Genomic DNA, 48,911 nt, shown 5'->3' with positions numbered 1-48,911 from the left:
CAGCGCTTGGCACCGACACCGGGCAGCGCCGCGCCCCCGTCGCACAGCCGCGCCCCCCCCCCCCCCCCCCCCCCCACCCCCCCCCCCCCCCCCCCCCACCCCCCCCCCCCCCCCCCCCCCCCGCACCCCCCCCCCCCCCCCCCCCCCCCCCGGGGGGGGGGGCCCCCCCCCCCCCCCCCCCCCCCCCCCGACGGGGATTGGCTTCACCACCGATGAGCAGCGTCAGCGTTGTGATCCCCTGCTACAAGTACGGCCATTTCCTCGCCGACTGCGTGAGCAGCGTCCTGGACGAGCAGGACGGCGTCGACGTCCGGGTCCTCATCATCGACGACGCCTCACCCGACGACTCCGCGGAGGCCGCGCTCAAGCTGGCCGCCGCCGACCCGCGGATCGAGGTCCTCGTCCACGAGACCAACAAGGGGCACATCGCCACCTACAACGAAGGCCTGATGGAGTGGGCCGACGGCGACTACGTGGCCCTCCTGTCCGCCGACGACCGGCTCGTCCCGGGCGCCCTGGTCCGCGCCGCCGCGCTCCTGGACGCCCACCCCGAGGCCGGGTTCGCCTACGGGCGGCCGCTGCGCTTCCAGCACGGCGGCCCCCTGCCCAAGGCCCGCACGCAGAGCACCGGTTCGGTCGTCTACCCGGGCCAGTGGTGGCTGGAGCGCCGCTTCCGCGAGGGCACCGGCTGCATCACCTCGCCCGAGGTCGTCGTCCGCACCGACCTCCAGCGCAAGGTCGGCGGCTACGACCCGGCCCTGCCGCACGCCGGCGACATCGAGATGTGGATGCGGCTCGCCGCCCACGCCGACGTCGGCTACATCCGCGGCGCCGACCAGGCCTTCTATCGTGTCCACGGCAACAACATGTCCACCGTGGACTTCGGCGGCCAGCTCGACGACCTGCGCCAGCGTCTGGTCGCCTTCGACTCGGTGCTCGTGAAATGCGCCGACCGGCTGCCGAACGCCGACCACCTGGCCGAGCAGGTCCACACCCGCCTCGCCCGCTACGCCCTGCGCCGCGCCTACCGTGCCTACGACCGGGGCCGCACCGGCGTCGTACCGGTCGACGAGTGCGTGGCGTTCGCCGAGCAGTGCCTGCCGGGATACGCGACGCTGCCCGAGTACCGCGCGCTGCGCCTGCGCAGGCGGATCGGACCGAGGGCGATGCCGTACCTACAGCCCCTGGTGTGGTCGGCCGTGGCCGAGCGCGGCCGGGAGGCGCTGTGGTGGGAGTCCTGGAAGCGCCGCGGTATCTGATGCGCCACCAGATCGACTCAGCCCGCCACCGCGATGCCGTCGGCACGGCGGACCGGCTCCGCGCGGCCGCCGTTCCGCCCCCTGCGGCGCAGCGCGTACTGGTCGAACCAGAGCGCGCCCAGGATACCGGCGATCCCGCCCAGCAGTGCCGTACCGGCCAGGGCGCGGGTCCTGGTGCCCTGCACGGGCGAGGCGCTCGCGGCGACCAGGACGGAGGCGCTGATCCGCGAGGCCGGCGCGATTCCCTCGGCGTCCTGGAGAGCGGTCACGTGCGCGGTGTAGGCCTCGATGACCCGGGTGACCGCGGTGTCGGCCTCGACGGCGCCGCCCCGCTGCGCCTGCACCTGCACCGAAGGGATCAGATAGCGCGGCGTCGCGCTGGTGCCGCTGTTGCGCGGGATCAGCTGGTACGTCCCGGGCACGCCGGCGGCCGCAAGCTCCTTGCGCCCGGCGGGCGACTCCAGCTGCTGGATCACCCCGTACGAGAGGGTGGCGAGCGGCGGTTGGAGATTCGTCAGCTGGTTCGGCTGGTTGCCCGTCACCGGCGGCTTGAGCACCACCACCGCCGAACTCAGGTACCGCGGAGCCGGATGCAGCACCTTGTAGGCTCCGGCGGCCGTCAGAGCGAGCGCGAGCAGCAGCACGTACCAGCGGCGGAGCAGCGCTTCGGCGACGTCACGAGGCGACACGGGGATTCCTTCCGTCGCCACAGATCCTCGCAGGCGCCGGGGCGAACCGCCACCAAAAGGGAGATCTCATGAGCCTCGCCGACCTGTTGGCCATCATGCGCAGGCGCTGGTACTTCATGGTGCCCCTCACCCTGCTCAGCCTGCTCGCGGGCGGCTATCTGTACCGCACCATCCCGGTGTCCTACGAGTCGCAGAGCTCCGTCACGCTCCTCGACTCCACGGCGATCGCCAAGCTGGCGCCCACCTTCGGCAACCCCCTGTCGAACGCGGGCGGTTCGCTGGTCGTCACCGCCGACGTGCTGATCAGGACCCTGCAGTCCGGCGACTCGGCCAAGGAACTGCACTCCCGAGGTGTCACGGACCCGTACACGGTCGGCTTCGCGCCGGACGCCGACAGCCCGCTGCTCACCCTGAGCGTCACCGGCACCGACCGGGCGAACGTGCTCCGTGAGACCACCACCCTCACCAACTTCGCCGGGGAGCAGCTCAAAGCCCTGCAGACCGCCTCCAAGGTGCCGACGGTGTACACGGTGCAGACCGCGCCGGTCGTCATGCCGCAGACCCCGGTCTCGCAGTCGAAGAGCCGGTACCAGGACGTCGCGGCGGTCGTCATCGCGGGACTGGTCAGCGCGTTCCTGCTGTCCATCCTGGCCGAGGGCGTCGCCGTGGTCCGCCGCCGGGGACGCGCCGTGGCCGGATACGTGCCCCGGCGCCATCGGGCCCATCCCCCCGAACGGCCCAAGGGCCTGCTGGTACGACGCCTGGACGCCACGACCGTCCTCACCGGCTACCTGGTCCTGGCCTTCTTCGTGCCCTCGAACCTCACCCTGCCCGCGCTCGGTGGTGTCGGCACCCCGGCCAACGTCTTCGCCCTGCTGGGACTCCTCTGGTACCTGGCGACCTGGCTCGGCGGCCGTATCCTGCCGGCGCCGGGCACCAGGCTGCCGCGCGTGGCGATGTGCGTGCTCGCCGCCGCGGTACTGCTGTCGTACCTCGCCGACGCGAGCCGGACGAGCTCCCACCAGGAGGTCCTCGGGGCCGACCGGGGGCTCATCCTGCTCGGGGTGTGGGTGGCGCTCGTCGTGCTGTCCTCGGCCGGCATCCAGGACCGGAGCCGCCTGGACACCCTGATGCGCAGGCTCGTCGTCCTGGGCACGGTGGTGGCCCTGATCGGCTACTACGACTTCTTCGCCGCGACCAACATCGCCGACTCCATCCACATCCCCGGCCTGCACTCGAACACCGCCGGACTCAGCGCCATGGACCGCGGCTCGTTCACCCGGCCGCGCTCCACCACCGCCCACCCGCTGGAGTTCGGGGGCATGCTCGCCATCCTGGTCCCCTTCGCCGTCCACCAGGCCTTCGACCCGGTGCGCCGGCACGCGGGCGCGCTGCGCCGCTGGGCCCCGGTGGCCGTCATGGCGGGCGCGCTGCCGCTGACGGTGTCCCGGACGTCGATCATCGGCGCCTTCATCGTGATCCTGGTGATGGTGCCCCGCTGGAAGCCGCAGCGCCGCTGGGCCGCGCTCGGTATCGTCCTGGGCTCGGTGGCCGGCTTCAAGGTGATCATCCCCGGGCTGATCGGCACCATCACCAACCTGTTCGCCACCTTCCTGTCCAACTCCGACAGCAGCACCCAGGCGCGCACCGTGAAATACAGCGCGATCGTCCCGTACCTCAGCGAACACCCCTGGTTCGGACGGGGGTTCGGCACCTTCACCCCCGACCTGTACTTCTTCACGGACAACCAGTACATGCTGACCCTGGCCGAGACGGGCGCCCTGGGGCTGGTCGCGCTGCTCGTCCTTTTCGTCACCGGCATCCACCAGGGCGGTGCCATCCGCCGGCTCGCCCGCACCGAGTCGGACCGGGAGCTCGGGCAGGCCTTCCTCGCCTCGGCCCTGGTCGCCCTGGTCATCAGCGCCACCTTCGACGCGCTCAGCTTCCCCATGTACGCCGGGATGTTCTTCCTCACCCTGGGCGTCGGCGGCAGCTACCTCGGCTTCATCCGCCGCGAGGCGGCCGAGGCGGCCGCCTCGGCCCCCGCCCCTCGCAAGGTCCCCGAAGCCGAGCTCCCCCAACTCGTGGAGTCCCGATGAGCACCGTCGCCGTCATCGTCGTCACCTGGAACAGCGCCTCGGTGCTCCCCGGGTTCCTCGCCGCGCTCCCCGACGGCATGGCCGGTCTCGACCACCGGCTCGTCGTCGCCGACAACGACTCCGCCGACGACACCGTCGAGGTGCTCCGGACCCTGGCCCCGGACGCCACGGTCGTCCGGACGGGCCGCAACGCCGGGTACGCCGCCGGGATCAACGCGGCGCTGGGCGCGGCCGGCGAGTACGACGCCGTACTGATCTGCAACCCCGACGTCCGGCTGCGGCAGGGCTGCGCCAAGCGCCTCGTCGACAGCCTCACCGACGGCGTCGGGATCGCCGTACCCCTCCTCTACGAGGAGGGCAGCGCCACCCCCCACCGCTCGCTGCGCCGCGAGTCGACCGTCCTGCGGGCGCTCGGCGAGGCCCTCATCGGCAACACCCGGGCCGGCCGCTTCCCGGCCCTGAGCGAGCTCGTCACCGACCCCTCCGCCTACCAACGGCCCACGCGCGCCGACTGGGCCACCGGCGCGCTGATGGCGATCTCGGCCGACTGCCTTGCCTCCTGCGGCCCCTGGGACGAATCCTTCTTCCTCTACTCCGAGGAGACCGAGTACTGCCTGCGGGCCCGCGACCACGGATACGCCACCCGACTGGACCCGACCGCCGAGGCCGTCCACCTGGGCGGCGACTCCCAGGTCTCCCCCCGCCTCTGGACCCTCCTCACCCTCAACCGCGTCCGCCTCTACCGCCGCCGCCACGGCCCCCTCGCCACCGCCGCCTTCCGCACCGCCGTCCTCCTCCGGGAAACCTCCCGCGCGCTCCTCGGCCGCCCGGCCGCCCGAGCAGCGGCAGCGGCCCTGGCCCGACCGGGGGCCCTGCACAGATAGCGACCCAGGGGACAGCGCCCCGCAAGGGGCGCGAGGCTGTGTCGATATGCGGCCCCGCCGCGTGGGCGCGACCAGCCACAACACACCCGCAGCCGCCCGACGGCCTGTCCCGGCACATCCCGCGGCGCACCACACCTCAGCCACTTTCCGACAACCCGCCCGCTCACCGGGCCTCAGGAGATCCCATGGGCGCAGTCGAGGCCACCGACAGATCGGACAGGCCCACCACCACACAGGCCGACGGCTCCCGGCTCCCGTCACTCACGGGCCTGCGATTCCTCGCGGCGTTCACCGTCTTCTGCTTCCACATCTCGATATCGGGACTGCTCGCCCCCTCGTCGACCCAGCACGCCTTCGCCCGCGCGGCAGGCGCGGGCGCCGTCGGTGTCTCCTTCTTCTTCGTCCTCAGCGGCTTCGTCCTGACCTGGTCCGCACGGCCGGGCGACACCGCTCGCGCCTTCTGGCGGCGCCGGGCGGCGAAGATCTACCCGAACTACGTCGTCGCCTTCGGCATCTCCGTCGCCGGCCTGTACGCGACCGGCCACTCCGTCGGTCTCCTGGTCGGCGCGGCCAACCTGGGCCTCGTGCAGGCGTGGTGGCCGGACCCGGGCGTCTACTTCGGTGCGAACTCGGTCAGTTGGTCCCTCGCGTGCGAGGCGTTCTTCTACGCCCTCTTCCCGGCGCTGCTCCCCGTCGTGCGGCGCATCCGCCCGGAGCGGCTGTGGGCGAGCGCGGCGGTATGCGTGGCGGCCGTGTTCGCGGTGCCCCTGGCTGCGATGCCGCTGCCCGCGGACCGGCACTACTGGTTCGTGTACATCTTCCCGCCGGTCCGCCTGCTGGAGTTCGTGCTGGGGATCCTGATGGCGCTCGTCGTGAAGAGCGGGCGCTGGCCGCGGATCCCGGTGTGGTCCGCGTCGGTGCTCCTCGCCGTCGCGTACGCCGTGACGCCGTACTTCCCGCCGGACGCGGAGACGTCGGCCGTCACCGTGATCCCGTTCGCACTGCTCATCGCCGCCGTGGCCGTCGCCGACGTCCAGGGGCGGCGGAGCGTGTGGCGCAGCCGGTGGGCGGTGTGGCTGGGGGAGATCTCGTTCGCCTTCTACCTGATCCACCAGTCGGTGATCGTGGACCTGATGCGGGGACTCGACGCCGAGGGGTCGGCGCCGGCGAAGGCATGGGCGCTCACCGTCGGGGCGCTCGCTCTCTCCGTGGCGCTCGCGGGACTCATGCACCGGTTCGTGGAGGTGCCCATGATGCGGCGGTTCGGACGCGGGAGGACGCGCGTCCCCGCGTGAGCGGGGACGGCCCGTCGACGGCCGCGGCGAACGGCCTAGGCCGCACTCCGCGGCCGGCACACCATCGCGATGAAGTCGTGCCCCACCTCCGGCAGAGCCGCGTCCTCCGCCGCGAAGCACCGCTCCAGCAGGGCCAGCGTCTCCGGCTCCTGGTCACGGAAGTTGTGTGCGATCCCGGAGAACGCGATGTGCAACACCGTACCGCCGTACGGCCGTTCCTCGACGACCTCGAACTCGCGCCGCAGTCCCGGCAGCAGCGCCGCCGCGTCCACCGCCTCCGAGGGGTCGTCCAGCACCATCGCCAGCCTGCTGGGCCGTACGACACGGCGTTTGATCCGGCCGTCGGCCAGCCGCCGCCGCTCCTCCGGCAGCTGGGCGAGCAGCATGTTCGCCGCGTCCAGCTGGGCGTCGGTCCACTGGAACCGGGTGGGACCGACGAACTCGTCCACGACGAACGTGCCACCGGGCTCAAGCAGTCGGGACAGCCGCGGCAGCGTCTCGTCGAGGTGGTCGAAGTGGTGCAGCGACTGCAGACCCAGCAGGACGTCGAAGCGCTCGCCGTCGGCGGTCATCCGGTTGACGTCGGTGACCCGGAAGCCCAGCACGTCGGCGAGACCCTCCTCGGCGGCGGCCCGGGTGGCGAAGTCGATCCGCTCCGGGGCCACGTCCACGCCCTCCAGGAGGGAGAAGGCGCCGGTCTTCGCCCACAGCAGTTCGTTGCCGCCCGTGCCGCAGCCCAGCGACAGGCCGCGCAGGTCGGTGCGCGGCGCGAAGTGCTTGGCGGCCACGTACTCGGGGAACGACGTGTCCGCGTCCCCGGTCATCAGCAGGTTCCAGCGCTTGATGACCGACGGGATCGCCCACCACTCGGTCAGCGACGGGTCGACCTGGGACCAGTGCTGGACCACCCGGGCGCCACCGCGCACCCGCAGCTTGGCCAGCACCGGGTCGAGGTCCAGCTTGCGCACCTTGCGCAGCAGCCGGTCCGCGTCATGTCTGTTGACCAGGTTGTTCAGCACGACGACTCCGTTCTGACGGCGATGAGCGACTTCGGCGCACCGAGCACCCGCTCACTGAGGAGCTCCGACCGGGGGAACAGGTAACGCATCTCGGTGCGGGTCAGCAGCTCGATGTTGATCACGGCGTTCATCGCCGACTCCGGGCTGTCCGGGCGGCTGTGCACCAGCGGCCAGTGCCGTACCAGGCGGGCCCGGGCGGACAGCGGCAGGAACTGGAAGCCTGGCGCCACGAAGTGCGGCTCGACGGGGAAGTAGCGGTACGGCGTCTGGATCCAGTGCAGCGGCGCCAGTTGCTCGACGGCGGCGACGAACTTCTGCCGCTGGCTGTGACCGCCCACGTGCTCGATGGTCGAGTTGGAGAACACCAGGTCGTAGCCGCCGTCGGCGCTCAGCTCGGCGGCGACCGCCGGGTCGGTGACGTCGGCGTTCTCCGCGGTGATCCACTCGGGCAGGTCGGCGGGGTGCGCCTCCAGGTTGATCAGGTGGACGTGCTTGGCGCGCACCGGTGCGCGCAGCCACATCTCGGCCGTCCCGCCCAGGTCCACCACGCTCATGTTCTCGATGCCGGGGAAGCAGCGCCGGAACCGTTCCCAGCGGGCGATGCGGAGTCGTTCGCCGAGCGAGCCCGGGGCGTCGACGAACTTGTTCCTGAGGGCGCGGGATCGTGGCACGGGATCAACCACCTGTGGTCGGAGCGGACGGGAAGCTGAGCCCTCAACTGGGCTGTCGCCATTGGGTGTAGAAGCTGGCCGGGTTCATCAGGTACCGGACGGTGGGGTGCGGCAGGTGGCGCACCCGGTGCCTGCGCCCGTACCGGCGGATCAGTTCCCAGTCCTCCCGGGGCAGCACCTCCGGGGTCCGGCGCAGACGGCTGAAGTACAGGGAGCGGGTGCGGCGGGCGACGAAGGCGTTGGTGTCCAGGAAGGCCTCACGGGCGGCCCGCCGCCGGTCGTAGGGCACCGACAGGACGTCCTGCTCGCTGCCGTCGGGCAGGACGCGGCGCAGTGCCGTGTAGACGCCGTCGGGCCCGCCGGGGGAGTCCAGGACCGACAGCGCCCGTTCCAGGTGGTCGGGTTCCCACAGGTTGTCGTCGTCGAGGAACGCCACGTACCGCGAGCGGGTGAGGCGGATGCCCACGTTGCGCACGACGCCCGCCACTCCGGTGTTACGGGTCAGCGAGACGGCGAACAGCCGCGGGTCGGCGGGGAGTTCGGGCAGTCCGGCGCCGTCGTCGACCACGATGACGACCTGGTCGCGGACGGTCTGGTCCAGCGCCGAGCGCACCGCGGCCCGCAGCGCCTCGGGGCGTCGGTGGGTGGCGATCACGGTGGCGACCAGCGCCGGGGGTGCCGAGGGGAGTCCGGCCGCCAGGCGTCGGGTCTCGGCGTCCTCGAACCGGCGCAGCCGGACCGCGCCCGGGGCCAGCAGGACCTTGTTCCTGGCCTCGAAGAGCACCAGCCAGCCGAAGAGCGCCTTGAGCAGCGTCCAGGGTGCCCGCGCGACCCGGCGCGGCAGGCCGCCGCTCACGAGGCCGGCTCCGGGGTGACCGGGCGGCCGTCGGACATCCGGTTGTTCCGCCACACGTTTCCGGCGCCTTCCGCGTTCCAGTGGGCGACCGGGCCGTAGCCGCCGGAGGCGGGGTGGTACTCGGTCGAGAAGACGTTGTTCGTGACCTCGATCCCGGTGGCGCCGGTGTCACCGCCGTAGAGGGCGTACGCGCCGCCGGCTATCCAGTTGCCGTCGACGGTGACGTTGCGGACCACCCCGCTGTCCGCGAACAGGCCGATGCTGCCCGAGGCGCCCTGCTTGAGGCTCGTCGGGTTCAGCAGCGTGTTGTGGCGGATGACCAGCCGTCCGTCGTTGCCGCCGCTGCTGATCACCGCGTTGGTGTGCTGCCACTCGCCGCCCTTGTTGACGAACGGGGCGATGTCGTGGACGTAGTTGTCGTGCAGGTTGCCCTGCCCCATGGCCAGGGCGTCCCCGAACACCGAGACGTCGCACCAGCCGACCTCGATGGAGCTGGTCCCCATGTTCGACACCGCGTAGTCCACCCCGCCGTTGTCCGGCCCCTTGCCGGGCACCGCGGTGATGGTGGAGTGCAGGATCCGCAGGCCGTGGTAGCCGGGACGCAGGTTGACGCCCCACCAGTTGTCCGAGGTGATCTTCGTGTCGATGACGGTGACGTCGTTCGCGTAGATGTCGAGCGAGCCGGTGATGTCCCAGCCCCGGATGACCATCCCGTCGGTGCGGACGGCCTTGTAGCCGGTCTTGTGGGGCTTGAGGGGGACGCGGGGGCCGGTGGTGCGGGCGTCGGGGAATCCGCAGGCGCCGGGGGAGGCGCAGGCGGCGGCCTGGGAGGAGGGTGTCCCGGACGCGCCGCTCGTGCCGCCGGCCGTCGTGGTGGGCTTCGCCGTCGTGGACGCGGTGGCGGAGGGGCTCGCCGTCGTCTCGTCGGGCGTGGTCGGCGGATCGGTGCTCGGGGCCGCCGAGGACCCGCTCGCGGGGCAGGTGAGCGCGGTGTCCGGGCAGTCCGGCAGCGCGGAGTCGTCCGATCCCGAGCAGGCCGAGGCCAGGACCGCCAGCAGGACACCCAGCGTCGGCCACACGAACGAGCTCCGGCTGATACGCCGTGGCATCCGGCTCACCTCGACTCCCGATGTCCGACGCCCCGCAGGAAGCCGAGGCTGGGCAGCACGCACACCGCGTATCCGGCCAGGGCGACGGTGCCGATGGTGAGCAGCGCGAGCCGCCCGTCGCCGAACAGGCGCTGCAGGCCGAGGATGATCACGGCCATCACGGCCCCGCCGAGGAAGGGCCAGGCGCAGGCCCGGGCGATCCGGCCCAGACCGATGCCGCCACGGCCGAGGGCGATCAGGAAGACCGGCACCACCAGGCCGCCGGCCACCAGGACATGGCCCTCGGAGACGCCGACGATGCCGTTCAGGTGCGCGGCGGCGAGCAGCACCGGGATCAGGGCCACCAGCCACAAGCCCTGCACCAGGAAGAGGGAGCGGCGCTGGCCGATCGCGACCAGGCAGTCGTAGGCGAGTTCGCTGCCGATGCGGATCAGGCCGAGGGCCATCAGCCAGGGCAGCGCCGCGGCGGCGGGGGTCCACTGGCTGCCGTAGATCAGCCGGATGAGCGGCTCCGCGAGGCCGGCCAGCAGCACACAGAGCGGGACGGTGCCGGTGATCACCACGCCCAGCGCGCGGCTGAAGCCCTGGGCCAGTGCCCGCGGCGACTCGGCCAGCCGGGAGAACCCGGCGAAGGAGACCCGGCGGGCGGCCTCGGAGATGATCCGCACGGGCCAGCCGGAGATGTTGAAGGCGAGGACGTAGAACCCCAGCGCGACGTTGCCGAGGGTCGCGCCCACCACCATGGTGTCGACGTTGACCACCGCCAGGGCCAGCATGCTCGCCCCCGCCAGCGGCAGCCCGAACCGCAGCAGCGCCCGGGCCTGCCCGGGGTCCCAGCCGAACTTCAGGGTGCCCGGGGCCGCCAGCGCGCAGCCGATCAGGGTGACCACGTTCCCGACCACGGCGCCCCAGGCGAAGCTCATCGCGCCCCAGCCCTCGAAGGCCAGCAGCAGGGTCACGGCGGTGCCGAGCACGAAGTTGAGCCCGTCGATGACCATCCGCCGGCCCTGGGCGAACTCACGGGTGAGGAAGCCGCCGGGGACCTGCGCCACCCCGTCGATCACCACGCACAGGCACATCACCCGCAGGACGTTCGCGGCGTCCGGTGAGCCGAGCAGCCCGGCCACGGTCGGCGCCGCCGCGAACAGGGCCACGTACAGCAGTCCGCTGGAGAGGGTGCTGAGGGTCAGTACGGTCGGCGCGAACCGGCGCGCGTCGCCCTCCCAGCGCACGATGGCCAGGCCGACGCCCAGTTCGTTCGCGGACAGCAGGACGAGCAGCACGGTCTGGGCGATGCCGTACACGCCCCACTCCGCCGGGCCCAGGGCGAAGCGCGCCAGCACGATGCCGGTGGCGAAGTTGCCCAGCCGCAGGACGACGGTGTTGATCAGGCTCCACCGGGCCGCCGAACGGACCTTGCGGCCGAGGGAGGGGGCGGCGGGAGGCGCCGCCGGTCCGGCGGCGGGTGTCACCGGGTCGGGAGGAGCGGGCGCGTCGCTCGTCTCACCGGTCCCGCTGTCCGGTGCGCGGGCGATGTCCATGAGTCGACTCCTCGTCGAGCGGCTCTGCGGCGGATGCCACGGCCATGGCGGGCTGCGGTGCGTCGGGCTCCGCGGCGGGCGCACCGTCCGCGGAGGCCTTCGACCAGCGGGGCGGCTGCCGGATGGCGAGCGTCTCCTCGACGATCGACTCCCCGGCCGGGCGGGCGGGGACGGCGGCGGCCGTCCCCCGCGCCGGCCCGACGGGTCCGGCCTCCGGCGCGGGCGTGCGCGAGGACCTCTTGCGCGCCTCCACGTAGAAGGCGGCGGCCAGCGTGAGCACCAGACCCAGGCCCCCGGCCATGACCATGTACTCGAGCCGTGTCTTGGTCTGCGCCACCGGGTTCTGCGGCGGCACGATCGTCGTCATCCGGATCATGGCCTTCGGGGCGACCGACTGCTCCTTCTGGAACTGGTCCAGCCGTTCCTTGGCGTACGCGGTCAGGATCTTGTCCGAGGACAGGACCGAGTCCTTGTCGGTGCCGGTGACGGTCAGCCACATCAGCGGCCCCTGCGCGTTGTCGGCGAGCTTGGCCGCGAACGTGCCCTTGGCGCCACGGGCCTTGAGATCCCGCAGCGAGTCGTCGGAGTTCAGGTTGCGGGCCAGGCTGTCGGCCATGCCGGTGAGCGAGGTCTGGGTGCTGAGGAAGGGGTTCCCGTCGTAGGCCTGGGTGGCCTTCTGGGAGTTCAGCAGCACCACCGTGCTCTGCGACTGGTACGTCACCGGGACCAGCACGGTCACCGCGAACACCAGGCCGGCGGCCAGCAGCAGTCCCGGCAGCAGGACGTACCAGCGCCTGCGCATGACCCGGACGATCTCAGCGAGATCCATGACGGTCCCCCCTCGCGACCAAACGTTCGACGAGCATAAGTTGCAAGCGGATCATATGGGGAACGTTCGGTCCTCGGGGGTGGGCTGATCGGTCGGTCTCGGCCGGGTGCTCGCGGTGCCTCCCGCCAGCAGCACCTCGGCGATACGGTCGCTCGCGCGGCCGTCCCAGAGGTCGGGCCGGCGGGGCGCGGGCGGCCGGTCCAGCACGGCGTTCACGGTGGCCGTGATCCGCGCCGGATCCCGCCCCGCGAGGACGTTCGTGCCCTGCTCGACCGTGACGGGCCGCTCGGTGTTGTCCCGCAGGGTCACACACGGCACGCCCAGCGCGGTGGTCTCCTCCTGCACCCCGCCGGAGTCGGTGAGGACGACGCGCGCGGAGTCCTGCAGGGCGATGAAGTCCAGGTATCCGGCGGGCGGTACGAGCCGGACGCCCCCGGGGACGCCGATCTCGGCCAGCCGTCCCGCCGCGCGCGGGTGCACGGGCAGGACGAGCGGCAGGCGCCCGGCGATCTCGCCCAGGGCCTTCAGCAGGCCGGTGAGGACCTCCGGGTCGTCGACGTTGGCGGGCCGGTGCAGGGTCACCAGCCCGAACTCGCCCTTGTCCAGGTCGTATCGGTCCAGGACGTCCGAGGCCCGGGCCCGGTCCAGGTTGGCCAGCAGCGTGTCGATCATGACGTTGCCGACCAGGTGGATCTGGTCCTCCCGGTACCCCTCGGCGCGCAGGTTGTCCACGGCGTCGGGGGAGGGGGCCAGCAGGTAGTCGCTGACCCGGTCGGTGGCGACCCGGTTGACCTCCTCCGGCATGCTCCAGTCGCGGCTGCGCAGCCCGGCCTCGACATGGGCGAGCAGCGGCCCGGCCTTGGCGGTGACCAGGGCGCAGGCGAGCGTGGAGTTGATGTCGCCGACCACGACCACGACGTCCGGGGCCACCTCGGCGAGGAGCGGCTCGAACGCGGTCATCACGCGGCCGGTCTGCTCGGCGTGGCTGCCGGAGCCGACGCCGAGGAAGCGGTCGGGCGGGCGGATGCCGAGGTCGGTGAAGAACACGTCGTTCATCGCCGGGTCGTAGTGCTGGCCGGTGTGGACGAGGAGCACCTCGGCGTCCCGCCGCTCCAGGGCGTCCATCACCGGTTTGATCTTCATGTAGTTGGGGCGCGCCCCGGCCACCAAGACGACTCGCATGGTTCAGAGCACCTCGATCGTGGGTCCGGACGGCAGCCGGCGGCGGCAGTCCAGGACGAAGGGGGCGTGTTCGGCGACGAGTTCGTAGTCGAAGCCGTCGTGGTCGGTGAGCAGGACCACCACATCGGCGTCCGCCAGCTCCCGCTGGGTCGGTTCGACCCGCACCAGCCGGGTGTCCACCGGCAGGCTCTCGACGACATGCGGGTCCGCCGCCCTGACCTGGGCGCCCATGTCGAGCAGCAGCTGGGAGATGCGCAGGGCGGGCGACTCCCGGGCGTCGCCGGTGTTCTTCTTGTACGCCAGGCCGAGCAGCAGGATCCGCGAGCCGTTCACGGACCGGCGCCGCTCGTTGAAGTGGTCGCTGATGCGGCGCGTCACGTACTCGGGCATGTGGCTGTTGATGTCGTTGGCCAGCTCCACGAACCGGAAGTTCTGGCCGAGTTCGCGCTGCACCCGCCAGGACAGGTACGAGGGGTCGATCGGCAGACAGTGGCCGCCCACACCCGGTCCGGGCGTGAACTTCATGAAGCCGAACGGCTTGGAGGCGGCGGCGTCGATGGCCTGCCAGACGTCGATGTCCAGGTGGTGGGCGAACATCGCGATCTCGTTGACCAGCGCGATGTTCACGTGCCGGAAGGTGTTCTCCAGCAGCTTGGCGAGTTCGGCCTCCTTCGGCGAACTCACCGGCACGGTGGTGTCGACGAGTTGGGCGTAGAAGTCCTGGACCGCCTTCAGGGAGGCCTCGTTGACGCCGGAGACGACCTTCGGGGTCTCCTTGAAACCCCACACCGCGTTGCCGGGGTCGATCCGCTCCGGGCTGTAGCCCAGGTGGAAGTCCGAGCCCGCGGTGAGGCCCGAACCCTCCTCCAGGATCGGGGCGAACAGCTCCTGGGTGGTGCCCGGATAGGTCGTCGACTCCAGCACGACCGTGGCCCCGGGGCGCAGATAGCGGGCGAGGGTGACCGCCGACTCCTTGATGTAGCGCAGGTCGGGGGTGCCCTCGTGCAGCGGGGTCGGCACGGTCACCACGGCGATGTCGAAACCGCCGCAGTCCCGGGCCGACTCGCTCGGACGGTAGCTGCCGTTGTCCAGGGCCGCCCGGATCCGCTCGGAGGAGACGTCCTCGACGAAGGACTCACCGGCGGCGAGGCTCTTGATCCGCCGGGTGTCGACGTCGTAGCCGATCACCTCGTGTCCGACCTCGGCCGCCCGGACGGCCAGCGGCAGGCCGACGTATCCCTGTCCCACCACGACGACACGCATCAGCGGCTCCTGTTCGCGGAAGCGGCGGCCGACGGGGCGGGCCGGAACAGCTCCCGTGCCGTCAGGAGGAGGAAGGAGGCGTTGGTGGTGAGGTAGCGGCGGCCCAGCCGGCGGGGCTCCTGCAGCGCCCGGTAGAGCCACTCCATGCCCAGCCGCTGCCAGGACTCCGGGGCCCGCTTGGTGACCCCGGCCAGGATGTCGAAGGAACCGCCGACGCCGTGCACGACCCGGGCTCCGGTGCGGGCGCCGTGGGCGGCGGTGAAGATCTCCTTCTTGGGGGAGGTCATGCCGAGGAACAGCATCTGGGCGCCGCTGAGGGCGATGCCGTCCGCGATCTCCTCCTGCTCGGAGTCGTCGAAGTAGCCGTTGCGGCTGCCGGCCACCTTCAGACCGGGGAAGCGGTCGGCGACCCGGAGCAGCATCCGGTCCAGCACCTCCTCCTTGGCGCCGAGGAAGTACACGGGGATGCCCGAGGTCTCCGCCTCGGCCAGCAGCCGCAGGAACAGGTCGATCCCGGCCACCCGCTCGGGCAGCGGGGCGCGCAGCACCCGCGCCGCCCAGACCACGGCCTGCCCGTCGGCGAGCACCAGGTCGCAGCCGGCGACGGCCGCGGCGAGCCGCTCGTCGCGCCGCATGTTCACCAGCTTCGCGGCGTTGACCACGCCGATCTCCAGCTGCCGGCCGTCCCGTACCGCCGCCAGGCAGCGTGCCACGGTCTCGTCCATGGTCAGCGGGTCCAGCTCGACCCCGAACAGCGTCCGTCTGCCGCTCATATCCGGCCCCCCTGCCAGGCGTGGAGCAGCCAGCCGAACTCGTACGGCCGGCATTCGCGGTCCACGGACAGCGGCCGGTACACCCGGTCCAGGGACTTCAGCCGCAGACCCGGTGCGACCCGGGTGGACAGGCCCCGGGCGGCGCGTACCGCCTTCTTCGGGTCGCCCCGGTAGACCTTGCGCCAGGTGGCGCCCAGGCCGTCGAGGATCATCGGCTCCCGGTGCGCCGAGCCCGCCAGTTCGGGTACGTCCGTCATCCAGCGCAGGCCCTTGCGGATGGCCGCGCCGAAGTCGCCGCCGCCGGCGTCGGTGAGGTCGAACAGGGCGGTCGGGGCCATGGCGTGCTGGTGGACGCTGTAGACCGGGTAGCCCTCCACGACCCCGCCGGTGCGCGCGTCGTAGTGCCACCACCACTGCCCGCCCTCGCCCTGTAGCTCGCAGATGCGCCGCGCGCACGCCTCCGCGGCGGCCAGCGCCTCCGGATCCCCGTCCCCGTCCTCGCTGGCGTGGGCGCGGGCCAGGGCCTGCAGCGGGTACGTCTGGTCGGCGAAGCAGCTGACATGCGCCCGGTACCAGGGCAGCAGGCCGGGTCCGGTGGCGTGCGGGAACAACGGGCTGTCGCCGATCCGGGCCCCCAGCAGCCGGTCCCTGGCTGCGGTGAAACGTCTCTCCACATCAACGGTGGAGCGGGCGGCCGCGAGCGCGGACAGCACCCAGGCGGCCTCCACGGTGTACTGCGGACGGCCGTCCACGTCCAGCGCCTCGACACGCGCCAGGGCGTCGGAGAGTTTGGGGTGGTCGGTCTCGGCGGCGGCCCAGGAGATGAGCGCCGCGTCCCCGAGGTTGGTCACCGCGGGCAGCGACTCGACGAGCAGCCCCGCGAACTCCTGGGCCGTACACCCGCCGAGCACCGCGCGCTGGCGGTCCTCGGGGAGGTAGCGGGCGCCCAGCACGGTGATGGCCGCGTACCGGGTGCTGATCCCGCGCCGCTCCAGGGCCCAGGAGCCGTCGGGGTCCTGGTGTCCGGCCATGGTGAAGGCGAAGGCCTCGCCGCCGGGCAGCAGCATCGCCGGCAGCCCCGACTCGGCTACCCCGAGGAGGCGTTGGGCGAGCGCGAACAGCGGCGGGTCCTCATGACCGAGCGCCGCCAGACGTGTGGTGGTCATCGTTTGGGCACACCAACCCCCCTGTGGGTTCTCTTTGTGCGCAGACTTGAGAACGCCTCGGCGTCGGCCGCCGGGCGGAACAGAAGAAGGCAGACGTCAGTCGTCAGCCGTCAGAGCGGGTGTCGCTCCTGGCTGCAGGCAAAGGTGTCCCCACCACCCCGTAACCCCCCCTGGGCACTGCTGGCTTGTGTGCTCATTGTGCTTGGTCTGCACAGTTCGCGCACATGTTATGCCTGTAGATGTTCGACGAATTGCGTTTTGCGGGAAACAGCTGAAAACAGCTGTCATGCGCGTTCGGTGAGTTCCCCGTCCTTCTCGTCGTAGAGCGCGCCCGTCTCGGGGCACTCCCAGGTGCCCGGCTCGCCCTCCCGCTCGGCCAGCCGTACGCCGGCCCGCCCCACCCAGCCGATCCGGCGGGCCGGAACGCCGGCCACGAGCGCGAAGTCCGGCACGTCCCGGGTCACCACGGCGCCCGCCGCGACCAGCGCCCAGCGCCCCACGTGCACCGGCGCCACACACACCGAACGGGCGCCCAGCGAGGCGCCTTCGGCCACCACCACGGCCACGGCCTCCCAGTCGCCGCCGCGCTTGAGCCTGCCCTCCGGGTCCACCGAGCGCGGGAAGTAGTCGTTGGTGAGCACCGCCGCCGGGCCGACGAACACCCCGTCACCGAGCACCGCGGGTTCGTAGACCAGCGCATAGTTCTGGAGCTTGACGTGGTCGCCGATCCGCACGCCCGGGCCGACGTACGCGCCCCGGCCGATGATGCAGCCGTCGCCCAGCCGAGCGTCCTCGCGGATCTGGGCCAGGTCCCAGACCGTCGTGCCGTCGCCGATCGTGGCTCTCTCGTCGACCTGGGCGGTGGGCTGCGCCGTGAAGTTCACCGGGCTGAACCTTTCTTCTCGTTGTGCTTCTGGTCGAGCAGGGCCGGAAACGCCGTTTCCAGGGCCTCGCGCCAGGGACGGATCGGTTCGATGCCCGCCCGGCGCCAGCCGTCGTGCCCCAGGACGCTGTAGGCGGGGCGGGGAGCGGGCCGTACGAAGGCCGTGCCGGTCGTCGGCCGGACGCGTGCCGGGTCCGTGCCGAGCAGCCGGAAGACCTCCCGGGCCAGGCCGTACCAGGTCGTCTCCCCGGCGCTGGTGCCGTGGTAGACCCCGGCGGGCGCGGTGCCGGCGAGGGCGGCCCGGCCGAGCCGGACCAGCCGGTCCGCGAGGTCCACCGTCCAGGTGGGCTGTCCGTGCTGGTCGTCGACCACGTCGACGGTGTCCCGGGCCGCCTCAAGGCCGATCATCGTGTCGACGAAGTTCCGGCCCCCGGCCCCGTACAGCCAGGCGGTGCGCACCACATACCCCGCGTCCGGGAGCGCCGCAAGGACCGCCCGTTCCCCGGCCAGCTTGGTCCGTCCGTACGCGCCGCGGGGCGCCGTCGGACCGTCCTCGGGGTACGGGGCGGTGGCGTCGCCCGCGAACACGTAGTCCGTGGAGAGCTGGATCAGCCGGGCGCCCGTCTTCGCGCAGGCCGCGGCGAGATGCCCGGGCCCGTCGCCGTTGACCCGCAGGGCCTCCGCCCCGCGCGCCTCCGCGTCGTCGACGGCCGTCCACGCGGCGCAGTTGACGACGATCCGGGGCCGGTGCGCGTCGAGGGTGTCGTGTACCGCGTCGGCGTCCGTGATGTCCAGACCGCTACGCGCCAGGCCGACGGCCGTCTCGCCGTCCCGGCGCAGCAGCGCCAGGACGTCCTGCCCGAGCATGCCCGTGGCGCCCGTGAGCAGCCATGTGGTGGTCAATGGTCACCTGTCCGTCGTCGGAGAAGGAGGAGGAAGGGGCCGAGGAAGGGGCCGCGGAGGGGCTGCGGAGGGGGCTTCAGAGCGCCGCGCGCTCCTTCAGCGGCTCCCACCAGGCGCGGTTCTCGCGGTACCAGGCGACCGTCTCGGCGAGGCCGGCGGCGAAGTCCTTGCGGGGCTCGTAGCCCAGCTCCGTACGGATCTTGGTGCAGTCCACCGAGTAACGGCGGTCGTGGCCCTTGCGGTCGGCGACGTACTCGACGCTGTCCCAGTCCGCGCCGCACGCCTGAAGGAGCAGGGCGGTCAGCTCCTTGTTGGACAGCTCCGTACCGCCGCCGATGTTGTAGACCTCGCCGGGCCGCCCCTTGGTGCGCACCAGCTCGATGCCCTGGACGTGGTCGTCGATGTGCAGCCAGTCGCGGACGTTGCCGCCGTCGCCGTAGAGCGGGACCTTCCTGCCGTCCAGGAGGTTCGTGACGAACAGCGGGATGACCTTCTCGGGGAAGTGGTGGTGCCCGTAGTTGTTGGAGCAGCGGGTCACCCGCACGTCGAGGCCGTGGGTGCGGTGGTAGGAGAGGGCGATCAGGTCACTCGACGCCTTGGCGGCCGCGTAGGGGGAGTTGGGGCGCAGCGGGTCGGTCTCCGGCCAGGAACCGGAGTCAAGGGAGCCGTACACCTCGTCGGTGGAGATGTGTACGAAGGTCTGCGGTCTTCGGTGGCGCAGCGCCGCGTCCAGCAGGGTCTGGGTGCCCAGGACGTTGGTGCGGACGAACTCGCCCGCACCCAGGATCGAGCGGTCCACATGGGACTCGGCGGCGAAGTGGACGATCTGGTCGTGCCCGGCGAGCACCTCGTCGACCAGCGCGGCGTCGCAGATGTCCCCCTGGACGAAGGTGAACCCGGGGTGGTCGCGGACCTCGTCGAGGTTGGCGGGGTTGCCCGCGTAGGTGAGGCTGTCCAGTACCGTCACCGCCACATCGCCCGGGCCGGCCGGACCGAGCAGCGTGCGGACGTGGTGCGAACCTATGAAACCGGCGCCGCCGGTCACCAGAATGCGGGTCGTCATGACGCGATCTGCACCTTGCTGTGGTCGCCGAGGACGAAGCGGTGGGCGGCGGGCTTGCGGGGCGCGGGGGTGACCTCGACGTTGCGGCCGATCAGGGAGGCCTCCACCCGCCGGACACCGCTCATCGAGGAGTCCCGCAGCATGATGGAGTACTCGATCTCGCTGTCCTCGATCCGGCAGTCACCGGCGATCGAGGTGAAGGGACCGACGTACGAGTCCGTGATCACGGTGTCGGCGCCGACGACCACCGGACCGACGATCCGGCTGCCGGTCACCTTCGCGCCGGGCTCGATCCGCACCCGGCCGATGATCTCGCTGTCGTCGTCGACGGTGCCGTCGATCCGGCGCTCCAGGGTCTCCAGGACCGAGCGGTTGACCTCGAGCATGTCGGTGACGTTCCCGGTGTCCTTCCAGTAGCCGGAGATCGTCGTGGACCGCACGTCGCGCCCGGTGTCGATCAGCCACTGGATGGCGTCCGTGATCTCCAGCTCGCCCCGCCCGGACGGCTGGATCGCGCGGACCGCCTCGTGCACCACCGGGGTGAACAAGTACACGCCCACCAGCGCCAGTTCGCTCTTGGGGCGGGCGGGCTTCTCCTCCAGGCCGACCACCCGGCCCGCCGGGTCCAGCTCGGCCACGCCGAACGCGGTCGGGTTCGGCACCTTCGTCAACAGGATCCGGGCGTCCGGCCGTTCGGCGCGGAAGGCGTCCACCAGAGCGGTGATGCCGCCGACGATGAAGTTGTCGCCGAGGTACATCACGAAGTCGTCGTCGCCCAGGAACTCCCGGGCGATCAGCACCGCGTGCGCCAGCCCCAGCGGGGCCTCCTGCGGGAGGTAGGTGACGTCGAGACCGAACGCGGAGCCGTCGCCGACCGCCTCCCGGATCTCCTCGGCGGTGTCCCCCACGACGATCCCGACCTCGGTGACGCCCGCCTCGGCGATCGCCTCCAGACCGTAGAACAGCACCGGCTTGTTCGCGACGGGTACGAGTTGCTTCGCCGAGGTATGGGTTATGGGGCGCAAACGGGTACCTGAGCCACCAGACAACAAAAGTGCCTTCATGTACATCACACTACTTACACCGGACGTGCCGACGGGGGGTTTCGGCACACCGCGGGGCTCGCCGGAACCCCGCGCCTTGCCCCTCCCGGGTGTCCGGCGCACCCTGGTGGCATGAGCGTTCACGAGAGCCCCACGCTCATCATGTCCGTGCAGCGTGCTTTCCGGCTGCTGGAGGCGGTGAGCGCGCACGAGAACGGCGCGCCGGCCAAGCAGCTGGCACGGGAGACCGGGCTGCCCCTGGCGACCGCCTACCACCTGCTGCGGACCCTGGTGCACGACGGCTACCTGCGGAAACTGGCCGACGGCGGGTTCGTGCTCGGCGACAAACTGCAGACGCTGCACACCGCGGGCCGCGCGCAGACGCTGCTCAACCGGGTCCGGCCGACGCTCGCCGCCCTGCGCGACGAGCTGTCCGCCGCCACCTACCTCACGTTCTACGAGGGGGGCGAGATCAGCGTCGCCGAGATCGTCGACGGTCCCCGCGCGCCCCGGGTCGACCTCTGGGTGGGGTTCGAGGACGCCGGACACGCCACCGCGCTGGGCAAGTGCGTCCTGCGCGAGCTGGACGAGGAGGCCCGCCGCGACTACCTCTCCCGGCACCATCTCGCCGACCTGACGCCCCGGACCATCACCAGCCTCCCTGAGCTGCTCCGCAGGCTCGAGGCCGCGCCCCTGGACCCGGCCGTCACGGACCTGGAGGAGTACGCCCTGGGCACGGTCTGCGTGGCCGTGCCCATCCTCCGCGGCGACGTCCTCGGCTCGCTCGGCGTCTCCCTGCCGGCCGATCGGCTCTCCCGGCTCGCGGACATCCGGGCCCGCCTGATCCCGACCGCCGACCGCGTGACCAGAAGCCTCTCGCTCACTATCTGAAATTCCCCTCCTTGTGGCGTGCCGACGCAACCTCTTTCCTGGATGAAACGGACAAGTCGGTACTGCAGCTCGTACGAGTGAGGATTGCGGACAGTGATGAGCCAGGCGCGAGACCACGCTGACGACCACTGGCCGGTGCGGCCGCTCAGGAAGCGAGTGGCCGCCGGAACCCCGGTGGTGCCGGTTCTCCTCGTCTCCGGCATCGGCTCCGTGGACCTGCTGGGCGGATCGGGCATGTTCTGGCTGCCCCTGCTGGCCGCCGGGCCGGCGCTGGCCGCCAGCACCAACGGCCCCCGGGGCGTGCTGTGCGTCGGACTTCTCGCCGGGGTGCTGGGCGCGACGCTGGGCACCGGGCACGGGGTCTCCGGGCGCGAGCTGGCGGTCGTCCTCTCGGCCCTGCTGGCCGTCACCCTGGCGAGCGCCCTGGCCAGCGCCCTGCGGGGCCGGCGGGAGCGGGTGCTCGCCGCCGTCCGCTCGGTCGCCGAGGCCGCCCAGCACGCCGTTCTCACGCCCGTCCCGGAGACCGTGGGCCCGTTCCGGGTCGCGGTCCGCTACAGCGCCGCGGCGGCGGAGGCCCGGATCGGCGGTGACCTCTACGCGCTGGTGTCCACCCCGCACGGGGTGCGGCTGATCGTCGGCGACGTGCGGGGCAAGGGGCTGACGGCGGTGGGGACCGCCGCACTCGTCCTCGGTGTCTTCCGTGAGGCCGCCTACGACGAGCCCGACCTCCTCGACGTCGTCGGCCGGATCGAGACGAGCCTGGCGCGCAACCTCGGGCCCGACGACTTCGTCACCGCGGTCGTGGTGGGACACCCGGGCGAGGGCCGGCTGGAGATGGTCAACTGCGGGCACGCGCCGCCGCTGCTGATATCCGCGTCAGGAGACGTCGTCCCGGTCGAACCAACCTTCCCGGCTCCGCCCCTCGGCCTGCGCGCCCTGGTCGGCGAGCCTCCGTGCCTGGAGATCCTGCCCTTCGCCGAGGGCGACCAGCTGCTGCTCTACACCGACGGGGTCACCGAGGCCCGGGACCGGGCCCGCGCCTTCTACCCGCTGGCCGAAGGCGTCGCGCGCCACGTGTCCGACGAGCCGGAGCACGTCCTGTCCGCGGTCCACGACGAACTGCTGGAGCACGTGGGCGGCCGGCTGCACGACGACGCGGCCCTGCTGCTGCTCCGGATGGGGGCGGCGGACGAGACGCGGGACGCGGAGGAACCGGTCGCCCCCGCGCCGGCCGTATCGGAAACGGCCCCGGCGGCATCGGAAACGGCCCCGGCGGAACCGGGACCGGTGGCGGAACAGACTTCGGTCGGCAGGGTGGCGGAATCCGCCCCCGGGTGCGAGCCGCCCGCGCTCATGCTCGGCGCGGGAGCGTGCGCTTTCGCACCGCTGCGGGATCTCACACCGCGACGAGGTCGGCCCATCGGGTGACCCGGCCCGGGCGGACGTTCATGCCGTAGCGGGTCGCCAGCGCGTGCACGATCTCCTCGCCCCGGCCGTGCTCGTCCGGGTCGATCCCCGCGCACGGCTCTCCCGCCGGACGCGCGCATCCCGCGTCGGTGACCTCGATGCGCAGGGTGCCCATCTCGCCGCCACGCACCCACGAGAGCCGCAGCACCGCGGGGGGCAGGGCGTGCACGATCGCGTTGGTGAGCAGTTCCGACACCACCAGCAGGGCGTCCTCGACGATCTCCGGGGACACCTTCCAGGCGGCCAGCACCGCGCCCGCCCGGCGACGTACGTCCGAGACGGCACCGGCGACTGGCGGCATCGGGAAGACGCGTTCGTGTGCCTCCCGTACCAGCGTGTTCAGCTCTACCGTCATCTTGTGTCTCCAGGGGTGAGCGCTGCGGGCCCGCCATCGATCGCCTCGGCGCTCTGCCGGGCCTCATTGCACGCTAAGGAGCCGGGACGGGTGGGTCAATGAACGGGGGTCGGCATTACCGAACGCCGCCGCCGGAGCCCCAGCTACGGCGTCGATTTGCCCGCACGGCGGTCCCGGCGGGACGGTAATAAGCTCGATTCATGGCCGGTCCGGTCCAGTCGATCGAACGGGCGGCCGCGATCCTGCGCCTGCTCGCGGGTGGGCCTCGCCGTCTCGGGCTCGGTGAGGTGGCGGCCTCCCTCGGGCTGGCCAAGGGAACCGCCCACGGCATCCTGCGCACCCTCCAGCACGTGGACTTCGTGGAGCAGGACGCGACGACCGGGAAGTACCAGCTCGGGGCCGCCCTGCTGCATCTGGGCACGAGCTACCTGGACGTCAACGAACTGCGGTCCCGCTCCATCAACTGGGCCGACGCCCTGGCCGCCCGCAGCGGGGAGGCGGTGCGCCTGGGCACCCCCCTGGAAGGCATGGTCCTGGTCGTCCACCACGTGTTCCGGCCGGACGACACGCTCCAGACCCTGGACGTGGGCTCACTGCTGCCGCTGCACGCCTCCTCGCTGGGCAAGATCCTGCTGGCCTACGGGACCGCGCCCCTCGACTCCGCCCTGGAATCGGGCCTGGAGGCCTACACCCGGCACACCCTGGTCACGCCGGGGCAGCTCACCCGGGCGCTCGCCGAGGTCCGGGAACAGGGCTGGGCCGTCGAGGCCCAGGAAATGAGCATGGGCGAGGCCGGACTCGCCGTGCCGATCCGGGGGCACGGCGGCCTCGTCGTCGGCGCCATCGGGCTGTCCGGGCCGGTCGAGCGGATCTGCGACAGCCAGGGCCACCCCCGGCCCACCCTGATCACACTGATCCGGGAGGCCGCGCGGGCGATCTCCCGGGACCTCGGAGCCGCCCGCTGGTAAGTGCCCCTGCTCCCCTTGCGCCCCCTGCTCCCTCCGCGACCTCGGAAGGCGGACCCGATCATGGTGGAACGGTATGTGATGTCCATCGATCAGGGCACCAATTCCACGCGCTGCATCCTGTTCGACCGGGGCGGTCGGCTGGTGTCCGTCGCACAGCGGGAGCACCAGCAGCACTTTCCCAAGCCCGGCTGGGTCGAGCACGACGCCGTCGAGATCTGGCAGAACCTGCGCCGGGTGGTGGCCGACGCCCTGTCCGGGTCCGGTGCGGCTGTCGGGGCGGACCAGGTCGCCGCCATCGGCATCGCCAACCAGCGGGAGACCACCGTGCTCTGGGACCCGCGCACGGGCGTCCCGCTGGGCCGGGCGATCGTCTGGCAGGACACCCGCACGGCACCGCTGGTCGAGGACCTACGACGGGATCCCGGCGAGGAGTACTTCCTCGACCGCTGTGGCCTGCCGCCCTCCACCTACTTCTCGGCCCTGCGGATCCGCTGGCTGTTCGACCACGTCAAGGGCCTGGAAGAGCGTGCCGGGAACGGTGAGGTGCTGTTCGGCACGATCGAGAGCTGGCTGATCTGGAACCTCACCGGCGGCGCCGACGGCGGCCTGCACATCACCGACGCCACCAACGCCAGCCGCACCATGCTGATGAACATCCACACCCTCGCGTGGGACGAGGAACTCCTGGCGTTCTTCGGCGTCCCCCGGCCGATGCTGCCCGAGATCAGGTCCAACGCCGAGACCTACGGCGAGGCCGGCGCGGTGCTCGCCGGGGTGCCCATCACCGCCGCGCTCGGCGACCAGCAGGCGGCCCTGTTCGGCCAGACCTGCTTCTCCCCGGGTGAGGCCAAGTGCACCTACGGAACGGGCAGCTTTCTGCTGCTCAACACCGGTACCGACCTCGTACGGTCCCGGCACGGACTGCTCACCACGGTCGCCTACAAGATCGGGGACCGGCCGCCGGTCTACGCCCTGGAGGGGTCGATCGCCGTCACCGGCGCCCTGGTCCAGTGGTTCCGCGACCGTCTCGGACTGATCAACAGCGCGCCGGAGATCGAGACGCTCGCCCGGACCGTCGAGGACAACGGCGGCTGCTACATCGTCCCGGCCTTCTCCGGACTGTTCGCACCCCGCTGGCGCAGCGACGCCCGCGGCGTCATCGTCGGCCTCACCTCCTACATCACCAGCGGGCACCTGGCCCGGGCCGTCCTGGAGGCCACGGGCTGGCAGACCCGCGAGGTCGTCGACGCCATGAACGCCGACTCCTCGGTGGCGCTGAAGGAACTGAAGGTGGACGGCGGCATGACCGCGGACAACCTGCTCATGCAGTTCGTCGCCGACGTGCTCGACGTGCCCGTCGTACGGCCCATGGTCTCCGAGACGGTCTCCCTGGGCGCCGGCTACGCCGCCGGGCTCGCCGCCGGCTACTGGTCGGACCTCGAGGTGCTGCGCCGCAACTGGCACCCGGCCGCCCGCTGGCTGCCCGACATGGACCCCGGCCACCGGGAGGCCGAGTACGACAACTGGCAGCGCGCCGTCGAACGCTCCCTGGGCTGGATCCGGCAGCCCCCCTCCGCCTGACCGCACCGGGCACAACCCTGCGGCCGGTCCGGGTGTCCCACACATGGCGGCGGGGAACGGGCCCCCGCGCCGTCCCCCCGCCCTTCCGTGCCCGGCCACGCAGCCATCCCGGGAGCCCCGTCGTGCGGAGCAAGAGACCCTTCACCGGAAGCGGGACCGGCCGGACGGCCGGCACGGTCGCCGCGACCCTGCTGCTGACGACCGGCGCCACGATCACCGCGGCGGCCCCGTCCGCCGCCGCCCCGCCCGCGCCCATCACGCACGACGACTTCAACAACGACGGCTACCGCGACCTCGTGGTCTCCGCGCCGGGCGGCACGGTCAGCGGAAAGAAGGGCGCCGGTTACGTGGCCGTCCTCTACGGCTCCGCGAGCGGACTGTCCACCGCCCGCCGGGCGACCTTCAGCATGAGCACCCCCGGCGTCGAGGGCCTCGCCGCGACCGGCGACGGATTCGGGCAGGCCACCGCCACCGCCGACGTCGACCGGGACGGCTTCGACGACCTCATCGTCGGCGCGCCCGGCAAGGACATCGGCGCGGCGGTCGACGCGGGGTCGGCCACCGTGCTGTTCGGCTCGGCCGGCGGGCTGCGCGCCACCGGCAGCCGCCGGCTGCGGGAGATCACCCCGGTGGCGGGCAACCGCTTCGGCACGGGCCTGGCGGCCGGCTGGTTCAAGGTCGACGACTCGTCCGTGGCGATCCTGTCCAAGGACTCCCTGTGGGCCTTCGGCTTCGAGGTCACCTCCCGCGGCCGGCAGATGGTGACCGACCACAACCCGCTCTCCAGGTTCGTGCCCGCGGACTTCCGCCCCACCGCCCTCACCATGGGCGACTACAACAAGGACCGCGCGGACGACATCGTCATCCTCGGCAGCGGCACCTACGACACGGCGGGCGTGTACGGCAGGGCCGTGTACGTCTCCGGCAGCCGGGGCGGCTGGGCGGACCACTACGAGCTGTCCGGGGGCGGCCCGGTCGGCGCGTCGGGCGATGTCGACAAGGACGGCTACGCCGACGTCGTCGTCGGTTCGCCCGACGAGCGCGACTCCCAGGGGCGCCCGTCCGGCGCCGGGGTCGTCTACGTCCACTTCGGCGGACCGTCCGGGCCGGGCAGCGCGACCGGCGGCCACAACCGCCAGTTCTGGACGCAGAACTCACCGGGCGTCCCGGGCGTCAACAGGACCGGTGACCGCTTCGGCGCCGCCGTCACCGCCCGCGACGTCGACGGGGACGGCTATGACGAGGTGGCGATCGGCGCGCCCGGCAACGACGTCGGCGCCGCCGCCGACGCGGGCACCGTGTGGGTGCTGCGCGGCTCCGCGAGCGGACTGTCCACCGAGGGCGTCCGGGTCGTGAGCCAGAGCCCGCGGGCGGTCCCCGGCGTCCCGGAGCAGGGGGACCGCTTCGGCGGCGCGGTGCGGCTGATCGACGCGGACCGTGACAAGCGGGCCAGTCTGGTCGTCGGCGCCCCCGGCGAGAACGGCGGCAACGGTGGCGCGTGGGTCCTCCCGGCCACCTCCGGCGGCCTCTCCTTCAACCGCTCCTGGTCCTTCGACGGCGGCACGCTGCGCGCTCCCGTCCCCGGCGCCCGCTTCGGCGAGACGCTCGCGCCGCACGGCCGCTGAGCGGACCGGAGGCGAACCGGGCGCCGATGAGGCGGAGTTGGCGATTTCACGCGGATGTCGGGACGCGTTTATGATCTTGGTCATGACTGTGCAGAGCCCCGACAGGTCCCTCTCCCGCAAGCAGCGGCTCCAGGAGAAGCAGCGCCGCCAGCTGGCGGTGGTCGACACGGTGGACAAGGCCGAGGTCAAGGCCCGCAAGGCGGAGGCCGAGCTGGCCGTGGCCGTCGCCGACGCGGTGCAGGTGTTCGGCGACGAGCGCTCCGCCTCCGAGGGGCTCGACATGCCCGTGGAGGCCATCCGGCGCTTCGTCGCCATCGCGGCGAGCGAGTCGGACGCCGCCGACCCGGTCGGGGCTCCCGGAACGCCGTGAGGCGGGGCCCCACTTGTGTGCTTCGCGTGAGGATCGCGCGCGGACGGCCGAGGCGTCACGGAACCGGCTTGCGGCATGTGCATGTTCGGTCGCTAGGGTGACCACAGGCCGGCAGAGGCCACACGGGGGCAACGGGGACGCAGGAGACGCATCGGCATCACCCAGGGGCGCGCGCAGACGTGCCGCGGTCCGACCGTCCGGCGGGCAGCGGCCGTGCGCATGCCACCACCGCCCCCTCCGCGTCAGTGCGTTCGAGGAGATCACTGCCCCATGTCCCGATTCATGACCCGCCGCGCCCGCTCGTCACGTCCTGGGGCGGCGGTCGTCGGTGCCACGCTCGTGTTCGCGCTCACGGCGTGCGGCGCGGGCTCGGACACCGACGCGGCCTCCGCCCCGAGCAGCAGCGCCGCCGCCACTCCGCAGGGCGTGCTCGGCCGGGCGGCCGCCCGGAAGGTCGTCGACACCTACGAGAAGGTCAACAACGAGGCCAACGCGGGCCTGGACGCGAAGCTCCTGGCCACGGTCGAGGGCGGCCAGGCCTACGCGATGGACCAGGCCACCTACGCGCTCGCGCCGACCTGGTCGGCCAAGGACAAGAAGGCCTACCGCAAGCCCTTCTCCTACCAGGACCGTCAGTACGTGATCCCGGCGAAGGGCAGCTGGTTCGCGGTCACGGCCACGTCCAGCGAGGACGGCCACTCCTCGGTACTGCTGGTCTTCGACAAGGTGGACGGCGCCTACAAGATGGTGATGTCCGTGTGGGCCGACGACGGGCAGCCCCTGCCGAAGCCCGCTCTCGACGCGCACGGCCTGGCCGAGGCCGTCGATCCCGCCGCCAAGGTCGGCGCGTTCGCCCCGGCCGGTGTCGGCGCCGCCTTCGACGACCTGTACGCGACCGGAGGCGCCAAGGCCGGCAAGAACCTCGCCACCACCAAGCTGGTCGACGAGGCCGCCAAGATCTACCGGGACAGCACCGCCCACGGCACGGCCGACGGCATCGCCACCAAGCGGTTCTTCACCAAGACCCCGGCCGGCACCAGCGTGTACGCGCTGCGCACCGCCGACGGGGGCGTCCTCGCGCTGTTCCCGGTCGCGCACAACCAGGAGCAACTGGTGAAGGAGGTCTACCGGTCCAGCCGCGAACTGGTGCCCACCGACGAGGAGTCCGCGCTGGGAGCGCACCGCGGCCCGGTGATCACCGATGTGTTCCAGGGGCAGGGCGCGGCCGTACTCACGGCGAAGGCCACCAAGGTCACGGCGATGAGCTGGCAGCAGGTCGACGCCCACTGACCGAGCCGCCGCCCAGCTCGCCCGCCCGGCGCACGAACGTCTCGTGCAGGTCCCGCGCCGCCTGCGGGACCGACTCGGCCCGCCGGCGCTGGAGCATGAGCAGCACCCGGGTGGAGTCGTCCGCCAGCGGCCGGCACACGAGCGTCCCGGCGCGCTCCAGCGGGTCCCCGACCACGCTGAAGTCCGGCAGCACCGTCGCCCCGAGCCCTTCCGCGACCATCAGCTTGCCCATCTCGGCACCGTCGGTCGAGTACGAGAAGGCCGGGGCACGGCCCGCCAGCAGCCGGTGCACATAGCGGTGCATCACATAGCCCGTGCGCATGGCGATCAGCGGCACGGTGAGCAGATCGTCGGCCGACACCTCGTCCCGGCCGGCGAGCGGGCTGTCCGGCCGTACGCACACCACCGGCCGCCCGCGCAGCAGTTCGGTGGCCTCGAAACCGGCGGGCACGTCGTCGCCGTCGAGCTGGTTCACCAGGCCCAGGTCGAAACCACCCTCGGCGAGACCCCGGTGGATCTCGGTCTGCTGCGCGCCCACCACCTCGACCTGGGTGACCGGATGGGCGGCCCGGAAGTCCCGCAGCACCGGGATGAGCAGCGGCACGGTCGCCGCGTTGACGGTGCCGACGCGCACCATCCGGCTGATGCGGTGCTGCTCGCCGGCCGCCACCCGCAGCCGGTCCACCGCCTCCAGCACCTCGACGATGCGCGGCATCAGCTCCTGCCCGGCCGCGCTCATCGTCGCCCCGGTGCGTTTGCGCTCCAGCAGGTCGACGCCCAGCTCCCGCTCCAGGTTCCGCACGGTCTCGCTCAACGCGGGCTGCGACAGGCGCAGTTCGTCGGCCGCCCGGCGCAGTGAGCCGAGCCGGGTCACGGCCGCTATGTATTCCAGTTGTTCGGTCCGCACCCCGGCAGAATGCGCGGCTTATCGGGGTGCGTTCAAGGGTTCCCCTGTCACACGTTCGTGAAATCCCATGGTCCGCGATGCGAGAACGGTCGGGTTTTCCTTGACGGCCCTGAGCGCCGACTGCGACCATCGACGACATGAAGATGCGACTGGACCTCACGCGGCGACGCCACGTCGACCTCGCGCGCGTCTCCAGCGCCTCCTGTCGCGCCGCGGCCTGATCATCCCCCTGCGATCCGCCGCGTTCTCTCCTTTTCCCGCCTGAATTCATTGTGCTTGCCCACCCCTTGAATTTGGCGCGCCCGAAAACATTCCGCAACAGGAGTTCCGCATGCCCGCGCCCGTGAAATTCGCCTATTGGGTCCCCAACGTCAGCGGAGGACTCGTCACCAGCAAGATCGAACAACGCACCGACTGGGGGTACGACTACAACCGCGAACTCGCCGTCCTCGCGGAGAACAACGGCTTCGAGTACGCGCTCAGCCAGGTCCGCTACATGGCCAGCTACGGCGCCGAGTACCAGCACGAGTCGACCAGTTTCAGCCTCGCGCTGCTGCTCGCCACCGAGCGTCTGAAGGTCATCGCCGCCGTCCACCCCGGCCTGTGGCACCCCGGTGTCCTCGCCAAACTCGGCGCCACCGCCGACCATCTGTCGAACGGCCGCTTCGCCGTGAACGTCGTCTCCGGCTGGTTCAAGGGCGAGTTCACCGCGCTCGGCGAGCCCTGGTTGGAGCACGACGAACGCTACCGCCGTGCCGAGGAGTTCATCACAGCGCTGCGCCGGATCTGGACCGAGGACCACACCGAACTCGCCGGTGACTTCTACCGGTTGCGTGACTTCTCCCTCAAGCCCAAGCCGTTGGGCACCCCCGAGCGCCCGCACCCGGAGATCTTCCAGGGCGGCAACTCCACCGCCGCCCGGGCCATGGCCGGCCGGGTCTCCGACTGGTACTTCTCCAACGGCAAGGACTTCGACGGGGTGACCGAGCAGATCAACGACGTCCGAAAGTCCGCCGCCGAAGCGGGCCGCCGGGCACCGAAGTTCGGCCTCAACGGCTTCCTCATCGCCCGCGACACCGAGGCCGAGGCCCGCGACACCCTCCGCGAGATCATCGCCAAGGCCGACAGCGAGGCCGTCGAGGGCTTCGGCGCCGCCGTCAAGCAGGCCGGGCAGTCCGCCGCCGACGGCAAGGGCATGTGGCAGGACTCCACCTTCGAGGACCTCGTCCAGTACAACGACGGCTTCCGCGCCGGTCTCATCGGCACCCCCGAGCAGATCGCCGAGCGGATCGTCGCCTACAAGAAGCTCGGCGTCGACCTCCTCCTGCTCGGTTTCCTCCACTACCACGAGGAGGTCGAGTACTTCGGCAAGCGCGTGCTGCCCCTGGTCCGGGAGCTGGAGGCCCGCGAGGCCGACCGCGAGTCCGTCTGACCGACCCCTCACCACGAAAGAGGCACCCATGGCCACCGTTCTCTCCGTCTCCGGCAGCCCCTCCGCCTCCTCGCGGACCGGGAAGCTGCTGCGCCACCTGGACCAGTGGCTGACCGCCCAGGGGCACGAGGTCGTCCCGCTGGACGTGCGCACCATCCCGGCCGAGGCACTGCTCGGCGCCGACTTCCGGCATCCCGCGATCGTCGAGGCGACCGAGCTGTTCGCGCGCGCCGACGGGGTCGTGGTCGGCACCCCGGTCTACAAGGCCTCCTACTCCGGGGTCCTCAAGGCCCTGCTGGACCTGCTCCCGCAGTACGCCCTCACCGGCAAGACCGTGCTGCCCCTGGCCACCGGCGGCACCACCGCGCATGTCCTCGCCATCGACTACGCCCTCCGCCCGGTCCTCAACTCCATGGGCGCCGCCCACATCGTCCAGGGCTGGTTCACCCTCGACAAGGACATCACCGTGCGGGAGGACGGCTCGCTCGCCCTCGCACCGGCCGTCGTCGAGGCGCTCACGCCGGTCGTCGACCGGTTCTCCGCCGCGCTCGGCGGCACGCCCGTCCTCGCCGCGGCGAGCTGAACCGGTGACCGCCCACGTCATCGCCGACGACACGGAGGCCCTCGCCGTGGCGGCGGCCCTCGCCGACGCGTTCCGCGCCGGGGCCGCCGTACGGGACACCGAACGCAGGCTGCCCCGCGCCGAGCTGGACCGGCTGTCGGCCTCCGGCCTGCTCGCCGTGACGGTGCCCGCCGAGCACGGCGGCGCCGACGTCGGCGCCCTGACCCTCGCGGAGATCTTCCGGCTGCTCGGCTCGGCCGACGCCAGCCTCGCCCAGATCCCGCAGAGCCACTTCGCGTACGTCAACGTGATCCGCCGTCAGGGCACGGAGGAGCAGCAGAAGTTCTTCTTCGCGGAGCTGCTCGCGGGCGCCCGGTTCGGGAACGCGCAGTCCGAGGCCGGCACCAAACACGTCCAGGACATCCGGACCCGGCTGGAGCGGTCGGCGGACGGGTCGTATCTGCTGCGGGGCGTCAAGCACTACTCCACCGGTGCCCTGTTCGCCGACTGGATCCCGGTCCTGGCCCGCACCGAGGACGACGACCTCCATGTGGCGTACGTCCCCCGGGACGCCCCCGGCCTCACCGTCGTCGACGACTGGGACGGCATGGGCCAGCGGACGACCGCCAGTGGCACCGTCCGGCTGGACGGAGTCCCCGTGCCCGCCGACCGGGTGCTGCCCCACTACCTCACCTTCCGGGGACCGCAACTGCACGGTGCGGTCGCCCAGTTGCTGCACGCCGCCATCGACGTGGGGATCGCCGGGGGAGCGCTGGCCGAGGCCGTGGAGTTCGTCCGCACCAGGAGCCGGCCCTGGTTCGAGAGCGGGATGGAGACCGCCGCCGAGGACCCGCTGCTGATCCAGCGGTTCGGTGAACTCGCCCTGCGGGTACGGGCGTCCGAGGCGCTGCTGCGGGAGGCCGCCCGCGCGGTCGACGCGGCCCGCGCGGACCTCACCGACGCGTCGGCCGCCGAGGCGTCCATCGCCGTGGCCGTCGCGAAGGTGACCGCGGCCGACGCCGCCGTCGAGGTGGCCGGGGCGCTGTTCGAGGTGTCCGGCACCCGCTCGGCCCTCAACTCCCTGAACCTGCACCGGCACTGGCGGGACGCCCGCACCCACACCCTGCACGATCCGACCCGCTGGAAGATCCAGCACATCGGCCGGTACGTGCTGGGCGGCACGCCGCCGCCCCGCCATGGCCTGCTCTGACGGACACTCACGAACGGAGAGCCCCTCGTGTCCCTCACCTTCCACTGGTTCCTGCCCACCAACGGGGACAGCCGCCATGTCGTCGGCGGCGGCCACGGCACCCCGGCGACCGCCTCCGGACGGGACCGGCCGCCGACGGTCGCCTACCTGAGCCAGATCGCCAGGGCCGCCGAGGACCTCGGCTTCGTGGGCGCGCTCACCCCCACCGGCGCCTGGTGCGAGGACGCCTGGCTGACCACCGCCATGGTCAGTCAACACACCGAACGGCTGAAGTTCCTGGTCGCCTTCCGGCCGGGCTTCGTCTCGCCCACGCTCGCCGCGCAGATGGCGTCCACGTTCCAGCGGCAGACCGGCGGGCGGCTGCTGCTCAACGTGGTGACCGGGGGCGAGAGCCACGAGCAGCGCGCCTACGGCGACTTCCTCGACAAGGACGCGCGATACCGTCGTACCGGTGAATTCCTGGACGTCGTACGGGGGTTGTGGGAGGGCAGGGCCGTCGATCTGGCGGGGGAGCACCTCCGGGTCGAGGACGCCAGGCTGGCCCGGGTGCCGGAGCCGGTGCCCGAGGTGTACTTCGGCGGGTCCTCGCCGATCGCGGGGGAGATCGCGGCCCGGTACGTGGACGTGTACCTGACCTGGGGGGAACCCCCGGCCCAGGTGGCCGAGAAGATCGCCTGGATCCGGGGCCTGGCGGCGAAGGAGGGGCGCACCCTCCGGTTCGGGATCCGGCTGCATGTCATCACCCGGGACACCTCCGAGCAGGCCTGGACCGAGGCGAACCGGCTGCTGGACGGCTTCGATGCGGAGACCGTGCGCTCGGTGCAGGCGGGGCTCGGCCGGAGCGAGTCCGAGGGGCAGCAGCGGATGCTGGCGCTGCACGGCGGCCGACGGGACGCGCTGGAGATCCACCCCAACCTGTGGGCGGGCATCGGGCTGGTACGCGGCGGCGCCGGGACCGCGCTGGTCGGCTCGCACGACGAGGTGGCCGCGCGGATCAAGGAGTACGCGGCGCTGGGGATCGAGGAGTTCGTCCTCTCCGGGTATCCGCACCTGGAGGAGGCGTACTGGTTCGGCGAGGGGGTGCTGCCCCGGCTGGCCGCCGAGGGGGTGTGGCGGCACCCCGCCGGGAGGGACGAGGTCCCGGCGGGTCTTGTGCCGTTCGCTTCCTGATCAGGCGGCGGACTCGGCGGCCGCCCGGGCGGCGATCACCGTGCGGCCGCGGTCGGACTCCGGGAACCGGTCGAGCATCCCGCGCAGCTCCGCCGCGTCGGTGTTGGCGCCGAAGGGCTCGGTGCCCGGTTCCAGCCGCACCCCCGCGGCGAGCGGGCCCGCCACCACCGGGTCGAAGCCGAGCGCGTCGACGAGGTCCGCGACGGCGGTGAGGTCGTCCGGATCGTCACCGGCGATCGCGATCGCCCTGCGCCCCGGCGTCCCCGCCGGCCGTGCCCCGTCCTCCAGGTCGTGGTACCCCATGTGGTTGAACGCCTTGACCACGCGCGCCCCGGGCAGGAACGCCTGCACGGTCTCGCTCGACGAGGTGAGCGGGTCGGTGAGGTCCTCGCGGACGCCGTCGACCTCCCACCAGTAGTTCATCGCGTCGACGACGAGCCTGCCCCGCAGCGCTTCGGCGGGCACGGTGCGGTACTTGCCGAGGGGCAGCGCCAGGACGACCAGGTCCGCCTCCGCCGCGGCCCGCGCGGCCGTGACCGGGACCGCGCCGGGGGTGAGCACCTCGACGGTGAGGGCGATCTCGGCGGGATCGCCCGAACCGGCGATGAGCACGCGGTACCCGGCCGCCACCGCGAGCCGCGCCAGCACGGTACCGACCTTGCCCGCGCCCAGGATGCCGACGGTGCGTACGCCGGTGGTCTCCATGTCCACTCCGTTCATGGCGTCAGTCCGCGAGCAGTTCGCGGACCATCGGGATCACCTTGGTGCCGTACAGCTCGACGGCGCGCAGGCGGGCGCTGATCGGCTGGTTCCCGCTGGTGTAGATGAGGTCGAACCGGCCGACGCCGAGCGCCTTGATCGCGCGGGCCATCTTGCGGGCGACCGTCTCGGGGGAGCCGACGTAGAGGGAGCCGTGCTCGATCTCGGCCGCGTACTCCTCCTTGCGCACCGGCGGCCAGCCGCGCTGCGCGCCGATCCGGTCCCGGATCACCCGGTAGTACTGCCAGTGCTGCTCCCGGGCCTCCTCGTCCGTGTCGGCGATGAAGCCGGGCGAGTGCATCCCGACCGGATGGGCGGTCGTACCGAACTGGTCGGCGGCCCGCTGGTAGAGGTCGATGTACGGCGCGAACCGCTCCGGGCTGCCGCCGATGATGGCGATCATGAGCGGGAAGCCGTAGCGCGCGGTGCGGATGACCGACTGGGGTGTGCCGCCGACCCCGACCCAGGTGGTCAGGTGCCCCGACTCGGTCTTGGGGAAGACGTCGGCGCCGTCGAGCGGCGCCCGTTTGGTGCCGCTCCAGGTGACGGGTTTCTCCTCCAGCAGCTTGGCGAAGAGCTCGATCTTCTCCTCGAACAGCACGTCGTAGTCGGCGAGGTCGTAGCCGAAGAGCGGGAACGACTCGGTGAAGGAGCCGCGTCCGAGGATGACCTCGGCGCGGCCGTTGGAGAGCGCGTCCACGGTGGCGAAGCGCTGGAAGACCCGGACCGGGTCGTCGGAGCTCAGCACGGTCACGCCGGAGGCCAGCCGGATCCGCTCGGTACGCGTGGCGATGCCGGCGAGGACGGTCTCCGGCGTCGAGATCGCGAACTCCGGGCGGTGGTGCTCCCCGAGGGCGATGACGTCGACGCCGGTCTCCTCCGCGAGCACCGCCTCGTCGACGACCTGCCGGATGGCCCTGGCGTCGGACACCGGGTTCCCCGAGTCGTCCTGCGGCACATCGCCGAAGGTGTCGAGGCCGAAGACGAGTTCAGACATGGAGGGGCTCCTTGGTGAGCAGTTCCTGTACCCGCGGGGCGACTTCGCGGCCCAGCAGCGCGATGGTGCGGGCCCGGGCCTCGCGGGGCAGGTTCATGACGTCGTACTTGCGGTCGAAGCGGCTGAGCCGCAGATCATGGGCCATCGTGACGATTTTACGGGCGACGGTCTCGGGCGATCCGACGAAGAGCGCGCCCCTGTCGACCTCCTGCAGACAGCGCTCACGGGTCGGCCGGTGGAAGCCGCGTTCCTCGGCGAGTTGTGCCGCCACCGGCTGCCAGTACGTCCACCAGGTCTCGACTGCCTCCTCGTCGGTGTCCGCGACAAGTCCCAGGGAGTCCTGGGCGACCGGCTGCGGGGCGTGCCCGAACTGGTCCAACGCGCGGTGGCAGAGCTCGACATGGGCGGCGAAGCGCTGCGGGTGCCCGCCGATGACGGCCGGCATCAGCGGCAGACCGTAACGAGCCGCGCGGACCACGGAGTCGGGGCTGCCGCCCACCCCGATCCAGGTGGGGATGCCACCGGCCGGCATCCGCGGATGCAGCCGCTGCTCGACGAGGGGCGGCCGGAACCTGCCCGACCAGGTCACGCTCTCCTCACGCTGCAGGCGCAGGAACAGGTCGGGCTTCTCCTCGAACAACTCCTCGTAGTCGGCGAGGTCGTAGCCGAAGAGCGGGAACGAGTCGGTGGCCGACGCCCGCCCGAGGACGAGCTGGGCGCGCCCCCGGGAGACGGCGTCCAGGGTGGCGAACTCCCTGTACAGCCGCACAGGGTCGTTGGTGCTCGGCACGGTCACCGCGGTGCCGAGCCGGATGCGCTCCGTCGCGGTGGTAGTGCTCGCCGACGCTGAAGACGTCGAGCCCGACGGACTCGGCGAGCCTGGCCTCCTCGACGATCAGGCGGACGGTCTCGACCTCGCCGAACGAGTTGAGCCCCAGTTCGAATCCCTGGGCGGTCATGGACTCCTCCTGCTTAATTGACGTGTCAATCATCCCCCCGATATGATTGACGTGTCAACTAGGACGGGGGTGGCGGCACGATGGCAGCGCGACGGAAGGACTACCCCACCGCTGAGGAACTGCGGATCTGGCGGGACTTCATCGAGGCGACGGAGGTGCTCCGCTCCGAGCTCTCCTCCCGCCTGCAGCACGAGAGCGCCCTGTCGTCCGGCGACTACGCCGTGCTCCTCGCGTTGCGGGAGTCGGACGGGCGGCGCCTGCGCTCCTCCGAGCTGGCCGTCCGGGTCGGCTGGGAGCGCAGTCGGCTCTCGCACCAGATCGGGCGCATGGAGCGGCGGGGACTGATCCGGCGCGAGGAGTGCGCCACCGACAGCCGGGGCGCCGAGGTGGTGCTCACACCCGAGGGCGCGGAGGCCTTCCGAAACGCGTCCCTTCCTCATCTGCGCGCCGTACGCGAACTGTTCGTCTCCGCACTCACCCCGGACCAGCTCACCGCGGCGGAACAGATCGCCACGGCCCTGCGGACCCGGCTCGCGGCGTCGCGCGACACCTGACCGCCAGGGCGGTGCGGCGAGTCGGCGGACCTCCGTAGACGGGCGCCGCTGAGGAGCGTCCGGGCCGGTCAGACGGCGGGGCAGCGCGCGGAGGCGCCCCCGATGCGCCGGCCGTCCGCCGCCGTGACCGTCACCGGATCGGGTTCGGCATCGGGGGCGGCCACGCGCTGTGCCGCGTCGGCCGTGCAGACGAGCTGCGCCGCCGCGAGCCCGGGATCCCCCAACTCGCGTGCCGGTACCGACAGTTCGACGGAGATCCGGTGGTCGCGGACCGTCACCGTCACGAGGTCCGCCGAGCCGGTCGCCTCCGGTACGGCGGAGGCGGCGCCGCCGGTGACCGGGGCCGCGGGGACCGCCGTCGGCAGTCCGGCGCGCAGCGGCAGCCGGGTGGTCAGCCCCTTGCCGAGCTCCGCGTCGGTCGGGCCCCGCAGCAGGTCCCGCAGCGCCGACTCGACGTCACCCGGCGCGTCGGTCCCGCGCCGGACCCCGACCAGGGCACCGTCCCGCACGAAGTACAGCCGTGTCGTCGGCACGACCCCGACGGCGGGACCGCCCGCCTGCACCACACCGGTCGTGGGGATCCCGCACGAGGCCAGGGCGCACACAGCCACCGGCCACAGCAGCGCGGAGCGGGCCGCGCGTCGCCAGGTCACCACTGGTCCTCCCGAGGCGGCTCGTCGGCCGGCAGGGGCAGCCGCACCGTGAAGACGGCACCCCCCTCGGGCCGGTTCGCGGCGCGGACGGTGCCGCCGTGCACCCGGACGTTCTCCGCGGTGATCGCGAGGCCCAGCCCGCTGCCCTCGGTGCGGGTGCGGGCGGCGTCCGACTTGTAGAACCGCTCGAAGACGTACGGCAGGACGTCGTCCGGGATGCCCGGCCCGCTGTCCAGCACCTCGATCACCGCGACCCGCGCCCCGCCGGACTCCCCGGCCTCGTGCAGACGCAGGGTCACGGGCCGGGCGCCGTGCCGCAGGGCGTTGCCGACCAGGTTGGCGACGACGACGTCCAGACGGCGCGGGTCGACCCGGCCGCGCAGGGTGCCGGGGGCCGGCAGGTCACCGTCGACCTGGCCGGTCCAGGCGCGGGCGTCGAGCGTGCGCCGCAGCGACTCGGCGAGATCGATCTCGTCCAGGTGCGGTACGGCGGCACCCGCGTCGAAGCGGGAGATCTCCATGAGGTCGTCCACCAGCCGGGCCAGCTTCACGGTCTCCTCGCTGATCAGGCGGACGGCGGTGGCGGTGTCCGGGTCCAGGCGGGCGGCGTCCTCGTCGAGGACGTCGGTGACGGCGGACATGGCGGCGAGCGGGGTGCGCAGTTCGTGCGACACGTCGGCGGCGAACCGGCGGGCCCGGGCCTCCATGCCGCGCAGCTCGGCCACCGACTTCTCCAGCGCGGCGGCCGTCTCGTTGAACGTGTGGGACAGATCGGCGAGTTCGTCGGACCCGTCGACGGCGAGCCGGGTGTCGAGGTGTCCCTCGGCGATGCTGCGGGTGGCGCGGCGCAGGGCCCGTACCGGGCGCAGCACCCCGCGCGCGGCGAGCAGCGCCAGCAGCACGGCGAGCGTCAGCGCGGGCACGGCGGCCCGTTCGGCGGCGGTGACCAGGGCGTCGACGTATGCGCGTTCCGTGGTCTGCGGCACCGTCAGGAAGACATGTATCCCGGAGGCGTACACGCCCTTGGCGGGGGCCTCGGCGAAGGTGACCGACATGCCGACGACGAGCGCGGTGCGGTCGCCGACGGCCACCCGCTGGAACACGGTGGCCATCCCGGACTCCACGGACCCGCGCAGCGCGGGCGTCAGCTCCCGGAAGGGGTCGCCGGGGACGGAGGTGGCGCTCAGACCGCCGTACGTGACCAGGACCCGCCAGCTCCCGGAGGGGTCGGCGCGGGCCACCTCCGCCGCCAGCCGCCCCAGTTCCCCCTGGCCCGGCGGGAAGGCGAGGTCCGGGGCGAGGCGGCCGACCTGGGCGCGCAGCTGCTGGATCACCGCGTCCTGGCTCTGCTGGAGCACGCCGGTGCGGGCCTCGCGGAAGGTCAGGGCGCCGGTGGTGGCCGCCGTGACGGCGGCGACGAGCGTGAAGGCGAGCACCAGCCGGACCCGCAGGCCGCGCAGTTGGGGGAGCCGGGGACGCCGGAGGCCTCTCACCGCGCCGCGAAGCGGTAGCCGAAGCCGCGCACGGTCTGGATGTACCGCGGCTCGCGCGGAGGCTCGCCCAGCTTCGCGCGCAGCCGCCGGACGCAGGCGTCCACCAGCCGGGCGTCCCCGTGGTAGCTGTGCTCCCAGACCGCCTCCAGCAACTGCTGACGGCTGAACACCTGGCCGGGCGAGGCGGACAGCAGGAGCAGCAGGCGGAGTTCGGACGGGGCGAGCGGGACCGGTTCGCCGCCGCGGGTGACCGAGAGCCCGGCCCGGTCGACCGTCAGGTCCCCGTAGGTGTCGATCTTCGGTATGCCGCCCTCGGCGGGCGGCCCGCCCGCGCGGCGCAGCACCGCACGGATCCGCGCCTCCAGCACCCGCGCCCGCACGGGCTTGACCACGTAGTCGTCGGCGCCCGCTTCCAGCCCCACGACGATGTCCTCGTCGTCGCCGCGCGCGGTCGCCATGACGATCGGCAGCGTCGGGTCGAGGGCGCGGATCCGCCGGCACACGTCGAGGCCGGGCAGCCCGGGCAGCATGAGGTCCAGCACCACGACGTCCGGCCGGAAGGACCGTACCCGTTCCAGCCCGTCCTCCCCGGTCGCGACGGCGGCGGCCTCGTGACCCTGGCGGCGCAGGGCGAGGGCCACCCCCTCCCGCACGGCACGGTCGTCTTCGATCAGCAGAACGCGTGGCATGCGCTCAGTATCCGCAGGGGATCCGCACAGCTGTGCGTTTGTTACGGGATGATCATATAGTCGCGCGGCATCCCGTCCGTTATCTCTTCGTTATCGTTTGCGCCAGGTCCGATCACATTCCGATCACAGCCTGACGGTCATGACCACGCGTACCGCACGTTCCTCCCGTGGCCGTCGCCGCGGCGGCTCCTCGCACGCCGTCGCCCGCAGGCGGTCGTACAAGGGGCCGCTCTGGGGAGTCCTGGCCGCGCTGACCGTCCTGGGGGCCGCCGGGTTCGTGGCCGTGGACGGGAGCTCGTCCGGTACGGGCGCTCGGAGCGGGCCCACCGAGCGGGCCCGGTCCGGCCGTCTCGGCTCCACCGCGCCGACGTCCGCCCCGCCCACCACCTCCGCCTCCCCGAGCCCGCACACCTCGCCCACCCCCACCCCCACCCCCACCCCCGACATCCCGGCCACGGGACCGGGCACGTTCATCACCGCGGCCGGCGGCAGCGGTGCGGTCGGGTCGGGAACCGTCCTGCGCTACCGGGTCGACGTCGAGACCGGTATCAACCTGTCGCCGACGGACGTCGCCCGGCAGGTCGACCGGATCCTGGCCGACCCGCGCGGCTGGACCGCCGACGGCCGCTCGGCCTTCGAGCGGGTGTCGAGCGGTCCGGCCGACTTCGTGGTCCGGGTGGCGACCCCCGGGACGGTGGACAAGATCTGCGGGCAGTACGGGCTGGACACCGGAGGCGAGGTCAACTGCGACGTGGCGAAGAACGTCATGGTGAACCTCCGCCGCTGGCTGCTGGCGACCCCCGTCTACGCCCACCGGGTCAAGGACTACCGGGCTCTGATCATCAACCACGAGGTCGGCCACTTCCTCGGCCACGGCCACGTCGGCTGCCCCGGCGCGGGGCGGCCGGCCCCCGTGATGATGCAGCAGATCAAGGGCATGCACGGCTGCCTGCCCAACGTCTGGCCCTACGACGACCGGGGGCGGTACGTGACCGGGCCGGCCGTGTCCTGACCCGGGCGTTCCCGGGATGACCGCCCCGGCGGGCCCACAGCACCGGGCGCGGCTGCATGGCCGGCAGCGGCCGGGGATGGAAGAGCCGCGGCCGGTGCACCCGGCCGGACTCGTCCAGCGTCATCAGCCAGGCCACCGCGGCGGATCGCCATGGACACCCAGGCGGTGGCGCCCAGCCGGACGAAGGAGAGGGCGTCGGACTGGTCCTTCAGGGCCGAGCCGGGGTCCGCGAGGGAGACGGCGCCGATCACGACGAAGTACACGATGGTGCCGGCCTCCAGGACCGCCGTCGAGGTCGACCCCCCGACGGCGGTCCTGGAGCAGGAGCAGCACCCCCGAGACGAGACCGCCGAGCGCACCCCGGCGCCAGTCGAGGAATTCCGACACGACACCGGCGACGATCCAGGGGGTTCCTTGCGGAACGAATTGGACGGCCCCGGAGGGGGGGTGCTCCGCGGCCGTTCGTGACCGACGCCGACTGGATGCACGGGACGCGCCAAGGTTCGATGGCAAGGATGTGGCCCTCGTCACGTCACGTCCGCCGGTGTGGTGAGCGGCGTGATGCGCGCGAGGGCGTGACACGACGACGGGCGCCGGAAAGTCCGACGCCCGTACATCCGCGCTGTGTTGTGAGCGGGTCAGCCCTCGATCCAGCCGTGGTTCTTCGCGAACTGGGCCAGCGCGCCGCGGACCCGCACGATCTCCTCGGCGGTGAGCGTGGGCGCCGACGCCAGCAGCGTCTCGGTGACCTCGCGGGTGAACTCCTCCGCGCTGAGCAGGTCGCACAGCGAGTCGTCGTCCGGGCCGAGCGTCCTGACGTCGGCTCCTCGGGCGAGCCGCACGCCGGCCGCCTTCGGCCCGCGCTCACCGGCCTCGATCTCGAACTCCACCGCCACGCCGGGGCGGACGTACGACTCCGACATCTGCATGTCGTTCACATGCAGGAAGACGTCCTCCCCGCCACCGTCCGGAGCGATGAACCCGTACCCGCGCGAGCTGTCGAACCGCACCACACGACCAGTGACCATGAGAAACCCCCAACCAAACCAAACCGGGCCACCTGCCCGGACACCTGGACCCGATGGTAGTCAAGACGGCCGCGGTCGGGCGACTCCCCCCACCAGTCGCCGCCGGTGGCGCCCCGTCAGGCGTCCGGGACGGCTTCCCCGGCCCCGGTGAGCTGGGTCATCAGCGACTCGGTGTCCGAGGCGATCCACTCCTCCGCGAGAAGGCCGTCGGCGACGCGGTGGAGCTCGGTGCCGGAGTACTCCACGGTGCGGCCGTTCGGCGAAGTCCTCCGTCATCACGGTGTTTTCCTCTCTTTGCCGGTGCCACCCTCAGCGGAAACCGTGACGTCGCGGCAGGGCCGACCGCGCTTCGGCGGCCGCCGTCCGGCAGGGGGAACTCGGTGCGCGGGCACCGAAGTTGATGTGTAAGGCTGTCGCCAGCCGTCGGTGGGCCAAGGGGAGCCGGGGCGGTCGTTGAGAGGAGCGCACGTGACGCAGGACGGCATCGGGTCCGTGGAGATCGACACCAGCAAGCCGCATCCGGCCCGGATCTACGACTACCTGCTGGGCGGCAAGGACAACTACGAGGTGGACCGCAAGGCCGGCGACCAGCTCGCCACCGTCGCGCCCGAGGTCTGGATCTCCGTACGGGCCAACCGCGGCTTCCTGCAGCGGGCCGTCCGGCATGTCATCCAGAGCGGCGTCCGTCAGATCCTCGACGTCGGCGCCGGGCTGCCCACCTCGCCGAACGTGCACGAGATAGCCCAGGAGCTGGCCGCGGACGTCCGCGTCGCCTATGTCGACAACGACCCGATCGTGAAGGCCCACGGCGACGCGCTGCTCAGCCGGGCCGGCACCACCAGCATCGTCCTGGCCGACCTGCGCGACCCGCAGTCCGTCGTGGACCACCCCGAGGTCCGCCGGATCATCGACTTCGGGCAGCCGGTGGCCCTGTTCCTGGTCGCCATCCTCCACTTCGTCCGGGACGAGGAGGAGCCCGAGCGGATCGTGGCCACCCTGCGCGACGCCCTCCCGGCCGGCAGCTTCCTGGTGCTCTCCCACGCCACGGACGACTTCGCCGACGACCGCAGCGACGCCCAGGCCGTCTACAACAACGCGACCGCGACGATGAACCTGCGCCCCCGCGCCCGGGTCGAGGGATTCTTCGAGGGGTTCGAGCTGGTCGAACCCGGCGTGACCCAGGTCCCGTTCTGGCGTCCGGACGCCACCCCGCCGGAGGGGTCCGAGCAGATCGGCTTCTACGGCGGGGTGGCGGTCAAGAAGGACTGAGCCGCCGCTGGGCCGGGCGCGGTCGCTAGGGCACTCCGAGCTCGAACAGGGCGTAGCCCGCGTACGAGCCGGAGGCCAGCGCGGCCATGCCCAGCACAAGGCACAGACAGGGCAGGCTGATCCGGCGCAGCGCCACCGCGAGCGGGACGAACAGCGGGAAGGCGGGCAGCAGATAGCGCGAGACGTTCGCGAAGTACTGCTGGCTGCCCAGCACCAGGGCCAGGGTGAGCACCGTGTGGACGACCAGCACGGCCGGCGGCCGCAGCCGGAACAGCAGCGGCAGCAGCGCGAGGTCCAGCAGGACGACCCCGACTCCGATGACGTCCGCGAAGGGGAGCGCGAAGAGATACGAGAAGTGGCCCACGGGGACGGACGTCAGGACGTCCAGGGTCTGCCTGCCGTAGTCGAACTCGTGCCCCCACGCGCCTGATTGCAGCCTGAAGTAGCCGCCGTAGTCGCCCATGCGGTGGCCCACCCAGCCCAGGTAGCCGAACAGGCCCAGCGGGGCGATGAGCAGGGCGGTCAGCGGACGGGCGACGCCGTCCTCGCGGCGGCGCAGCGCGAGCAGCGCGGCCAGGGCGAGCGCGGCGATCAGCGCGACCGCGGTGGGGCGGTTGAGACCGGCGGCGAAGGTCAGGACACCGGCGGTGAGCCAGCGGCGGGTCAGCACGGCGTACAGGGCCCAGGCGGCGAGTGCCACGTACAGCGAGTCGGAGTACACCGCCCACTCCACACCGGAGCCCGGCCACACGGCCCACAGCCCGGCCGCCGCCGGCCCCGCCCGCCGGCCCCCGAACCAGTCGGCGACTGCGGAGATGCCCAGCGCCGCCGCGAACGAGGCCACCACCGACACCAGCAGCCCGGCACCGAACGGGCCGAGCCCCGTGACCTCCATCGCCACCCGCATCAGCGCCGGGTAGAGCGGAAAGAACGCGGCCGAGTTGCCCTGCAGGGTGATCAGGCCGGTGGCGCCGGGGACCGGGACCAGCGCGGGGTGGTAGCCGTGCAGGGCGATCTGCTGGTACCACCAGCCGTCCCAGGTACCCAGCACGTCCCAGACGTGCGCGCCGCCGCCGAAGCGCGGATGCTTCTTGCGGAAGTCGCCGGCCGAGTCCAGCAGATACATGAACGAACCGAAGCCGACGAGCTTCAGGACGCCGTACATCGCGAGCGCCGGGCCGTAGCGGCGGATGCGCTCCCGGAAGCCGGGCGCTTCCGGAATCCCGGAGGCGGGTGCCGCGGGCAGCGTCGGGAGCGGGGTGTCCACGGGGGTCGTCATGGGGCCGTGAGCTCCGTCCGGTTCCGCCCGGACGCCGACCGTGCCAGGACGAGGGGCAGGTGGACGGCGGCGAGCACGGCGAGTTCGGCGCGGTGTCCGGCGGTGGGCACCGCGTGCCGCAGGGCGGCGAGCGCCCCGGCGGTGAGGGCCAGCCGGGTGGCCAGGGCGGGCGGCGGGAGCGGGCCGCACACCGTCTGCCCGACGACCCAACAGGCCAGCAGTGAAAGGGCGTTGACCACCTGCGCGTCGGCGGCCGGGCGCAGCGCCGCGTACAGGAGGAGGTGCGTGAGCGCGACGAGGACCGCCGGTGCCAGGAACGGCCGTCCCCGGCGGGGCAGCGTGCCCCGGGCCAGTGCCCGTCCGAGCCGCGCGATGCCGCGCAGGTCGGCGAGGGCCGTGGACAGCAGCGCGACCCGGCTGTCCGGGTCGTCCACCCAGTCGACCGGCACCTCGTGGATCCGCAGCCCGGCCCGCTCCGCGACCACCAGCAGCTCGGTGTCGAAGAACCATGCGGAGTCCCGTACCAGCGGCAGCAGTTGCTCCGCCGCCTCCCGCCGTACGGCCTTGAACCCGCACTGTGCGTCCGAGAACCCCACGGACAGGGTGCAGCGCAGCAGGATGTTGTAGCAGCGGGAGATCACCTCCCGCCGGGGCCCGCGCACCACCCGGGAGCCGGGCGCCAGCCGGGTGCCGACGGCGAGGTCGGAGTGGCCCGAGAGCAGCGGGGCGACGAGCGGCAGCAGCGCCGTCAGCCCGGTCGACAGGTCCACGTCCAGATAGGCGACGACCGGCGCCGACGAGCCCGACCAGGCGGCCCGCAGCGCCCGGCCGCGGCCCTTCTCGGCCAGCCGTAGGAACGCCACCTCGGGCAGTTCGGCCGCGAGTCGCGCCGCGACGACGGGGGTGGTGTCGGTGCTGGCGTTGTCGGCGATGGTGATCCGGAAGGGGTACGGGAACGTCTCGCGCAGATGGGCGTGGAGCCGGCGCACGCTCGGCTCCAGGTCCCGCTCCTCGTTGAACACCGGAACGGCCAGGTCGAGGACTGGCTCGTCGGGGTGTGGGAGGGGCTGGGAAGCCGCGATCGGCAGGGTGACCTGAGGGTGTTTCATGGCGTTCTTTCGCATTCGTTCTCGATTTCGGGGCATGCCGAGGGCACACCCGGCGAGGGGGTGGGGGACGGGGGACCGCCGGCTAGCCGGCCGAGCCGACCGAGGCCGACGCGCCGCCCGACGGGTCGGATCCCTCGGTCACGGGCGCCGACGGCGGTGACGTGGTGGCGGTGTCGCCCCCGGACGTGCCCCGTGTGGCGCCCTGGGTCGTGCTCGGGTCCGCCGTCGCCGTCGCGGACGGGGTCGACGAGGAGGCCGTATACCCGTCGATGGCCGTCGGGGTGTCCTCGGGCGTGGACGTGTTCGTGTGCGGCGGGGCCGAGGTCGTGGCGCCGGAGGACGGTGCGCTGGGGGAGGGGCCCGGAGCCGGAGCCGTGGTCGAGCCGGGAGTGGGGCTGACGGTGGGCCACGGGTGGGGCGCGCTCGGCTCGTCGCGGGCGTCCGCGTGCGGCCACAGGAAGAGGCCCAGGCCGAGCCCCGCGACCGCGAGGACACCGCCGGCCGCCCGCCGGGCCGCCCGGGCGCGCCGCCGCGCCCGCACCCCGGCCCGCAGCCGCTCCCGGTGCCGGGGCTGGAACGCCGTCGCCTCCCGGTCGTCCCGCATCAACCGCGTCAACTGCCGTTCGAAGTGATCCATGACCTCTCCCTCAGCCGACCGGCTCGATGACGTCCGACAGCAGCTCCCGCAGCCGGGCCACCCCCCGCGCCGCGTGCGACCGGGCGGTGCCCACCGGGCACCCCAGCACCTCGGCGACCTGCCGGTCCGGCAGGTCCTGGTAGTAGCGCAGGACGACCGCGGCCCGCTGACGCGGGGTCAGCAGCGCCAGCGCGGCCTCCAGCCGGGACCGCTCGGCGACGAGCGCCGACATGTCACCGGCCGCCGCGACCTCGGGCAGCTCCTCCACGGGGCGCTCGCCCCACCACCGCCGCCGCGCCGAGCGCGCCGCCGCCCGGGCCAGCACCGTGCGGACGTACGCCTCCGGCGCCTCGTCGGCGATCTTCGGCCAGACGAACCACAACTTGACCAAGGACTCCTGCAACAGATCCTCGGCCCGATGCCGATCGCCACCGGTGAGCAGACGCGCCAGATGGAACAACCCCGACCAGCGGGCCGCCACGAACTCGTCGTACTCACCGGCCCGAGCCTGCTCCATTCCCACGGTCCCCGCTCTCCCCGGCTGCCTACACCTGGGAAAAGGCCCTGGAGCCCGCGGAACGCTGCACCTGACCGGGGTGATCCGCGTCACGCGCGGACCGGGGCAGTAATTGGCTCGCCGACGGGGGAGGGGACGTCGTACGCTCCCCGTGATGACCACTCACTCTGTTCACAGAATGGGGGTCCCGTCCGCGCAAGGTGAGTGCTGATGGCCACTCATCCCGCGCACGGGGACACCCGTCTCTCCCTCTGGCAGCGTGTACGGGAGTTCGCCGTACCGCCCGCCATGATCGACACCGCGACCGCCCGCCGGACCGCCGGGGACTGGGCGGGCGCCTGTGCCGCCGCCGGCTTCGACGTCGATCTCGACCTGCGCCGCCTGGCCCGCACCCGGGGCCGGGACGTGGTGCGGCGGATCCGGGCCGACCTGCGGGGGCTCGCTCCCGACCTGCTGCGCTGGCACCTGCCGAGGGTCGCCCCCGACGGGCTGCTGCGGCCCGGGCTGACCGTCGCGCTCGCCCGCCACGACGTCGGCGACAGCTCCCTGTATCTCGTCGCCCGGACACCACCGGCCTGGGCGGACGCCGGGCAGCGGATCAGCCTGGCGCTCTGGGACGGCACGCCGGGCGAGCCCGCCGCCCGGGGGCATCCGCACCCGCGGCCCAGCCGGCGGTTCCGCTTCGACCTGCACCGCCACCTCTGGCACGCGGGCGTCGCCGGCGACCTGCGGACCCGCTCCGGCGCCGACCAGCCCGCCGACGGCGAACCGTCGCCGTGCGCCACCGGCCGCTGGGCGGACGAGGCCCGGATCGTGCTGCGCGCCGAAGGACGGGGCAGCGGAAGCGTCGTCGTACGCCTGGGCGGCCGGCAGCGGCTCGCCCTGCACGTCACGGCCGACGGAACGGCGACCACCGGCACCGGGGGCAAGGACACCGGCGCGCTGCCGGTGCTGCCCGACGCGGCGACCTGGATCCTCCCCGACCTGGAACTGCTGCGCGCCGGACTGATCGACGCCGACCGGCTGCACCCGCTGGTCGCCGCCGCGCTCGTCCCCGGTCACGTACCGGCCGCCCGCGACCGGCGCCCGGACCCGGCCGGGCAGGCCCGCCTCGTGGAGTGCCGGGGCGCCCGGCACCGGATCGGCCTGGTCGACGGGGTGCTGTCCCCGCTGGACCACCCCCCGGACGAACTGCGGCGGGAGGAGCTGCTGATGGCGTTCGGCGGCCCCCCGCTGCCCTGTCTGCGGGTCATCGACGCGGCACACCGCCGCCCGGACTGCCTCACCGGCGTCCGCGAACGCCTCGACCACGGGGACGTCGCCGGCGCGCTCGCCGTCGTGGAGGAGCTGCTGGGCCCCGAAGCCGTCCTGCGGGACGGCCCGTTGAAGGACGAACTGGAGTCGGCCGCGCGACGGCGCATCGACTACGGCCTCTACCGGGCGGGCCTCGCCGGATCCCGCGACGCACCCGTCCGCACCCGGCACCGCGAGCGCCGCGACCCCCGCCTGGGCCCACGCCCCGCCGGCCGGCGCTGAGTCCCACCCCTTTGCCTTCTCGCACCCCCTTGCCTTCTCACACCCCAAGGTGATCAGACATGCCC

50 protein-coding genes and 1 pseudogene (1 of these 51 cut by a window edge) are annotated in these 48,911 nt (G+C 72.6%); 22 read left to right on the top strand and 29 right to left on the bottom strand.

Annotated features, from left to right (window positions below; genetic code table 11):
* Window positions 1-212: 212 nt before the first annotated feature.
* The gene (locus ACFZDK_RS45390) at window positions 213-1,259 is read left to right on the top strand and encodes a glycosyltransferase (protein ID WP_390982200.1); all 1,047 of its coding nucleotides are present in this window, start codon (window positions 213-215) and stop codon (window positions 1,257-1,259) included.
* A gap of 17 nt (window positions 1,260-1,276) precedes the next feature.
* Here the strand turns inward: ACFZDK_RS45390 and ACFZDK_RS45385 are convergent, their stop codons facing one another.
* Window positions 1,277-1,948, bottom strand: coding sequence for a hypothetical protein (locus ACFZDK_RS45385; RefSeq protein ID WP_390982198.1), 672 nt, complete (start codon window positions 1,946-1,948; stop codon window positions 1,277-1,279).
* Between the two features lie 68 nt (window positions 1,949-2,016).
* On the opposite strand from ACFZDK_RS45385, the gene ACFZDK_RS45380 reads away from it, so the two are divergent.
* From ACFZDK_RS45380 to ACFZDK_RS45370, 3 genes are all read left to right on the top strand, one after another.
* Window positions 2,017-4,047 carry an O-antigen ligase family protein gene (locus tag ACFZDK_RS45380; protein WP_390982195.1) on the top strand — a complete coding sequence of 677 codons (2,031 nt, stop codon included), beginning with the start codon at window positions 2,017-2,019 and terminating at the stop codon, window positions 4,045-4,047.
* On the top strand, window positions 4,044-4,931 hold the full coding sequence (locus tag ACFZDK_RS45375) for a glycosyltransferase (RefSeq protein WP_390982192.1): 888 nt from the start codon (window positions 4,044-4,046) through the stop codon (window positions 4,929-4,931). Before ACFZDK_RS45380 ends, ACFZDK_RS45375 begins: the two co-directional genes overlap by 4 nt.
* A gap of 185 nt (window positions 4,932-5,116) precedes the next feature.
* Window positions 5,117-6,226, top strand: a complete 1,110-nt coding sequence (locus tag ACFZDK_RS45370) for an acyltransferase family protein (protein WP_390982189.1) — start codon at window positions 5,117-5,119, stop codon at window positions 6,224-6,226.
* Between the two features lie 35 nt (window positions 6,227-6,261).
* On the opposite strand, the gene ACFZDK_RS45365 is transcribed toward ACFZDK_RS45370, so the two are convergent.
* The 14 genes from ACFZDK_RS45365 to ACFZDK_RS45300 form a co-directional block, all read right to left on the bottom strand.
* Window positions 6,262-7,245 (bottom strand): methyltransferase domain-containing protein, encoded by a 984-nt coding sequence (locus tag ACFZDK_RS45365; protein ID WP_390982186.1) that lies wholly within the window; start codon window positions 7,243-7,245, stop codon window positions 6,262-6,264.
* Window positions 7,239-7,916, bottom strand: a complete 678-nt coding sequence (locus ACFZDK_RS45360; RefSeq protein ID WP_390982184.1) for a class I SAM-dependent methyltransferase — start codon at window positions 7,914-7,916, stop codon at window positions 7,239-7,241. Before ACFZDK_RS45360 ends, ACFZDK_RS45365 begins: the two co-directional genes overlap by 7 nt.
* 43 nt (window positions 7,917-7,959) lie before the next feature.
* Window positions 7,960-8,772 carry a glycosyltransferase gene (locus tag ACFZDK_RS45355; protein WP_390982181.1) on the bottom strand — a complete coding sequence of 271 codons (813 nt, stop codon included), beginning with the start codon at window positions 8,770-8,772 and terminating at the stop codon, window positions 7,960-7,962.
* The gene (locus tag ACFZDK_RS45350; protein WP_390982178.1) at window positions 8,769-9,881 is read right to left on the bottom strand and encodes a hypothetical protein; all 1,113 of its coding nucleotides are present in this window, start codon (window positions 9,879-9,881) and stop codon (window positions 8,769-8,771) included. Before ACFZDK_RS45350 ends, ACFZDK_RS45355 begins: the two co-directional genes overlap by 4 nt.
* 5 nt (window positions 9,882-9,886) lie before the next feature.
* Window positions 9,887-11,422, bottom strand: coding sequence for an oligosaccharide flippase family protein (locus tag ACFZDK_RS45345; protein ID WP_390982176.1), 1,536 nt, complete (start codon window positions 11,420-11,422; stop codon window positions 9,887-9,889).
* The gene (locus ACFZDK_RS45340; RefSeq protein ID WP_390982173.1) at window positions 11,385-12,251 is read right to left on the bottom strand and encodes a chain length determinant protein; all 867 of its coding nucleotides are present in this window, start codon (window positions 12,249-12,251) and stop codon (window positions 11,385-11,387) included. Before ACFZDK_RS45340 ends, ACFZDK_RS45345 begins: the two co-directional genes overlap by 38 nt.
* A 51-nt stretch (window positions 12,252-12,302) precedes the next feature.
* Entirely contained in the window at window positions 12,303-13,433 is a 1,131-nt protein-coding gene (wecB, locus tag ACFZDK_RS45335; RefSeq protein WP_390982171.1) for a non-hydrolyzing UDP-N-acetylglucosamine 2-epimerase, read from the bottom strand.
* A gap of 3 nt (window positions 13,434-13,436) precedes the next feature.
* Window positions 13,437-14,696: a nucleotide sugar dehydrogenase gene (locus ACFZDK_RS45330; RefSeq protein ID WP_390982168.1), complete on the bottom strand. Its 1,260-nt coding sequence runs from the start codon at window positions 14,694-14,696 to the stop codon at window positions 13,437-13,439.
* Window positions 14,696-15,469, bottom strand: coding sequence for a WecB/TagA/CpsF family glycosyltransferase (locus ACFZDK_RS45325; RefSeq protein WP_390982166.1), 774 nt, complete (start codon window positions 15,467-15,469; stop codon window positions 14,696-14,698). Before ACFZDK_RS45325 ends, ACFZDK_RS45330 begins: the two co-directional genes overlap by 1 nt.
* The gene (locus tag ACFZDK_RS45320) at window positions 15,466-16,635 is read right to left on the bottom strand and encodes a hypothetical protein (RefSeq protein ID WP_390982163.1); all 1,170 of its coding nucleotides are present in this window, start codon (window positions 16,633-16,635) and stop codon (window positions 15,466-15,468) included. Before ACFZDK_RS45320 ends, ACFZDK_RS45325 begins: the two co-directional genes overlap by 4 nt.
* Before the next feature lie 284 nt (window positions 16,636-16,919).
* On the bottom strand, window positions 16,920-17,519 hold the full coding sequence (locus ACFZDK_RS45315) for a DapH/DapD/GlmU-related protein (RefSeq protein WP_390982160.1): 600 nt from the start codon (window positions 17,517-17,519) through the stop codon (window positions 16,920-16,922).
* On the bottom strand, window positions 17,516-18,421 hold the full coding sequence (gene rfbD / locus ACFZDK_RS45310) for a dTDP-4-dehydrorhamnose reductase (protein WP_390982158.1): 906 nt from the start codon (window positions 18,419-18,421) through the stop codon (window positions 17,516-17,518). The genes ACFZDK_RS45315 and rfbD overlap by 4 nt, the downstream gene beginning before the upstream one ends.
* A 76-nt stretch (window positions 18,422-18,497) precedes the next feature.
* Window positions 18,498-19,484, bottom strand: coding sequence for a dTDP-glucose 4,6-dehydratase (rfbB, locus tag ACFZDK_RS45305; RefSeq protein ID WP_390982155.1), 987 nt, complete (start codon window positions 19,482-19,484; stop codon window positions 18,498-18,500).
* Window positions 19,481-20,548 (bottom strand): glucose-1-phosphate thymidylyltransferase, encoded by a 1,068-nt coding sequence (locus ACFZDK_RS45300; protein ID WP_390982152.1) that lies wholly within the window; start codon window positions 20,546-20,548, stop codon window positions 19,481-19,483. The genes rfbB and ACFZDK_RS45300 overlap by 4 nt, the downstream gene beginning before the upstream one ends.
* A 111-nt stretch (window positions 20,549-20,659) precedes the next feature.
* Between ACFZDK_RS45300 and ACFZDK_RS45295 the strand changes: the two genes are divergently transcribed.
* Together ACFZDK_RS45295 and ACFZDK_RS45290 are read left to right on the top strand one after the other, a co-directional pair.
* The gene (locus ACFZDK_RS45295; RefSeq protein ID WP_390982149.1) at window positions 20,660-21,418 is read left to right on the top strand and encodes an IclR family transcriptional regulator C-terminal domain-containing protein; all 759 of its coding nucleotides are present in this window, start codon (window positions 20,660-20,662) and stop codon (window positions 21,416-21,418) included.
* 96 nt (window positions 21,419-21,514) lie between these two features.
* Window positions 21,515-22,642: pseudogene (locus tag ACFZDK_RS45290) on the top strand (PP2C family protein-serine/threonine phosphatase); the annotation flags it as partial.
* Window positions 22,643-22,814: 172 nt separating this feature from the next.
* Here the strand turns inward: ACFZDK_RS45290 and ACFZDK_RS45285 are convergent.
* The gene (locus tag ACFZDK_RS45285) at window positions 22,815-23,240 is read right to left on the bottom strand and encodes an ATP-binding protein (protein WP_390982146.1); all 426 of its coding nucleotides are present in this window, start codon (window positions 23,238-23,240) and stop codon (window positions 22,815-22,817) included.
* Between the two features lie 200 nt (window positions 23,241-23,440).
* On the opposite strand from ACFZDK_RS45285, the gene ACFZDK_RS45280 reads away from it, so the two are divergent.
* The 5 genes from ACFZDK_RS45280 to ACFZDK_RS45260 all read left to right on the top strand — a co-directional run bounded on the left by ACFZDK_RS45280 (window position 23,441) and on the right by ACFZDK_RS45260 (window position 29,074).
* The gene (locus ACFZDK_RS45280; protein ID WP_390982143.1) at window positions 23,441-24,208 is read left to right on the top strand and encodes an IclR family transcriptional regulator C-terminal domain-containing protein; all 768 of its coding nucleotides are present in this window, start codon (window positions 23,441-23,443) and stop codon (window positions 24,206-24,208) included.
* A 60-nt stretch (window positions 24,209-24,268) separates the two neighbouring features.
* Window positions 24,269-25,789, top strand: a complete 1,521-nt coding sequence (gene glpK / locus ACFZDK_RS45275; RefSeq protein WP_390982140.1) for a glycerol kinase GlpK — start codon at window positions 24,269-24,271, stop codon at window positions 25,787-25,789.
* A gap of 122 nt (window positions 25,790-25,911) precedes the next feature.
* Window positions 25,912-27,414 carry an FG-GAP repeat protein gene (locus ACFZDK_RS45270; RefSeq protein WP_390982137.1) on the top strand — a complete coding sequence of 501 codons (1,503 nt, stop codon included), beginning with the start codon at window positions 25,912-25,914 and terminating at the stop codon, window positions 27,412-27,414.
* Between the two features lie 82 nt (window positions 27,415-27,496).
* Window positions 27,497-27,784 (top strand): hypothetical protein, encoded by a 288-nt coding sequence (locus ACFZDK_RS45265; protein ID WP_390982135.1) that lies wholly within the window; start codon window positions 27,497-27,499, stop codon window positions 27,782-27,784.
* Between the two features lie 270 nt (window positions 27,785-28,054).
* Window positions 28,055-29,074 (top strand): hypothetical protein, encoded by a 1,020-nt coding sequence (locus ACFZDK_RS45260; RefSeq protein WP_390982133.1) that lies wholly within the window; start codon window positions 28,055-28,057, stop codon window positions 29,072-29,074.
* On the opposite strand, the gene ACFZDK_RS45255 is transcribed toward ACFZDK_RS45260, so the two are convergent.
* Complete coding sequence (locus ACFZDK_RS45255; RefSeq protein WP_390982130.1) at window positions 29,037-29,981, bottom strand: LysR substrate-binding domain-containing protein; 945 nt, start codon at window positions 29,979-29,981, stop codon at window positions 29,037-29,039. The genes ACFZDK_RS45260 and ACFZDK_RS45255 overlap by 38 nt on opposite strands.
* A 137-nt stretch (window positions 29,982-30,118) precedes the next feature.
* Here ACFZDK_RS45255 and ACFZDK_RS45250 point away from each other — a divergent pair, with 137 nt between their 5' ends.
* From ACFZDK_RS45250 to ACFZDK_RS45230, 5 genes are all read left to right on the top strand, one after another.
* Complete coding sequence (locus ACFZDK_RS45250; protein WP_350284076.1) at window positions 30,119-30,202, top strand: putative leader peptide; 84 nt, start codon at window positions 30,119-30,121, stop codon at window positions 30,200-30,202.
* Window positions 30,203-30,312: 110 nt separating this feature from the next.
* Window positions 30,313-31,413, top strand: a complete 1,101-nt coding sequence (sfnG, locus tag ACFZDK_RS45245) for a dimethylsulfone monooxygenase SfnG (RefSeq protein WP_390982128.1) — start codon at window positions 30,313-30,315, stop codon at window positions 31,411-31,413.
* Between the two features lie 28 nt (window positions 31,414-31,441).
* On the top strand, window positions 31,442-31,996 hold the full coding sequence (ssuE, locus tag ACFZDK_RS45240) for an NADPH-dependent FMN reductase (protein ID WP_390982125.1): 555 nt from the start codon (window positions 31,442-31,444) through the stop codon (window positions 31,994-31,996).
* A gap of 4 nt (window positions 31,997-32,000) precedes the next feature.
* Window positions 32,001-33,185: an SfnB family sulfur acquisition oxidoreductase gene (locus ACFZDK_RS45235; protein WP_390982123.1), complete on the top strand. Its 1,185-nt coding sequence runs from the start codon at window positions 32,001-32,003 to the stop codon at window positions 33,183-33,185.
* A gap of 27 nt (window positions 33,186-33,212) precedes the next feature.
* Window positions 33,213-34,355 (top strand): LLM class flavin-dependent oxidoreductase, encoded by a 1,143-nt coding sequence (locus tag ACFZDK_RS45230; RefSeq protein ID WP_390982120.1) that lies wholly within the window; start codon window positions 33,213-33,215, stop codon window positions 34,353-34,355.
* Here ACFZDK_RS45230 and ACFZDK_RS45225 read toward each other — a convergent pair whose 3' ends face one another.
* The 3 genes from ACFZDK_RS45225 to ACFZDK_RS45215 are packed head-to-tail and all read right to left on the bottom strand — an operon-like array spanning window position 34,356 to window position 36,901.
* Entirely contained in the window at window positions 34,356-35,075 is a 720-nt protein-coding gene (locus ACFZDK_RS45225; protein ID WP_390982118.1) for an NAD(P)-binding domain-containing protein, read from the bottom strand.
* A gap of 4 nt (window positions 35,076-35,079) precedes the next feature.
* A complete protein-coding gene (locus ACFZDK_RS45220; RefSeq protein WP_390982115.1) occupies window positions 35,080-36,111 on the bottom strand; it encodes an Atu2307/SP_0267 family LLM class monooxygenase in 1,032 nt (343 codons plus the stop codon).
* Window positions 36,104-36,901, bottom strand: a complete 798-nt coding sequence (locus ACFZDK_RS45215; protein WP_390982112.1) for an LLM class flavin-dependent oxidoreductase — start codon at window positions 36,899-36,901, stop codon at window positions 36,104-36,106. Before ACFZDK_RS45215 ends, ACFZDK_RS45220 begins: the two co-directional genes overlap by 8 nt.
* Here ACFZDK_RS45215 and ACFZDK_RS45210 point away from each other — a divergent pair.
* Entirely contained in the window at window positions 36,891-37,091 is a 201-nt protein-coding gene (locus ACFZDK_RS45210) for a hypothetical protein (protein ID WP_390982109.1), read from the top strand. The two genes, ACFZDK_RS45215 and ACFZDK_RS45210, sit on opposite strands and share 11 nt — an antisense overlap.
* 59 nt (window positions 37,092-37,150) lie before the next feature.
* On the top strand, window positions 37,151-37,624 hold the full coding sequence (locus ACFZDK_RS45205) for a MarR family transcriptional regulator (RefSeq protein ID WP_390982106.1): 474 nt from the start codon (window positions 37,151-37,153) through the stop codon (window positions 37,622-37,624).
* 68 nt (window positions 37,625-37,692) lie between these two features.
* Here the strand turns inward: ACFZDK_RS45205 and ACFZDK_RS45200 are convergent, their stop codons facing one another.
* From ACFZDK_RS45200 to ACFZDK_RS45190, 3 genes are read right to left on the bottom strand one after another with little or no spacing between them, the layout of a single operon-like run.
* Window positions 37,693-38,277, bottom strand: a complete 585-nt coding sequence (locus ACFZDK_RS45200) for a hypothetical protein (protein ID WP_390982103.1) — start codon at window positions 38,275-38,277, stop codon at window positions 37,693-37,695.
* On the bottom strand, window positions 38,274-39,770 hold the full coding sequence (locus ACFZDK_RS45195; protein ID WP_390982102.1) for an ATP-binding protein: 1,497 nt from the start codon (window positions 39,768-39,770) through the stop codon (window positions 38,274-38,276). The genes ACFZDK_RS45200 and ACFZDK_RS45195 overlap by 4 nt, the downstream gene beginning before the upstream one ends.
* Window positions 39,767-40,459 carry a response regulator gene (locus tag ACFZDK_RS45190; protein WP_390982100.1) on the bottom strand — a complete coding sequence of 231 codons (693 nt, stop codon included), beginning with the start codon at window positions 40,457-40,459 and terminating at the stop codon, window positions 39,767-39,769. The genes ACFZDK_RS45195 and ACFZDK_RS45190 overlap by 4 nt, the downstream gene beginning before the upstream one ends.
* A 139-nt stretch (window positions 40,460-40,598) precedes the next feature.
* On the opposite strand from ACFZDK_RS45190, the gene ACFZDK_RS45185 reads away from it, so the two are divergent.
* A complete protein-coding gene (locus ACFZDK_RS45185; protein ID WP_390982098.1) occupies window positions 40,599-41,471 on the top strand; it encodes a DUF3152 domain-containing protein in 873 nt (290 codons plus the stop codon).
* Window positions 41,472-42,109: 638 nt separating this feature from the next.
* Here the strand turns inward: ACFZDK_RS45185 and ACFZDK_RS45180 are convergent.
* Together ACFZDK_RS45180 and ACFZDK_RS45175 are read right to left on the bottom strand one after the other, a co-directional pair.
* Window positions 42,110-42,499, bottom strand: coding sequence for a cold shock domain-containing protein (locus ACFZDK_RS45180; protein WP_390982096.1), 390 nt, complete (start codon window positions 42,497-42,499; stop codon window positions 42,110-42,112).
* A gap of 116 nt (window positions 42,500-42,615) precedes the next feature.
* Window positions 42,616-42,744, bottom strand: coding sequence for a hypothetical protein (locus ACFZDK_RS45175; protein WP_390982093.1), 129 nt, complete (start codon window positions 42,742-42,744; stop codon window positions 42,616-42,618).
* A 223-nt stretch (window positions 42,745-42,967) separates the two neighbouring features.
* On the opposite strand from ACFZDK_RS45175, the gene ACFZDK_RS45170 reads away from it, so the two are divergent.
* Window positions 42,968-43,768, top strand: a complete 801-nt coding sequence (locus ACFZDK_RS45170) for an SAM-dependent methyltransferase (protein WP_390982091.1) — start codon at window positions 42,968-42,970, stop codon at window positions 43,766-43,768.
* Between the two features lie 25 nt (window positions 43,769-43,793).
* On the opposite strand, the gene ACFZDK_RS45165 is transcribed toward ACFZDK_RS45170, so the two are convergent.
* The 4 genes from ACFZDK_RS45165 to ACFZDK_RS45150 all read right to left on the bottom strand — a co-directional run bounded on the left by ACFZDK_RS45165 (window position 43,794) and on the right by ACFZDK_RS45150 (window position 47,310).
* Window positions 43,794-44,933, bottom strand: coding sequence for a hypothetical protein (locus tag ACFZDK_RS45165; protein ID WP_390982214.1), 1,140 nt, complete (start codon window positions 44,931-44,933; stop codon window positions 43,794-43,796).
* A gap of 110 nt (window positions 44,934-45,043) precedes the next feature.
* The gene (locus tag ACFZDK_RS45160; protein WP_390982088.1) at window positions 45,044-46,156 is read right to left on the bottom strand and encodes a glycosyltransferase; all 1,113 of its coding nucleotides are present in this window, start codon (window positions 46,154-46,156) and stop codon (window positions 45,044-45,046) included.
* Between the two features lie 82 nt (window positions 46,157-46,238).
* On the bottom strand, window positions 46,239-46,793 hold the full coding sequence (locus tag ACFZDK_RS45155) for a hypothetical protein (RefSeq protein ID WP_390982085.1): 555 nt from the start codon (window positions 46,791-46,793) through the stop codon (window positions 46,239-46,241).
* A gap of 10 nt (window positions 46,794-46,803) precedes the next feature.
* A complete protein-coding gene (locus ACFZDK_RS45150) occupies window positions 46,804-47,310 on the bottom strand; it encodes a SigE family RNA polymerase sigma factor (protein WP_390982083.1) in 507 nt (168 codons plus the stop codon).
* Between the two features lie 210 nt (window positions 47,311-47,520).
* Here ACFZDK_RS45150 and ACFZDK_RS45145 point away from each other — a divergent pair, with 210 nt between their 5' ends.
* Window positions 47,521-48,846 (top strand): hypothetical protein, encoded by a 1,326-nt coding sequence (locus ACFZDK_RS45145; protein ID WP_390982080.1) that lies wholly within the window; start codon window positions 47,521-47,523, stop codon window positions 48,844-48,846.
* Between the two features lie 59 nt (window positions 48,847-48,905).
* Window positions 48,906-48,911, top strand: the 5' end (the start) of a protein-coding gene (locus ACFZDK_RS45140) for an AAA family ATPase (protein WP_390982077.1). 1,224 nt of this gene lie beyond the right edge of the window; only the first 6 of its 1,230 coding nucleotides appear in the window; the start codon lies at window positions 48,906-48,908; the stop codon falls past the right edge of the window.

It is taken from the genome of Streptomyces sp. NPDC007901, from assembly GCF_042959465.1.
Lineage (GTDB): Bacteria > Actinomycetota > Actinomycetes > Streptomycetales > Streptomycetaceae > Streptomyces.
The sequence above is the reverse complement of the archived record's forward strand: the minus strand, read 5'-3'. Positions and strand labels throughout refer to the sequence as shown.

Coding starts and splice junctions, on each gene's coding strand:
- ACFZDK_RS45225 (WP_390982118.1), bottom strand. CDS start 35,075: ATGAACGGAGTGGACATGGAGACCACCGGCGTACGCACCGTCGGCATC.
- ACFZDK_RS45390 (WP_390982200.1), top strand. CDS start 213: ATGAGCAGCGTCAGCGTTGTGATCCCCTGCTACAAGTACGGCCATTTC.
- glpK (WP_390982140.1), top strand. CDS start 24,269: ATGGTGGAACGGTATGTGATGTCCATCGATCAGGGCACCAATTCCACG.
- ACFZDK_RS45345 (WP_390982176.1), bottom strand. CDS start 11,422: ATGGACATCGCCCGCGCACCGGACAGCGGGACCGGTGAGACGAGCGAC.
- wecB (WP_390982171.1), bottom strand. CDS start 13,433: ATGCGAGTCGTCTTGGTGGCCGGGGCGCGCCCCAACTACATGAAGATC.
- ACFZDK_RS45380 (WP_390982195.1), top strand. CDS start 2,017: ATGAGCCTCGCCGACCTGTTGGCCATCATGCGCAGGCGCTGGTACTTC.
- ssuE (WP_390982125.1), top strand. CDS start 31,442: ATGGCCACCGTTCTCTCCGTCTCCGGCAGCCCCTCCGCCTCCTCGCGG.
- ACFZDK_RS45150 (WP_390982083.1), bottom strand. CDS start 47,310: ATGGAGCAGGCTCGGGCCGGTGAGTACGACGAGTTCGTGGCGGCCCGC.
- ACFZDK_RS45220 (WP_390982115.1), bottom strand. CDS start 36,111: ATGTCTGAACTCGTCTTCGGCCTCGACACCTTCGGCGATGTGCCGCAG.
- ACFZDK_RS45190 (WP_390982100.1), bottom strand. CDS start 40,459: ATGCCACGCGTTCTGCTGATCGAAGACGACCGTGCCGTGCGGGAGGGG.
- ACFZDK_RS45250 (WP_350284076.1), top strand. CDS start 30,119: ATGAAGATGCGACTGGACCTCACGCGGCGACGCCACGTCGACCTCGCG.
- ACFZDK_RS45370 (WP_390982189.1), top strand. CDS start 5,117: ATGGGCGCAGTCGAGGCCACCGACAGATCGGACAGGCCCACCACCACA.
- ACFZDK_RS45330 (WP_390982168.1), bottom strand. CDS start 14,696: ATGCGTGTCGTCGTGGTGGGACAGGGATACGTCGGCCTGCCGCTGGCC.
- ACFZDK_RS45340 (WP_390982173.1), bottom strand. CDS start 12,251: ATGGATCTCGCTGAGATCGTCCGGGTCATGCGCAGGCGCTGGTACGTC.
- ACFZDK_RS45350 (WP_390982178.1), bottom strand. CDS start 9,881: ATGCCACGGCGTATCAGCCGGAGCTCGTTCGTGTGGCCGACGCTGGGT.
- ACFZDK_RS45205 (WP_390982106.1), top strand. CDS start 37,151: ATGGCAGCGCGACGGAAGGACTACCCCACCGCTGAGGAACTGCGGATC.
- ACFZDK_RS45260 (WP_390982133.1), top strand. CDS start 28,055: ATGTCCCGATTCATGACCCGCCGCGCCCGCTCGTCACGTCCTGGGGCG.
- ACFZDK_RS45375 (WP_390982192.1), top strand. CDS start 4,044: ATGAGCACCGTCGCCGTCATCGTCGTCACCTGGAACAGCGCCTCGGTG.
- ACFZDK_RS45145 (WP_390982080.1), top strand. CDS start 47,521: ATGGCCACTCATCCCGCGCACGGGGACACCCGTCTCTCCCTCTGGCAG.
- ACFZDK_RS45180 (WP_390982096.1), bottom strand. CDS start 42,499: ATGGTCACTGGTCGTGTGGTGCGGTTCGACAGCTCGCGCGGGTACGGG.
- rfbB (WP_390982155.1), bottom strand. CDS start 19,484: ATGACGACCCGCATTCTGGTGACCGGCGGCGCCGGTTTCATAGGTTCG.
- ACFZDK_RS45165 (WP_390982214.1), bottom strand. CDS start 44,933: ATGTACGGCGTCCTGAAGCTCGTCGGCTTCGGTTCGTTCATGTATCTG.
- ACFZDK_RS45265 (WP_390982135.1), top strand. CDS start 27,497: ATGACTGTGCAGAGCCCCGACAGGTCCCTCTCCCGCAAGCAGCGGCTC.
- ACFZDK_RS45280 (WP_390982143.1), top strand. CDS start 23,441: ATGGCCGGTCCGGTCCAGTCGATCGAACGGGCGGCCGCGATCCTGCGC.
- ACFZDK_RS45325 (WP_390982166.1), bottom strand. CDS start 15,469: ATGAGCGGCAGACGGACGCTGTTCGGGGTCGAGCTGGACCCGCTGACC.
- ACFZDK_RS45160 (WP_390982088.1), bottom strand. CDS start 46,156: ATGAAACACCCTCAGGTCACCCTGCCGATCGCGGCTTCCCAGCCCCTC.
- ACFZDK_RS45320 (WP_390982163.1), bottom strand. CDS start 16,635: ATGACCACCACACGTCTGGCGGCGCTCGGTCATGAGGACCCGCCGCTG.
- sfnG (WP_390982128.1), top strand. CDS start 30,313: ATGCCCGCGCCCGTGAAATTCGCCTATTGGGTCCCCAACGTCAGCGGA.
- ACFZDK_RS45185 (WP_390982098.1), top strand. CDS start 40,599: ATGACCACGCGTACCGCACGTTCCTCCCGTGGCCGTCGCCGCGGCGGC.
- ACFZDK_RS45285 (WP_390982146.1), bottom strand. CDS start 23,240: ATGACGGTAGAGCTGAACACGCTGGTACGGGAGGCACACGAACGCGTC.
- ACFZDK_RS45295 (WP_390982149.1), top strand. CDS start 20,660: ATGAGCGTTCACGAGAGCCCCACGCTCATCATGTCCGTGCAGCGTGCT.
- ACFZDK_RS45155 (WP_390982085.1), bottom strand. CDS start 46,793: ATGGATCACTTCGAACGGCAGTTGACGCGGTTGATGCGGGACGACCGG.
- ACFZDK_RS45300 (WP_390982152.1), bottom strand. CDS start 20,548: ATGAAGGCACTTTTGTTGTCTGGTGGCTCAGGTACCCGTTTGCGCCCC.